Source organism: Aestuariirhabdus haliotis, assembly GCF_023509475.1.
Lineage (GTDB): Bacteria > Pseudomonadota > Gammaproteobacteria > Pseudomonadales > Aestuariirhabdaceae > Aestuariirhabdus > Aestuariirhabdus haliotis.
This window is the reverse complement of record NZ_JAKSDZ010000001.1, coordinates 283,735-341,405: the sequence shown is the minus strand read 5'-3', so window position 1 is coordinate 341,405 and position 57,671 is coordinate 283,735. Positions and strand designations below refer to the sequence as shown.

The following is a 57,671-nucleotide window of genomic DNA, read 5'->3' as shown; positions in this document are numbered from 1 at the left end:
CGCTGGCTATAGCCACTCAGATCATCCCCTTCACGGGCATCGGCATCAACGGCTACTTTCGATAATCTCGGCTCAACAATTTTATCGGTCACGTACCATCCCAGTAACACGATCAGGACCGATGACACTCCGGTGAAGAAGATATTACTGAGCGGGTTAACCAGATAGTCCGGATCAAGAATTTGCGCCGCAGACTGGGTAAAGCCCTGCAACAGGGGATCGATACCCGAGGGAATAAAATTGGCCGCAAAACCACCGGAGACTCCGGCAAAGGCCGCGGCAATACCCGCCAGAGGGTGCCGACCAGCCGCCTGGAAGATGATCGCTCCCAGCGGTATCACCAGCACATAACCGGCATCGGCTGCGGTGTGGCTCATGATCGCCACCAAAACCAGTGTCGGGGTTAAAAATCGAGGGGAGGTAATACTGAGCAGCTTTTTCAGCCCGGTATTGATAAAGCCCGATTGTTCGGCCACACCGACCCCCAACATCGCCACCAGCACAATGCCTAGGGGGGCAAAACTGGTGAAGGTGGTCACCATAGAGGAGAGAAACTCGGCCAGTCGTTCACCGGTTAACAGGTTAGTGACCGCAACCACTTCCCCAGAGGCAGGATGGATCAAATCGAGAGAAAATTGGGACAGTATCGCCGACAACAACCACACAGCGATCATGGCACATAAAAACAAAATGGCCGGATCGGGCAGTTTATTACCCGCGTATTCGATGGTGTTCAGAAAACGTTCTATGCGAGGTGATCCCTGCGGGGCAGGCGGTTTGGTCGGTTCGGAAGCCAGTACATCGTTGCTCATTGTCGCTCCATGGCGGTATTGCATCCACACCGCCAAGCGACGATGCCTCAATGCTGGCTCTTGAGCATAGCGCGCCGAAAAATCCTCCTGTATTCGTATAAGCCGAGGCCGTGCTACGTAAAACGAAAGCCTCGTCTATGTCTGGAGACAATCCCTCGCCACCAACTCCCGTATCCGCAACCCCGAGTGAAACCTACGTAACCCGGGTCAAGAATTGCCCTAGCGTCTGTAACTCGAGGGCTAGTTGATCCCCCTGCTGCAACACGCCAACCCCGGCCGGTGTTCCGGTCAGCACCACATCACCGGGCATCAGAGTAAAGCTTTCGCTGGCATGGGCCAGCAACTGAGGAATGGCGGTCAACATCTGGTCGCTGTGGCCACGCTGTCGCACCTCACCATTGATCTCCAGGGTGAATTCCAGGGCGCCCAGAGGCCCTAACTGATCGGGCGGCAAGAAAGGACTCAACGGACAGGCACCATCAAAGGATTTAGCCCGTTCCCAGGGGTGACCCTTGGCTTTAAGCTCTGACTGCATCTCGCGCAATGTCAGGTCCAGCGCCAAGCCTATGCCCACTATGGCCTCAACCGCCTCAATAGGCGTCGCCGCACTCAGGGGCTGCCCGACCAGGATCGCTAATTCGGTTTCATAATGCACCGGCCCCCAACGCTGAGGGAGTTGGAGTGGCTGTTCCAAGGGCACAACGCAAGTCGCCGGTTTGATAAAGAGAATGGGCTGCTCAGGGATCGGATTATTCAGTTCCCGCGCGTGCTCGGCGTAATTCCTGCCGATGCAGACCACTTTTCCCAATGGCAGATCGATCCTTGGTCCTTGATACCATTGGTGCTGATAAGACATTTTTTTCTCCCCGTTATCGATGCGACACTCTTTGCTGTCGGTGGTGCGTTTAACCCCCGCAGTATTCGGCGTATGATGATAACAGTGATTAACGTTGAGAGAAGGAATTACAATGCCTAAACAGCGGTTGCACGAACAGGTTACTAACCTGCGCAAAGTGATTGACGATGTCGAGGCGGTGGATGAATGCACTACCGCTGAATTGCGCTTAATCGCCGATGAGATCAATCAGGCGCTGAACGAGCCGGAGCTCGAGACGCCGTCCGAAACCCTGTTAAACAAACTGGAGGAAGAAGCAATACGGTTTGGCGAGAGTCATCCCGCGATCGCAACCGCCACCCGTCAGGTTATGGAAGTGTTGAAAAACATTGGCGTCTAGCGGTCGCCGCCCTGAATCTAGGGCTTCTATCAAGATGGCCTGCCATGCCCCGTTCGGCAATACAGGCCATCGTCTACCCGGCAAACCTGTTTCAAACTGAAGAAGCTGAGCGTTATCTGGGCAAAGTTTTCAGCAGAGCATCCGCCAACCCTTCGGCGCTGGCCACAGCCCCGGCCAAGCCTCCCGGCTCAAACCAGTCACCGCATAACCCCATATGGATATCGCTATCCAGGTAATAACTGTTTTCGTTCAACTGATCGAAAGACTGGCAATACAACCAATGATGATTGTGGACCTGAGCTGCCGGTAAGGGACGATCCAGTAGCTGTTCCAGCGCTCGTAAGCTGCGCTCGGACACCTCGTCGGAACTCACATCCTTGTATTCAACACTTTCCCGGGCACACCAGTAAACGCTCCAGGTATCTTTCCCGGCGCTGCGTGAGGGTTTGTTGTTGTGATGTATCAGCATATAGAGTGGATTTTGTCCGGGAAAACCATTGAACCGGTCACTCGCATGAGCCACATCGAACCCCGGATTCAGGGGCTCTTCAAATTCCAGCACGCTCATCCAGCAGGGGATGTAGTGAACATTTCGAGCCATGGCCTGCAGCCCCGGGAACTCTTTCAACAGCAGTGCCACTTTGGGGGCGGGCAACGCCATGATCAGGAAATCATAGGGGCCGTGGGTTTCCTCCTGATCACAACGCAGATACCAACCATCTTCCGCCACCGCACTGATCACTCGAGTATCACACACCAGGTCAATATCCTGGATCAAGGCTTCGGTCACCTGAGCCTGGTAATTGGTGCCCAGATAGAGTGTTTTTTGTTGCTTTGTGAAAGGTTCACCATTGTTGTGAAAGTCGTAAATATCCACAGGCCAGGGGGTTATCACACCCGCATCCAGCCACTGCTGTTTGAGTGTCGTCAACAGCTCCGAGCCACCCGGCAGATGGGGTACCCCGATATCGACAGGCTGGCTGTCCAGCAACAGGTTTTTCAAGCGTCCGCCACTGCTGCGATCTTTTTCAAACAGGGTGACTTTTAATCCGGCATCGGCCAAACGCCTGGCAACCAGAGAGCCACTGAGTCCGGCCCCGACCACTGCTACGTTATATTTGATCCGCATTCTGCTCTCCCTTCAGCGCTTTCAGGAGGGATCCCGGTCCAGTTCTCGAAGCACTTCGATCCCTTTTTTCCTCTGCGCTCTGACTAACTCTATCTCTTCTTCAAATTGCTGCCTGGCAGCTTCATCAAAGGTTTCATCGCACATCAGCTGAAGTTTTTTCTGCCGCTTCTTCAGCTTGGTTAACACATTCTGGATATCTTCTCGCATTTGCAACTGCATACGAAAATCGGCATCAAGAAAAGCCTTCAATCGACGCAGCAGTTTGCGATACTTTACCTTGTCCGTCATACCCCCTCCCTGTCAACAGTCTCGGCCTTTAGCAAACGCTGAATATCTTCCGGCTCGAGCGCCAACGTCTGGCCGACACCGGGCATTCCGCTCGAGGTGGCGCTGAATAGTACCTCGGCCATGGCAATCAGATTATGCGCGATCCTGAGCGCATAACTGTAGTCGTTGATCAATGAAGCTGCATCCGATTCAGAAATCTCCTCGCGACGAATCAATTGGTCCAACACGCCGTTGCTAAGAATATCCACCTTTTGTGTATCCAGTTTCAAGCGTGCCAGACGCAATAAAATCTGCTCGTCAGACTGTTCACTGCGCAAACGGCTAAGTTCTCGTAACAGTTGCCCTAGCTGTATGCGAATCAGGTTGTACTGCTGCTGCATCACCGGAGTGCCCGTCGACAACTGCAAGCGCAGGTTCTTTTGCAAATGTTTGATATCTTTAACCGCTTCGACGATGTCACGACTGGCCAGTTTCAGTGCAAACAGCAGTTGCGTCTGGGACTCGTTCATACCCGATTGAGCGCGGGCCGCAAAGGCGATTACTTCGGAATAGATTGACCGCACATGCTGCTGATACAGATCATCGACGTCCGTGTGCATCTTAGGCAGCCCTCCGGGGGTGACAAACTCCTCCAGCGGCTTGTCGGAGAGCAACTCAGTGCGGTGCAAAAACAACCCGTGAGACATAACGCCGAAGGCATTATCAAACAGATGCCTGACTTCGCGAATGATCGCTTCCAGCGCCGTATCGGGATAGCTCAATACCGCCGGTTTCAGATAACGTGCCCGATCGGCATAGGCACGTCTATCAGTTTCTCCCGGAGGCAGGTCGTCGACTTTACGGCGCTCCCTGGGCCGCATGGTACGTTTCAGCCAGCGCACCAGATAGCGAATCCAGGGCAACATAACCACCACGCCGATCAGGTTGAAAAGACTGTGGAAGATTGCCAGTTTGAGCACATAGTTGTCATGGGCAATACCGATCCACTGGGCGGTACTATCCACAACGACAGCCAGTCCGGGCAAAAATGTAATAGCCAACAGGGCGGTGATAAAATTGAATACCAGATGCGCAGCGGCCAGCTGCTTACCTGCGATATTGGCACTGACCGCCCCTAGCAAGGCGGTAATGGTGGTTCCTATGTTGGCGCCTATGGCCAGCGCCAGAGCATTCTCATAGCTGATTTGTCCAGCCGCCAGGGCGGTAATAATCAGAATCAACGTCGCATGACTCGACTGCATGATGACGGTGGCGACGGCACCCAACAGAGTAAAAACCAGAACCCCGGCCAAACCAGGCACAGCATAAGACACCAGGTCGATACTACCCCGGAAAGCCTCGAAGCCTTCTTTCATATGGTGGATCCCCAAAAACAGGAAGCCCAGGCCAGAAAGAATGTAACCTATGCCTTTGAGCATTCGGCTGCCCTGGAACAGCAGCACCACGCCAAACACCAGCATCGGCATCGCGTAAGCCGAGATATTTACCTTCATACCGAGCCCGGCCACCAGCCAGGCGCCGGTGGTCGTGCCGATATTGGCACCAAAAATAATGCCAACCCCCTGGGCCAGTTCTATCAGGCCGGCACTGAGAAATGAGATGGTGATCAGCGATACCAGCGAGCTGGACTGCATCAATGTGGTCGCCAGAAAGCCAAAGCCCAGACTTTTCCACAAGCGATCCGTTGCAGCTTTGAGCATCTTCTCCAGCATGCCGCCGGTAAACGCCTTGAAGCCTTCTTCGAGGGATAGCATGCCAAACAGGAATATCGCGACGCCGGCGCTGATCTCCTTGAACTGGGGGCTGGCCCAGAATCCGTATCCGAGCACGATAAAAATGGTTGGTAGGAATATTTTTTTCATTCTATCTACAAAGGTAGATGGTTATTGGTGACTTATCTTATCGCATTGGTTGCTGTGCTAGGCGAGATCCATTGACTATGCCAGAATGCTAGCTTGGCTGATGCAGGGGAAGATCAATGTTTCATATCAATGCGGTTCGGGTGTTTACCCGGGACTTCGATAACGCTTTGGCGTTTTATGAAGAGACTCTGGGATTGGAGGTCAGTAGCTGCGATGAGGAAGCCGGCTTCGCCCTGTTTGATACCGGCCCGGCCAAGCTGATTCTGGAGCAGATAGACGAAGAATCCGAATTGGTTGGTCGCTTCAGCGGCGTTTCCCTGTCCGTCGAAGATATTCATGCCGAATACGACGAGTTGGATCACCTGGGTGTTGAATTCACCGGGCCACCGGAACAACAGAGCTGGGGTGGCTGGCTGCTACACATGCTCGATTACGATAACAACATCATCACCCTGGTGGGCGAAGCCTGATGCCCGCTGTTACGGTTCCCGCGCAAGCAAGCGAACCCCTGTGCCCAGACGAGCTGTTCAACCTGCTCAAGCTACGCCAGACCGGTATCGAATACCGCACCCATGAACCGGTTTTTACCTGCGAAGAAGCGACCGACATTCTTGGCGATTTGCCTGGCGTAAAAGCTAAAAACCTGTTCTTGAAAGACCGCAAAGGCAGCCGTTATATTTTGTTGTGCACCGAGGAAAACCGTCGCGCGGACTTGAAACGGCTGGCCAGCAAACTCGATAGCTCCCGACTTAGCATGGCAAGCAACGATGACCTGGCCCAGCTATTGGGTACCGAACCAGGAGCTTTGTCATTGTTATCCTTACTCAACGATCCTCAGCACAAAGTCGAGGCGGTGATCGATGCCGACCTCCAGCAAGCGGACCTGATGCATTGCCACCCACTGAGCAATCGCTGCACCATGGCGGTCGATATGGAGTTGTTGTTACGGCTGGTAGGAGACAGCGGCCACAGCGTCCGCTGGCTGTCACTGGAATCCTGAGAGTCTGGAGGGCGCCCCCTTACCGGGTATCACCACAGATGAGTGATGCCCGATAAGGAATTTTCAATCAAACAGGACTGACCCTCAGACCAGCGGGCGGATTCCCATCGCCTGACGCACCTTGGCCATAAAGGGCGCGGTTTCTTGCCGTGCTTTTTGCGCCCCCTTGATCAGCTCGGCTTCGACAAAGCCGGGGTCCCGCATCAATTCTTCATAACGAGCCCTGGGACCTTTCAACTCTTCGTTGACCAGTTCAAACAGCTGCTTTTTCGCTTCACCCCAGGCAATACCGTTTTCGAACGCCTTGCGCATAGAAGCGGTCTGCGATTCGTCAGCAAAGGCTTGCCAGATCTGGAATACCGTGGAGTCGTCAGCATCCTTTGGTTCTCCGGGCTCCAGCAGGTTGGTCTTGATTTTGTTGATCGATTTACGCAGCTTCTTTTCCGTCTCAAACAAAGGAATCGTGTTGTCGTAGCTCTTACTCATCTTGCGCCCATCGAGACCCTGCAACACCGCCACGTTTTCACCCACAACCGCTTCCGGCAGGGTAAAGCCTACTTTGTAGTGATGGTTCATACGATCCGCAATATCCCGGGCCATCTCCAGATGTTGAACCTGATCGCGCCCTACTGGCACCTTGTTCGCATTGAACATCAAGATATCAGCGGCCATCAGAACCGGGTAGCTGAATAGCCCCATAGTGACCGCCTGATCGGCATCGTTGCCTTCCGCCACGTTGGCATCCACCGCCGCCTTGTAGGCATGGGCACGATTCATCAAGCCCTTGGCGGTCATGCAGTTAAGCACCCAGCAAAGCTCCATGATTTCCGGAATGTCGGACTGGCGGTAGAAGGTTACGCGATCGGTATCCAGGCCGCAGGCCAACCAGGTTGCAGCCACTTCCAGAGAGGACTGGTGCACCCGTTCAGGATCCCGGGTTTTGATGATCGCATGGTAGTCGGCCATAAAGTAATAAGCGCTGATGCCCGGATTCAGGCTGTCCTGCACGGCCGGCTTAATGGCTCCCACGTAGTTGCCCAGGTGAGGAGTGCCGGAAGTGGTAATACCGGTGAGGGTTTTGGTTGTGCTCATAATGCCCTTTATAGACCGTCAGGCGGCCAAATGTGATCGAATGGATGGCGCACGATTATAGAAGAGTCCGCTGGATAGGTTAAGGCCGTAAATACCGATAGCCTGGCCAAGGTAGGTATTTGTCCCTACAGGCCGCGTACTTTTACGAATTGGGCAGTGGAAGTGCAAGCACTACAATGGTGAAAGTTAAGTGACTCGCTTGACTCCTAATTGGTACATCTTATACGCCCTGGCCTCTCCTCCTTTTGGTCGGGGCTTTTTTTTGCCTACAGGACGTAGGCAGATCACGAGAGTCAGGACGGCGATAGTGATCCCGGATGGACGTAGGCAGATCACAAGCCTCAGGACGACGATACTGATCCCGGAAGGACGTAAGCAGATCACGAGAGTCAGGACGGCGGTAGTGATCCCGGAAGGACGTAGGCAGATCACAAGAGTCAGGACGACAGTAGTGATCCCGGAAGACCGTAGGCAGATCACAAGCCTCAGGGCGGCGATAGTGATCCCGTCAGTATAGAGTCTGCTAGCAAGACAGCGGTTCCTTTAGCAGATTGCCAGACCCAGACAACAGAGCGCCTCAATCCCAGCAACAACCCACTTTGCATTTAATGCTCTCAGGCCGCCACTCCCGGCTTCTTGAGTTCGGGGCAATGGTAGGTCGTCTTAATAACATCATCACTGACCGATTCCAGGTGAATATCAAAGCCCCACAGGTTGTGCAGATGCCGTAACATTTCCTGGGTCGTATTGCCAAGCGGTCGCCCCTGATGCTGGGAGTGACGTAGGGTCAGGGAACGATCACCTTTGATATTAACGTTATAGACCTGGATATTGGGCTCTCGATTACCCAGATTATATTGCGCCGCCAAGGCTTCCCGTACCCCCCGATAACCCATTTCATCGTGGATGTCGGGCACCAACAGGGTTGGTTTCGATTCATCATCACGAATCGAAAATAGCTTCATATCCCGCATAACTTTCGGCGACAGAAACTGCAGAATAAAACTTTCGTCCTTGAAGTTTTCCATCGCGAAATGCAGGGTCGTCAGCCAGTCACTCCCGGCAATATCTGGAAACCAGAGACGATCCTCTTCCGTGGGATTTTCACAGACCCGGCGTATGTCCGTCATCATGCTAAAACCCAGGGTGTAAGGATTAATACCGCTATAGCGAGGATCATCAAAGCCCGGCTGATATATCACATTCGAATGCGAATGCAAAAACTCAATGATAAACCCATCCGTAACCAACCCTTCCCCGTGAAGGTGATGCAAGAGGGTGTAATGCCAGAATGTTGCCCAACCCTCATTCATAACCTGAGTCTGACGCTGGGGGTAATAATACTGAGCAATTTTGCGAACGATACGCACCAATTCGCGCTGCCAGGTTTCCAGTAGCGGGGCGTTTTTCTCGATAAAATACAGAATATTTTCTTCGGGTTCTGCCGGAAAGCGCTGTAACTTGTCGCTAGCTTCCGCAGGATCCTCGGCTTTTGGAATGGTATTCCAAAGGTCATTCAGTTGCCGTTGTCGATACTCTTCTCGCTCGGCTTGCCGTGCCTTTTCCTCCTCCGCCGAAATAGGCGCCGGGCGCGTATATCGATTCACACCAAAATTCATCAGGGCATGGCAGGAGTCCAGAATACTTTCAACAGCATCGACACCATGGCGTTCTTCACAGTGGGTAATATAATTCTTTGCGAACAACAGATAATCAACAATGGACTCGGCGTCGGTCCAGGTTTTAAAAAGATAGTTACCCTTAAAAAACGAGTTGTGACCGTAGCAGGCATGGGCAATCACAAGAGCCTGCATCGGCATGGTGTTTTCTTCCATTAAATAGGCAATGCAGGGGCTGGAATTTATAACGATTTCATAGGCCAAACCCATTTGGCCGCGCTGGTAATGCTGCTGCGTACTCAGAAACTGTTTTCCAAATGACCAGTGGTTGTACATTAACGGCATACCGGTGGAGGAATAGGCATCCATCATCTGCTCCGAGCTGATCACCTCTATCTGATTCGGGTAAGTATCCAGGCGATAGTGCTCAGCAACTTGCGCAATTTCACTATCGTATCGTTCGATTAAATCGAAGGTCCATTCCGAGCCATCAGAAATTGGCTTACGCTTTGTCATGCCGGCTTCCTCTCAAACAACTTGCGAAATACAGGGTAGATATCCGCTGCCGTTTTTATCTGCTGCATAGCAAAGCTGTCACTATTCTCCTCCTGTATATCTTCGTACTCCCGCCATAGATTCTGATGGTGGCGATCGGTAATTTCCACATAGGCAAAATATTGCACCAGAGGCAAAAGGTGTTCGGTAAGGATCTTGGTGCAAACAGACGAATCCCCTTCCCAGTTATCGCCATCGGAAGCCTGGGCAACATACACATTCCAATCGGCGCTGGGATAACGTTGCTGGATCACCTTATACCCTAACTCCAGGGCACTGGAGACTATGGTGCCACCGGTTTCCCTGGAATAAAAAAAATCCTCTTCATCCACTTCCTTTGCCGATGTATGATGCCGAATAAATACCACTTCTATCTGCTTGTAATTCCGCTGAAGAAAAAGATACAGCAGCAAAAAAAAACGCTTGGCCATATCTTTTATTTCCTGAGTCATAGATCCCGATACATCCATAAGGCAGAGCATGACGGCTTTGGTACTGGGTCTTGGCACTCGGACATAATTATTAAATTTCAGATCAAACTCATCGATAAAGGGTAGGCGTTTCAAGCGCTCATTAAGAACTTTTATCTGTTCCTTTAGTGACAAGACTTGCGGACTATTATCTTCCTCACCCGCCAGCTCTAACTGGCGCAATTCGCGTTTCAAGGCCCGTATTTCTCGACGTTCCTTTCCGGATAAAGCAATTCTTCTAGCATGAGCACTACGCAACGAACGAACAATGTTTAATTTTTCCGGCGTGCCCTTATTGGAAAACCCCGCCTGATGAAGGTCAAAAGTCAGGGCGTCTTTAAGCTGTTTCTTAACCAGAAATGGCAGCTCAAGATCTTCAAACATAAACTCAAGAAACTCTTCCTGGCTGATATGAAAGGTAAAATCGTCCAGGCCTTCACCTTCATTACTGGCGTCACCTGACCCACCGCCGCTTCCGCCGCCCCCACCAAGCGGGCGCTTAATATGATCACCGGCCACAAACTCTTTATTGCCAGGGTGAACCGTAGTGACATCACCTCCAGAGCCATGATGAAAAACCGGCTCTGACATATCTTTCCTGGGAATTGTGATATCGCTGCCGTGCTCAACATCCGTAATACTTCGCTGATTAACCGCTCCTGCCACAGCTTTCTTGATATGCTTTTTATAGCGTTCAAGAAACCGCTGACGATTTACCGTACTCTTGTTTTTCGCATTCAACCGCCGGTCGATGATATGACTCATTAGCTATCTCCCGACTTGTTATTGAGATTTCCTCACACGAATATACCACTCGGATAATAACCGGACCTGTTTCTCGGTGTATCCGCGATCGGTCATACGATTAACAAACTCGGCATGTTTACTCTGATCATCGGCCGATGCTTTGGCATTGAAAGAGATAACAGGGAGCAGATCCTCTGTATTTGAAAACATTTTCTTCTCGATCACAGTCCGCATTTTTTCATAACTCAACCAGCTGGGATTCTTCCCATTATTGTTGGCTCTGGCACGCAATACAAAATTAACAATTTCATTTCGAAAATCTTTTGGATTGGCAATACTCGCCGGCTTTTCAATTTTCTCCAATTCGTCATTAATAGCAGCACGATTTAGAATATCGCCCGTTTCGGGATCACGATACTCCTGATCCTGAATCCAGAAATCGGCATAGGTAATGTAACGGTCGAAAATATTCTGTCCGTATTCAGAATAGGACTCGAGGTAAGCCGTTTGGATTTCTTTCCCCAGAAAGTCAATATATTTGGGCGCCAGATATTCTTTGATAAACCTCAGATAGCGATCATGCACTTCTTGCGGGTATTGCTGCTGCTCTATTTGTTGCTCTAACACATACAACAAGTGCACCGGATTTGCCGCAATTTCTGAAGGATCGAAATTAAACACTTTGGACAATATTTTGAATGCGAATCGAGTCGACAACCCTTCCATTCCCTCATCAACACCGGCAGCGTCTTTATATTCCTGCAAGGACTTGGCATTGGGATCGGTGTCTTTCAGATTCTGGCCATCGTATACCCGCATCTTGGAAAAAACGTTGGAATTTTCTGGCTCTTTAATTCTGGACAAGCTGGTGAACTGCGCCAGCATTCTTAGCGTATCTGGTGCACAGGGTGCCTGATTAAGGGAACTGTTTTGTAACAATTTTTCGTAGATATGAACTTCTTCGGTCACTCGTGTGCAATAGGGAACCTTGACGATATATACCCGATCGATAAAGGCTTCATTGGTTTTATTGTTTTTAAAACTTTGCCACTCGGATTCATTGGAGTGAGCCAGCACGATACCATCAAAGGGAATACTGCCCATACCTTCGGTGCTATTGTAATTACCTTCTTGCGTTGCGGTCAGCAATGGATGCAGCACTTTTATGGGTGCTTTAAACATCTCCACAAATTCCAGTAACCCCTGATTGGCACGACACAAACCACCGGAAAAACTATAGGCATCCGGATCATCCTGCGAAAACTCTTCCAGCTGACGAATATCAACCTTACCCACCAGCGCGGAAATATCCTGGTTATTTTCGTCGCCCGGTTCTGTTTTCGCTACAGCAACCAGATCCAGAATCGAAGGATAGAGTTTTACTACTTTAAACTGGGAGATATCCCCACCGAATTCTTTCAGGCGTTTGACGGCCCAGGGTGACATCACACCTTTCAGATATCGACGCGCAATACCATATTCTTCCTGCAATATCGCGGCATCTTCAGCCGGATTGAAAAGGCCCAGTGGAGACTCGTACACTGGAGAACCTTTAATGGCATAAAATGGAACTTTCTGTATCAAGAATTTCAAACGTTCTGCCAGTGAGGACTTACCGCCGCCCACCGGACCTAGTAGATACAGTATCTGTTTCTTTTCTTCCAGGCCTTGAGCAGCGTGCCGAAAATAGGAAACGATCTGCTCTATGGCTTCTTCCATGCCATAAAACTCTTCAAACGAGGCGTATCGTTTAATCAGTTTATTAGAAAAGATTCGACTCAGCCGTGGATCTCTTGAGGTGTCAATCAATTCCGGCTCACCGATCGCCATCAGCATTCGTTCTGCAGCGGATGCGTAAGCGGCGCTGTCATCTTTGCAGAGCTGGAGATACTCTTGCAAAGACATCTCCTCATGTTGCGTGGAGTCGTACCGGTTCTTGTAACTGTTAAAGATATCCATGCTGACCACCTGCTGCTATTTCTGAAAATTGATCACGCGTTGGTGAAGACTCACAGGATTAGACCGCCATTTTCCCCATTAGTTATGCAAAGAACGGGTAAAAACTCTTTGTCCTGGATTTAGCAGTCATCTGTGATAGCAGTTTGTTGCATCCCCACCGGTTTATAGTTTTTATTTTTGTTTCTGGCCTATCCAGGATAGCCATCTAATTTTGAGTGTAGCAGCTCACTCAGTTCCTACTCGTTAAGTCTTATATTATTTTCCCAATCGGAGAAGGCTTTTCAATTTGTTCTAAGTCTATAGTCGAGATTTTTCGTCCGGCTTCAAATGAATTATGAGCACAAAAACAGCCAATCAAGCGCCTAAATTCAACAGTCTGGATTGACAATGGAAACACCGGAAAAGGGTCGACCCTGTGCTTGTTATCAGGATTGGGGGCTTTGTATTGCTCACCCAACGTACTATCGATATTGATCCGCTTTTTTACCTCATCTTCCTCTTTCGGTCGATGCGGTTACACAGGAAAACATCAGATTCCGGGCCGTTTGTGTCTGATGCCACCTCTCGAGTTTTGGCAGGAACAGGGTGCTGTCTTTCGTTTGGCGTCGCTTAACCCTGGCTAACAATCCGTACTCAGCAATTCACCCCCACTTTTAGCCGGGTTCCTGCACAGGAATTGCCAGAGTTTCTTTCAACTCTTCCATCACGATATAACTTTTCGATTCACGCACACCTGGCAGCTTTAACAGGATGTCTCCCAGCAACTCTCGATAAGAGGCCATCTCTGAAATTCGGGCCTTCACCAGATAGTCAAAATCACCGGATACCAAATGACATTCAAGGACCTGGGGCAGACCGATGACGGCGCTTCGAAACTCTTCAAATATATCAGCCGACTTGGAATATAAACTGATCTCAACAAACACCAGCAAACCGGCTTCCAACACCTGTGGGTTGAGTTTAGCTGCGTATCCTTCAATAACCCCCGCTCGCTCCAGGCGCTTTACCCGCTCCATACAGGGTGTCGTGCTTAAACCTACCTTGGTTGCAAGATCGACATAGGAGATTCGACCATCTGCTTGCAATTCACGCAAAATGTTGCGATCAATTCGATCCAGTTTTCGAACCGTTTCTTTTTTGTTTCTCATGATGATTATCTGGCTTTTTATTAGATATAGACCAAGTATCCCTACTGAAAAGCTTCACAGCAACTTTTTACTCCCAACTTTCTTCTTAAAACAGTAAAATACTATTCACTATTTTTGATGACCCACTCGTTAAACTGCTTGCATTCATTGTTTTTCAAGGGATTTGGCCCACGCCCCCTTGAATTGCAAATAATGGGCCCTCGTGTGATCATCAATTGATTACGACTATAAAGACGATACAGGTGGTAAGGGATTTGGATGTAGGGGGACGCCTGAAGGCGATACGCAAACAACACGGCTTATCCCAACGGGAATTAGCCAAACGTGTTGGAGTGACCAATAGCACTATCTCGATGATCGAAAAGAATAGTGTCAGCCCTTCTATCAGCTCACTCAAGAAAGTGTTGGGTGGCATACCAATGTCGCTGGTCGAGTTCTTTTCGATGGAGGCCGGCGAGGAACAACAGCAGAAGTTTGTTTATCGCTCCGATGAATTGCTCAATGTCGGCATGAATGATGTCCAGCTGCACCTGGTTGGCAAGGCACGAAATGATCGCGCCATGGCCTTTATGGTCGAAACCATGGCACCTGGTACCAGTACGGGTTCCGACATGCTGATCCATGAAGGCCAGGAAGCCGGGGTCGTCATCGAAGGTAAGCTAGAACTCAAGGTTGGCACTGAGGTTGCCATACTGGAGGAGGGCGATAGCTACTATTTCGATAGCACCCAGCCCCACCGTTTCAGCAACCCTTTTGATGAGACACTACGATTGGTCAGTTGTACCACTCCAGCCAACTTCTAAGCCCATAGGTCAGCCCGTATGAATCTTCGCTCCTGGTTATTTCCAGCCGAAAGCCGTGGATTCGTCGGTAAACGCTGGCTGATGATCTCCCTTCGTACTCTCCATTTGTTAGGCGTAGCCGGCGCCGGTGCGCTCTTTCTCGGTGCCACACCGGCCCAGGGATTAACGTTCTATTTGCACCTGATGCTTTCTACCGGCGTTTTGATGGCCGCCCTCGAGATATGGAGCCATGGTGTCTGGCTGCTCCAACTCAAGGGGCTAGCTGTTGTCATCAAGCTCCTCTTGCTGTGGTCAATTCTGTTATGGCCCTCACTGTCTGTTCCGTTATTCGTCATCATTATCCTGATCTCAGGGGTGATCTCTCACGCGCCGGGTTATATCCGCTACTACTCCCCCTGGCACCGCCGCCGATTGCACCACCCCTGACAAAAAAGGAGCCCGAAGGCTCCTTTTTACATTGCCATGCCTTCGGCATTACTCAGGGTTCGGCACCCTGAAGAAGATCGCATACAGCACAGGGATGATGATCAGAGTCAGGACGGTGGCAAAGCCCAGGCCAAACATGATCGTCAGCGCCATATTGATAAAGAAGACATCGGGAATCAGCGGGATCATACCCAGTATGGTCGTACTGGCCGCCATCATCACTGGACGCATTCTGCTAACCGCAGCATCCAGAATGCCATCCATAGGATCCATGCCTTCGGCAATCTTCAGATCGATCTCCTCAATCAAGACAATCGCGTTCTTGATCAAGAGCCCTACCAGACTCAAGGCCCCCAGCAGGGCCATAAAATCAAAAGCGCCGTTGGTTAATAGCAAACCTGCGGTAATACCAATGGTGGCCAAGGGTACCGTCAGCCAGATGATAAGCGGCTGGATTAGTTTACCGAACAACAGAATGGTCACCAGGATCATCATCAGGAAACCACCCGGCAAGGCACCGAAGAGGGCATTCTGCGCGTCTCGCGTATCCTCAAATTCGCCACCCCACTCCAGAATATAACCCGGTGGCAATTCGATGGCCTCGATCAACGGCTTCACACGATTGAACAATGGCGTTGCCAGCTCACCTTTGGGGTTGCTCGAAGCGATGATGGTGGGACGACGATCACGGTTACGAATGATCGCGTTCTCCCATACTGTCTTCCACTCTGAAACTACCTGACCTACAGGCACCGAGGTATTGAGTACCGGGCTCCAGACCTGAATATCCTGAATACTGGCAACATCAGATCGCTCGGCAGCGGGAGGCCAGAGAATCATCGGTAACAGTCGAATACCATCCCGGTACAGACCCACCTGAGAACCCTCGAAGCCCTGTTGCAGCGATTGCGCCAGTTCGTGCCGCGTGATGCCCAATTGGCGTCCGACACTTTCGTTGAAGACCGGACGGATCAGCTTTACCGGCTGTCGCCAGTCATCACGAATATCCTTGGCTTCCGGATCGGCGCGATAAATCGCCTGGGCTTTCTCGGACAACTCTCGCAGCACGGCATGATCGGGCCCGCTGAAGCGTGCTTCAATTTTATTATCCCGTCCGGGGCCAATCCGCAGGTTCTTAACCAGAGGCTCAGTGTTGGGCAAGGTTCTTGCCATGTACTCCTCTATCTTCACCTTAAGCGCAGCAATCTGTAGACGGTTTTCCATCTCGACAATGATCTGGCCGTACGCTGTGGTCTGGGATTCCGGGGTATACACCAAAGTAAACCGATCGGCCCCACCACCGACGAAGGCCGATGTACTGACGACACCCTCTTGCTTACGGATAAACTCATCAATTTTCAACAGGTCATCCCGCGTATGGCGAATATCCGTGCCCTCCACTTCCCACAGATCGACAAAGAAGATCGGAGTGTTGGAATCGGGGAAAAAGGCCTGGCGAACATAGCCAAAGCCAAGAATCGAGGATACAAAAAAGGCCACCACAATACCGACCGTCAGGTAACGAACCCGAATCGCCTTGGCCAGAAAACCCCGGTAGAGCCTGAAACCAACTCCGGAGTAGGCGTCTGCAGCCTCGCCACCTTCCTGGTTCTTTTTGTCTGGCTTGATCAACCAGGCACACAACAGTGGTGTGGTGGTAATAGCCGTAAACCAGCTCAGCATCAGCGAGATTAATATTACCCAGAACAACGAGTTGATAAATTCACCGGTCGCATCCTGAGATAGCCCAATGGCCGAAAAAGCCAATATGCCAATCACGGTGCCACCGAGTAACGGCCAGATGGTCTGGCCAACCACTTCGTTACCCGCTTTGATCGGGTCCATGCCGGCGCGTATACGTACCAGCATGCCTTCGGCAACCACAATGGCATTATCCACCAGCATCCCCAGAGCAATGATCAGAGCCCCCAGAGAAATACGCTGCAACTCAATGGCTTTCATGTCCATAAACCAGAGCGTGCCGCAAACCGTGATCAACAATACGGCGCCGATGATCAAACCGACTCTCAAGCCCATGAAGAACAGCAGCACCACGATAACGATCACCAGCGCCTGGGCTACGCTGATAATAAAGCCATTAACCGAGTTTTCGACCTCCTGCGCCTGGTTATAGATCTTCGTATACTCGATCCCGACAGGGGCCAGATTTATCAATTCCAGTGCGCGCTTCTCCAAATCCCGACCGACCTGCACAACATTGACACCCGACACCATCGAAATGCCGATGGTTAATCCTGGCACACCATTGATATAGGTAAGTTTATTGGGCACTTCCTGATAACCACGTCGGACCGTCGCGAGGTCTTTGAGGTAAATCAATCGACGTTCATCACTGCTGATCAGAATATCACCAATATCCTTAACAGACTTCGATTCACCCGTTGGTTCCACCCGGATGTAGTCATTATCGACCCGGATTCGGCCGGCATCAGCCACCACATTCTGGCTCTGTAGCACATTAACAATGGATTCGGGCGCAATACCAAGCTCGGACATGCGGTTGCGAGACAGTTCGATATAAACCACCTCATCGACGTAGCCACCGATGATCACCTTACGCACGCCAGGCACCAGCACCAACTCTTTTTTAAGCAGGTCGGCGTAATCTTTCAGGTCCCTATAGCTGTAACCGTCGCCGGTAAGCCCGTAGAAGATGCCATACACGTCGCCAAATTCATCGTACACGATGGACGACTCAGCGCCCGGCGGCAACTTGTGTTGCATATCGCCAATTTTGCGCCGAAGCTCGTCGTAGATTTGGGGAAACTGGGCTTTACGGTACTTGTCCTGAAACTCGATATTGACCTCGGAAAAGCCTTCACGGGAGATCGACATCTTGATCCGATCAAGTTGCAGCATCTCCTGCACGGCATCCTCGACATGGTAGGTGACCTCATCGTTCACTTGCTGGGGGTTCGCCCCGGGATACCTGGTAAATACCTTTGCTTCCTTGATGGTAAACTCAGGGTCTTCCAGCTTACCCATCTCTTCGTAGGCACCCAATCCCCCACCGACCAAAATAACCACGACCAGCCAACTGACAACCTTGTTCTTTATCGAATACTCAGCAATACCCATGAATTACCTCCAAAGCGAAACCGTTCAACTTCATGAAAATTGCTTTTAGTTCAAAGACATCTTGGCTTCTGGTTCAGGCTCGGCCTGCTCGATCTCTTCCAGTAGCCTGACTTTTTGCCCTTCCACCAAGAAAGCGACACCCGCGGTTACTATGCGATCTCCTTCGTTTAAACCCTTAAGTACCCCGATATCAATACTACTCATCGTGCTCACTTCGATCATTCTGGAGGTAACAGACATGTCACCTTCCTCTCCCTGTACGATCCACACCTCGGGCTGCAATGAAACGTCCCCGCGAACGGCGGAGACCGGTATCACAAAACGTCCCTTTCCGGTCGCTATATTCATATTCATCAACACCGACGTAGTCATACCCGGTAAGACCGTAAAATTGCTTGGGGTCTCCATCGCCAGAGTCACACGAAAGGTCTGGGTTTTGGCGTCAGCAACGGTCGAATACTCTTTGATCTCCAGAGGGAATATCTGGTCGTCAGCCGGACCAAAACGCGCCTCCAGAGTCGGAGTTGCCCCATCGGCTCGTAGGCGCTTGATGTCCCCTTCAGGGATATCCACCTTAACCTCCAGCGAGCTGGTGTCCTGCAACTCGATAATGGGTTGCTTGGCCTGGATCTCCTGGAAGTTCTCTACCAGCCTTTGTGCTACACGGCCCGAGAAAGGCGCTAGCAGGGTGGTATAGGCCAGATCCTGCCTGGCTTCAGCCAGGGCCGCATCGGCGCTTTTATAGGTAGCATCAAGACGATCGTAATCGGCCTTGGAGATATGCCCTTGGGGCAACAATTGAGCTGCCCGCTCAAAATTTGCCTTGGCTTCCTGATAACGCGCCTGACGATCACGCTCAGTGATCTGGTAATCGGTCGGATCCAGCTTGGCAATCACCTGGCCTTTTTCAATCTGGTCACCCTCTCGAACCAACAGCTCTTGTAGTTTGCCGGAGATACGAAACGACGAATCGACCTTTTGTGCCGCATCAATAACCCCTGGAAAAACCCTGACATTAGCGGTTTCAGGTGACGTCACCACTACTGTTTTCACCGGTCGAATCACCTCAGGCGCAGCCGCCTGCTCCTCTTTCCCACACCCGATTAAGAGTAACGGCAGCGAAACCGCCACCGCCCAGGTTTTGGCAGACTTGAGCATAAAGATCTCCATACAATACTTAGGAACCATCCGGATGTGCGAACGGCGTATGATTTCAGTAGACAATTGTGGCACAGCTTCTATCCTGTCGCACCCTGCCGGACCCTTTAAACACTTGAATTCTTCCACTATTCACCGTTTTAATGGGACACCTTTCCTTTCCGGGCATCACACTGACTGTGGATAACGAACTCACCTTTTATGGATCAGCCCTGGCGCTGCTGTACCTGGTGGTTTCCTTGGCGCTGGCCGTTCGCATCGTGATACGACGACGCCCGGTCGGTGTCTCACTGGCCTGGTTATTATTGCTGTTCCTGCTACCCATCGTCGGCATCGTTCTTTACCTGCTAATCGGGGAGCACCGCCTGGGTGAAAAGCGTCTGGTACGCGGCGCCAAACTATTACCCGCATACCTGCGCTGGGCGGAACAGATGAGCGACTCTCATCCCGAACCACTGCCCGATATCGATCCCTGCTATCGCAGCGTTTACCGGCTGGCCCAACATTCTTTGCGTATCCCCACTCTGTGCAACAACCAGGTTGAGTTAATTCACAGCTCCCAGGATATTTTCCAAGCCATCATTGCCGATATTGAAAGCGCGCAGCATTTTTGTCATTTGCAGTTTTATATCTGGTCCGAGGGTGGCGAAGCTGATCGGGTGGCCGAGGCGCTGATAGCCGCCCGCCAACGAGGGGTAGAATGCCGCATTTTGTTGGACTCGGTAGGCAGCTCAAAATTTCTCAGGGGGATCTGGCCTAAACGATTGAATACCCATGGTGTCGAAGTCCGGGCAACCTTGCCGGTCGGCGCCATGCGTTTTTTTCTGGAACGCATTGATCTGAGAAACCACCGTAAAGTCGTGGTGATTGATGACCGCATTGGTTACACCGGCAGCATGAACCTGGTTGACCCGCGCTACTTCAAGCAGGATGAAGGGGTTGGTCAATGGGTTGATGCCATGGCACGCCTGAACGGGCCGGCTGTACACGCTCTGAATTCCGTTTTTCTATGGGACTGGTATCTGGAAACGGGTCAGTCCGTGGACGTGTTCGGCGAATACAGCCACCTGCAACTACCGGAAAGCCATAGCGACGGTCGCGGTATCCTGGTAGTACCATCCGGCCCCGATGATACCAGGGCCCTGATCCACCAGTTGTTGCTCGCGGCACTTTACAGTGCCCAAGAGCATCTGGTGCTGACTACCCCCTATTTTATCCCTGATGAAGCCTTGCTTACGGCACTCAAATCAGCCGCCAATCGGGGCGTGCAAGTCCAGTTGATTTTGCCTCGACGGGTCGATTCACGCATGGTGAAACATGCGAGTCGTTCTTACTTTTTTGAGCTGATGCGAGCGGGTGTCGAAATTTGGGAGTTTGATGGCGGGCTATTGCACACCAAGAGTGTTCTGGTTGATCGCCAGATTGCTATTTTTGGCACGGTTAATCTGGATATGCGCAGCGTCTGGCTCAACTTCGAGGTATCCCTGATCGCCTTTGACCGTGAATTTGGCCAAGCCCTGGATGCCTTGCAGCAAAATTATCTGAAGAAAAGTGCTCGACTGGTACCAGAAGTCTGGAATCAACGCCCACTGGCACGCCGACTCACGGAAAATCTGTTTCAGTTGATGAGCCCGCTATTGTAGTTCCAGTAGAACGACAAGGCTTGTGCACAACTATTGGCTCAATAGGAAAAGGTTCAGGACAGCAAAGGCCGACAGCCTTTCGAGGCTGTGGATAACATTGTGATCAAACTGGATAAAAAGCGCAGAAACCCAACATCGCCCTCGGGGGCAAACCTAGTAACACCCTCATAGCGCGGTGCCATCACCCCCAGGATCTGGCACCCTCACATCGAATAATTACATCTCACCCCAATAGGAGTTTCCGATCATAGTATCGAGGCGTTTGTTTTCAAAATGGTCTTCAATGGCCCTGCGAACAAAGAGTGAACGCGCCGCATTCTTCTCTTTTGGGGATCTGGTGTTGTTCCGCTTACTGTTCTTCTTAATGTTTCCGTTCTGCATAGTGACACCCTGTTCTAACGTCTTTTTTTTGTTGTTATGTGTACAGACTACAAACGTAAACTAAAAAAAAATTGACGTAATCACAAGGGAAATATTCGCTATTTATGAAATTAATATTGGTCATAAGTCCAGTGCTACCATAGGGTGCAGAAAGCTGTGATCTGAACCACAACTATCGTAACAACTGTTTCCTTACGACACATTTGCCAAAACCGGCAATGCACCAAAATAGCGCATAAAGTTACATTATCGTTGATTCAAACGTAAGCTGCGTAAATTGCGCTTTACTGTCTTGAGCTGCTCTTCCAGCTCTGGACCTCTTGCCACTGCCAGTCCCATGGCCAGAATATCAATCACCACCAGATGGACAATTCGGGACGTCAGGGGTGTATAGACTTCGGTGTCTTCGAGAACATCGATCAAAATCGGATAATCACTCAATTCTGCCAGGGGAGTATTGGCCGGGCAGATCCCTATCACCTGGGCACCACGCTCCTGCACCTGACGTACACTGTGAATTAACTCCCGGGTTCGACCCGTTTGGGAAATCGCCACGACAAGATCACCGGGCGCCATGGTCGCTGCCGACATGGCTTGCATATGAGGGTCCGAATAAGCCGCCGTGGCGACCTGCAAACGGAAAAACTTATGCTGGGCATCCGAGGCAACAGCACCCGAAGCGCCAAAACCAAAGAACTCAATTCGTTTCGCTTCTGACAATGGCCCTATGGCATTCTCCAGAGCCACCGGGTCCAACCGGTCTCGAGTCTGGGCCAGAGCAGCTATCGTAGTATCAAAGATTTTACGCTTGTAATCGGAGGTATCGTCACCTTCATCGATATCGACCTGAGCGAAGCCACTGCTTGTCGCCAGACTTTGCGCCAGCTTAAGTTTGAAATCCTGGAATCCATCACAACCAACCGCACGGCAGAAACGCAGTACCGTAGGTTCGCTGACCGTCGAAGCCGCCGCCAGCTCGGCAATACTCTGGTGAATAATCGCTCCAGGCTGCTGCAACACATACTCGGCTACCTTGACCTCGGATTTCCGTAACGTGCCAAGGCGTAACTCAATGTCGGTAATCAATTTTGTGGCCATACTGCAAACGCTTTCTTTCACCGTGAATTCGGCCGGCGGCCGAGACTTGTAGTTATACTACAAGTCAGGTTTGCTAACTACAAATTGGCTAAACTGCGGCTTAGTAACGTTCAGATCGAGAGCACTTGGATCGGTATTATTAGAAGTATTTTTTCCCCGTGCCACCGGCAATCATTTTCGACAAATACTCCATCTTTTGTGGATCGTCGTCGACAAAACGAATATGGATCGTAATAAGGGCGCTATCCATTTTTGGCTCAGCCGCCTCAAGCTTACTCACATAACCGTTAATTCTTGCCACTTCCTGGTCATCGGCTTGCTCCAGGTCGGCTACGGCCTGGGATAATAACTCGGGAATTGTATCGCCGCGTCTAATCACCGCTTTAAGCTCTTTCAGGCTCAACGCCTGAATCACACAATCGACGGTCATATCAGGGAATCTGAGCTGAGCAGCGCTGCCTTTTGAACCCGTTTTTTGTGACGCTGGAGTGGGTGATGGGGGAGGCACCGACGCACCGCCGGTCAATGCCGATACGGATTCATTCTGGGCCGGCGCGCTGGGGGCGGGTTGCGGGGCAGCCGACTGGGTCAGCGCCGATACTGAACCCGCGTGAGTTCCCCCAGTTAAGGCGCCCGCACTGCCGGTGGGCATTGGGTCCGGCTTACCACTGCCTCTGAGTTCTTCAGCCGAATGGCGGCGAGACAGCACCTTGATAATTTTCTTCAGCAACGCCTCGCTGGAAAAGGGCTTGCCGATATATTCCGAAACCCCCGATTGCACCGCCGCTACCACGTTGTCCCGATCGCCTCGGCTGGTCACCATAATAAAGGGGGTATCGAGTGATTGCTCGTTGCGCATCCATTGCAGCAGCTCGAGCCCACTGAGCTCGGGCATCTCCCAATCGCAGAGAATCAGATCATAGGGATCTTTTTGCAGCATGACCTGGGCCTTTCGGCCATTGATCGCATCCTCAACCACAAAGTGGGGAAACTGGCCACGAACGGTTTTCTTTACCAAATCCCTGATAAAGGAAGCATCGTCCACCACCAGCACTCTGATCTTCTTCATAGCCATCCCGCATCGTTAATACTGCACCTAATAATAGCGCAAGCATACAGGGGAAAGGGGCTAATCTTTCAGTTCCCGCTTAAGCTCTTTGTAGCTGAGATGACGGACATCGGTGCCCTTGACCAAATAGATGACATGCTCAGCGATATTGCGCGCCAGATCCCCGATTCGCTCCAGCGAACGCAGCACCCAGATCACGTTGAGCACACGGGAGATACTGCGTGGATCCTCCATCATAAAGGTCACCAGCTCTCGCATGGCGCTTTTGTACTCAAGATCAACCGACTTGTCGGCCTTGGCCACTTTGAGCGCCATACTGGTATCAAAGCGCGCGAACGCCGTCAGGCTATCCTTGATCATGCTGCGCACCATGTTGCCAATATGGCGGGTTTCCACATAGCCTCGTGGCGACTCTCCCTGCTCGCACAAATCGATGGCATGACGTGCCACCTTGGTCGCTTCATCTCCCACGCGCTCAAGGTCACTGGCGGCTTTCGAGCAGGCTACCACCAGACGCAAATCACTGGCAGCGGGCTGCCGACGCGCCAGAATGCGGGTGCACTCTTCATCGATCGCCAGTTCCATATCATTGATCAGATCATCTTTCTCACGCACGCTCTTGGCCAGATCACTATCCGCGGTGATCAGGGCTTCAATGGCGTCAGTGACTTGCTTTTCCACCAGGCCGCCCATCGCCAACAGCCGGTTTTTGACCTCGTTCAGCTCGGCGTTGAACTGCTGCGAGATATGCTGTGTGTGTACATCGGTTTGAATTTCCATAATAGTCCCGCGATTCCTGGGTTAACCGTAACGGCCGGTAATGTAGTCTTCGGTTTGTTTCTTCGAGGGGTTGGTAAAGAGCGAATCTGTATCACCAAATTCGATCAGGTCCCCCATATACATAAAGGCGGTGTAGTCGGAGACACGAGCAGCCTGCTGCATATTGTGCGTCACGATAACAATCGTGTACTTGGACTTAAGCTCGTTGATCAGCTCTTCAATCTTCAGGGTTGAGATCGGATCCAGTGCCGAGGCCGGTTCATCCAGCAGCAACACCTCGGGCTCAACGGCGATCGTACGGGCAATGACCAGACGCTGCTGCTGACCACCGGACATACCCAGCGCACTCTCGTGCAGGCGATCCTTAACTTCATCCCACAACGCCGCACCCGAGAGCGAACGCTCGACCACTTCATCCAAAACTCGCTTGTTATTGATGCCCTGAATTCTCAGGCCATAGGCGACGTTTTCGTAAATACTCTTGGGAAAGGGGTTCGGCTTCTGGAACACCATACCGACCCGGCGGCGCAGTTCGGCAACCTCGGTCCTGCGATCATAGATATCCTCACCATCAAGCAGGATCTTGCCCTCAATGCGACAGCCATCCACCAGATCGTTCATGCGGTTGATGCTCCGCAGCAGAGTCGACTTACCGCAACCGGATGGGCCGATAAAAGCCGTAACCCGCTGTTTCGGAATACTCAGGTTGATCTTGTTTAGGGCTTTTTTCTCGCCGTAATAGAGATCAAGATCATTGATCTCCATGCAGATATTTTCCTGATCCAATGTCAGGTTCTGCCGCGAACGCCCGAGCGAGGTCGTATCGATTCCATGGGTGCGCCCCGCAGACTCTGTCGTTTGATCCACAGAAGGGGTCGCGTTTAGCGTGTTTGCTTGTGACATGTAATAGACTCCAATCGCCGTCGAAACTTAAACTTCCAACGCCTTGTATTTCTCTCGCAGGTGGTTACGAATCGCCACCGCCGACAGGTTCAGGACCGCAATAACCACCACCAGCAACAATGCGGTGGCATACACCAACGGCCGTGCGGCTTCGACATTCGGGCTCTGGAAGCCCACATCATAGATGTGGAAACCCAGGTGCATAAACTTTTGATCCAGATGAAGATAAGGGTAGTTACCGTCGAGCGGCAGGGAGGGCGCCAGTTTGACGACACCCACCAGCATCAACGGGGCAACTTCACCCGCCGCACGAGCAACCGCCAGAATCAAACCGGTCATCATCGCCGGACTGGCCATGGGCAACACCACTCGCCACAGGGTTTCCGCTTTGGTTGCACCCAGCGCCAAACTGCCTTCACGTACCGAGCTGGGGATGCGGGACAAGCCCTCTTCCGTTGCCACAATGACCACGGGCAGGGTTAGCAACGCCAGGGTGATCGCCGCCCACATCAACCCTGGTGTACCAAAGGTAGGTGCCGGCAAGGCTTCCGGGAAAAATAGCTGGTCGATATTGGAACCCAGGAAGTAGACAAAAAAGCCCAGGCCAAAGACCCCGTATACGATCGAAGGCACACCGGCCAGATTATTCACCGCAATACGAATCGCGCGAGTTATCGGCCCCTGGGTAGCGTACTCACGCAGATACACCGCAGCGATTACGCCAAAGGGCGTGACGATAATCGACATCAGGATAACCATCATGACGGTACCAAATATCGCCGGGAAAATACCCCCCTCGGTGTTGGCCTCACGAGGATCTTCGCTGACGAACTCCCAAATCTTGGCGCCGTAAAAACCGATTTTTTCAAACAACCCCATAGCATTGGGACGGAAGGCACGCACGACATTACCCAGTGATACTGTGACCTCGGTACCATCGGCAGTAACCCCGACCATGCTGTCACGGTTAAAGCGCACGTAAAGATCACCCAGCTCGGCTTCCAGTACCTTGTACGCGGCATCTAGCTCGGCTCGTTGGCCGGCAATGTCGGCCTCTACAGCTGGCGAGCTGGTACCCTTGAGTTGGTGCCTACGCTCCTGCAAGCGCAAACGCTCCAACGCCGAATTGATTTTGCCGATGCGATGCTTTTCGATCTCGTAAATCTCATCGTGGATGGACAGGGCACGCTCAATACGTTCCTGCAATACATCCCAGGCATCATCACCGCTGGCAACTTGCCGGTCTCCTTCTTTAACTGCTTTCAGGCGACCATAGAAGTTGCCCCATTCCCGTCTCTCAACGGTCATCAGCTCTTCTGGATAACGGCGATCATGCAAAAACGCATCAAGCACCCAGACAAAATCACCGCCGGAGACATCCCGGTTGCCGATTTTGATCAGATCCCGTTGCATAAATTCTGCATCAATCACCGGCGTACCGGCAGCCTCCAAACGTACCGTCGGTACCGTTTCGACCTCGACAATCTCGCCGGCAATGACCCGCTCGACCTGACCCGGCAAACGGTATTCACTTTCCATAATAGCGCCCGGCCAGAAATGGCCCAGGCCACGCACGGCGATGAGGGCCAGCAGGCCAATCACCATCACCAGACTGATCGCCACGGCGCCGGCATTGAGCCAAACAAAAGGAGATCCGCTTTTGTACCAGGATGATAAAGAAACACGCATCATAACGATTCCCGTTGTTAGCCCTTACAGCGAGCTGTACTTCTTGCGTAGACGGTGACGAACCATCTCGGCAAAGGTGTTAACGACAAAGGTAAAGAGGAACAGCACCATCGCCGCCAGGAAAAGAACTCGATAGTGAGAACTGCCCACTTCCGATTCCGGCATCTCTACGGCGATGTTAGCCGCCAGGGTTCGCATGCCTTCGAAGATATTGGCATCCATAATCGGAGTGTTACCGGTGGCCATCAGCACGATCATGGTTTCTCCCACCGCACGGCCCATACCGATCATCACGGCGGAGAAGATACCGGGGCTCGCCGTCAACAATACGACTCGCGTCAGTGTTTGCCAGGGCGTCGCCCCCAGCGCCAAAGAGCCATAGGTCAGGTGTTTGGGCACACTGAAAATGGCGTCTTCGGTGATGGAAAAGATGGTAGGGATTACCGCAAAGCCCATCGCCAGGCCGACCACCAGCGCATTTCGCTGGTCATAGTTCAGACCCAGCTCACTGCTGATCCAGCCGCGCATATCGCCGTTAAAGAACCACAGCTCCATGTGATCGCTCAAGCCCAGCGCCAGCATGCTGGTGATAATCACCACGGGGATCAGCAACAGCACCTGCCACCCCTCAGGCACCAGCCTGCGAATGCTTTCCGGCAACTGTGCCCAGAAGAAGCCAAAACCAACAATCGCCAACGGTACCAGCATCAGCATGGCGAAGATGCCACTCAGAGACTCTTCGACAAAAGGCGCCAACCACAAACCCGCCAGGAAACCGAGAATAACCGTAGGCAGGGCCTCCATCAGCTCGATCACCGGCTTCACCTTGCGACGCATGGCAGGCGCCATAAAGTACGCCGTATAGATCGCTCCACAAATCGCCAGGGGAGCCGCCATCAACATGGCGTAAAACGCGGCTTTAAGGGTACCGAAGGCCAGCGGCATCAGGCTCATCTTTGGTTCGAAATCATTGGTAGAGGCCGAGGATTGCCAAATGTAATCGGGCTCGGCGTAACCCTCGTACCAGACCTCTTCCCAGAGCGCCGACCAGGATATCTCCGGGTGCTCATTGTGCAATCTCAGGAATTCCATCTGCCCGTTAGCATGCTCCACCAGCAGGGCATTGGCCCGGGGCGCAATCGTCATATGCTGAATGGGGGCATCGCTGACCGACTGGGTCAACAAAGTACGATGGGCGGTGGAGTTATACAGGCCAACCTGACCCTCCTCATCCGCTGCCATAAACCCTTTACGACGATGCTCCGGCGCAATGGAGCTGATAGCGCTGCTATGAAGTGCAAAACTGCGCACCTTCTGCAGGCTGTATTCATTGTTTTCATCGCGCACCAGGAACCACTGTCCGATGCTGCCGCGGTCGTCTCCGATCAGTAATGAGGTGCCACCCAACAGAAACTCGATGTCGCTAATACGGGCATCCGCCTCGGTAACCGGCAGTACGCTGTTTATCAGGGGTTGGTCGCGATTTCGAATATCCAGCACGGCGATACGATTATCGCCCAACGCGGCAAATATCCAACGCTGCTCAGGATCGATCAGAACCCGGCTTACCTCACCCGGCAACGGCGGCAACTCCAGATCCATTCGCTCCAGAGTCACTTCCTCGGACAGGAAATCGACCTCTTTGCTGTACAACGCGACGTGGACCCCGTCGGCTGCGCTGGCGGCCAGAATCATGGAGTCTTCGCTATCCCGCAACGCCAACTGCTCAATATCCGCGCCGCTGGCGGCCAGCGTAATCGGCTCCTCACCGAAGGGATATTCAATCTGAGGTTCGATCAGACGCACATCGTTAGGGTAGCTGACTCGATAATTGTGCTTAAACAGAATGACCTGGCCGTTGGATAAGCCTGCCGCCACTTCCTGAGTGTTGGGATCTGCCTCGGCCAAGGCAGTAATGGTTGCCCCCTGGGGAATCGGCAGGCGCAGCTGGCTACGCACCTCGCCATCCTGGGCACCGAAGAATACGACATTACCCGAGCTGTCCAGACGTAGCGCCAATTCAGACTGTTCTTCCATCGCCAGATAGAGCGTATCGGCGCCAGCTTCCGCCACCGGTACGGCATAACGGGTAACCGGCTCCATCTCGGCACCCTTAAACAAGGGCATTACCTCATAGAGCAGATACAGGAAAATCAACAAGATAGCGATAATTACGCCGATACCTCCAACACCAACGGCCCAGCGGGCTACTCGGTCCTTGACCGCACGCAGCCGTCTGTGACGGCGCGCTTCGTCGGAGTTGAAATCGACAACGGGGGGTGAGAGATCAGTTACATCGTTCATGGCGCGTACCTTACTCCGCCAATATGACAATTATATGACATATTTGTAACAACGCATCGAGGAAGGGCTGTGACGCATTTTGCCGTTTCCCCGAACCAAAAACCAACGAGCCCCACACCGGAGTGCAGGGCTCGACAGAGGCTATGCCTTGGCTGGATGTTTCGGCTTATTACAGGCCGAGTGCCGCCATTTGCTTTTCAACAACCTTGGATGGCAGAGGGATGTAGCCGTCCTTCACAACCACGTTCTGGCCCTGCTGTGACAATACCAGCTTGAGGAATTCACGCTCGATAGGCGCCAAAGGCTTGTTAGGTGCCTTGTTCACGTAGACGTAGAGGAAACGTGACAGCGGGTAGGTGCCTTTAACGGCGTTATCAGCGGTGGCATCCACGAAAGGCTGCCCCTCTTTCTTGGCCAGTGGGACAGTCCGGACGCTGGAGGTCTTGTAACCGATGCCGGAATAACCGATACCATTAATGGAAGCACTGATGGACTGAACCACCGAAGCGGAACCTGGCTGCTCGTTGACGTTACTCTTGTAATCGCCCTTACACAGAGCTTTCTTCTTGTAGTAACCGTAGGTACCAGAGACGGAGTTACGTCCGTACAACTGGAAACCTCGGTTGCCCCAGGAACCATCCAAGCCCAAATCACCCCAGCTGGTCACATCCTTGCTGTAACCGCACTTGCGGGTAGAGGAAAAGACCGCATCAACCTGTGGAATGGTCAGACCTTTGATCGGGTTGTCCTTGTTAACGAATACGGCAAGGGCATCAATGGCCACGGGAACCGCCGTTGGCTTGTAGCCATATTTCTTTTCAAAGGCTTCCAGCTCCTTGTCCTTCATCTTGCGGCTCATGGGCCCCATATTGGAGGTGCCTTCAGTCAACGCGGGTGGCGCGGTAGAAGAGCCTGCGGCCTGAATCTGGATGTTGACGTTAGGGTATTCGCGCTTGAACTCTTCGGCCCACAGGGTCATCAGATTGGCCAGAGTATCAGAGCCAACGCTAGACAGGTTGCCGGATACACCGCTGGTTTTGCTGTAAGTCGGGATGCTGGCATCAACCGCAGTCGCGGCGATAGCAACGTTCAGGCTACCTGCAGCCAGTGCAGCCGTCAGGCCTGTAATCAGGTTGTTCACTTTCATCTGAGGTTCTCTCCAAGATTAGGTATTCTGTGTTGAGTGACAACGAGTATCGGCTCGCTATGTTGCAACTATATTGCCGCCAGATGACAGTTTTATGACCAACAGAACACCAAATCCCCCGGCTTAACATAAAAACCACGATTTAGTGCTAACACTCGCAGAGGCACTTTTGGTTATAATCCGCGCGCCGACGCAACAAGCGGATTATAAGTCCACCGCTAAAAAGCAATAACAAGAGCGCAAACACTCATGATCGATATTGAAGACAATCCCCAACCCTCGGGCCAACTCTGCCTGCAATTGCAAACCATGCCCAAAGATACCAATGCCGAAGGCGCTATCTACAGTGGCTGGCTGGTATCACAGATGGACCTGGCGGCAGCTATGCTGGCTCGACAGGTAACCCAGGGCAGGGTGGCCACGGTCTCCATGGCAAGCATGGCATTTATGGTGCCGGTTAATGTCGGCGACTGCCTGAGCTTCTATGCCGAGGTGATCGATTGTGGCCGCAGCTCCATCACGATCAAGGTTGAAGTCTGGAAACCGGCCAGTTCGGTGGCGGAACTGAGTAAAGTCACCGATGGCTCGCTGGTCTTGGTAGCCATCGATGAGCGGGGGCGGACCCGTTCCATTAGCCAGTAGCGCATATGCCAGTCGGCATGGTCCGAGTTAGCCGATAGCACAACCGATTACTGACTCGCTTGCTCACCACCTTCATCCGGCTGAGGCTCTTGCAAGGCATTAAGGGCGGTCAGTATTTCTGTGATGGCAGCAATGGTCGCTTGCCGGGTTTGCTCCAGAGCGTCCGGATCTCCGGCAGCGATGGCCTGGGTCAAGGCCATCCGATCCCGAGCCTCATCCTGTTTTTGCTGATCGCTCTGGCCCACTCGAATAGCACCCAGCGAGCTTCCCAGCAATCGCACCAGCTGGATCAATTGACCCTTACTGCGTGATTCCAGAGTCTCTTCCAGCAACTGGTTCAACTGCTGGATTTTTTCAATTCCTACTTCGGCATTTTCACTCAACGTTTTCTTCTCCTGATTGACTCACGTCGATCCTTAGATCGCTTGCAATTTAGCGTAGGAGAGCACCAGCCATTTGGTGCCCTCCGTATCGAAATTAACCTGTACACGGGCCTGGGCACCCTGGCCTTCATAACTGAGTATCACACCCTCACCAAACAGCTTGTGCAACACCCGCTGTCCCAACGGAAAGCCAAATTCGGGCACTTCGCTGGCGGCGGCGGAAAACAGCCCCTGGCTCACCGGTCGGGAGATCTTGGCGTTCAGACGCACTTCCTGAATCAGGTCGCGAGGAATTTCGCCAATAAAACGCGAAGGGGCATTGAGGGTCTCGCTGCCGTGCAAACGGCGGGATTCCGCATAACAGAGATAGAGCCGCTGCATGGCTCGAGTGATACCGACGTAGCAGAGCCGGCGTTCCTCCTCCAGCCCGTTACCCGAGTCCAGCGACATCTTGTGGGGAAACAGGCCTTCCTCCACACCACTCATAAACACCAGCGGGAATTCCAGTCCCTTGGCCGAGTGCAGAGTCATCAACTGCACGCTCTCTTCGAAACGATCGGCCTGGTTGTCACCCGCCTCCAGAGCAGCATGATCGAGAAACACCGTTAAAGGGGATGCATCCTGTTCCGCTTCGTCATCGTGATACGGCGAATCATCCAGATCGAACTGGCGGGTGGCGCTGACCAGCTCTTCCAGGTTTTCCACCCGCGCCTGCCCCCGTTCGCCTTTTTCCTTACCGTGATGCTCGATCAAACCGCTGGAGGCGATTACATGATCTACCAACTCGTGCAGCAGCAGGTTTTCACAGCGTTGTTCAAGTTCATCCAGCAACTGCATAAACTGGCCGATGGCCGCGCAGGCTCGAGGCGGCAGTAGTCGCTGCTCCACCACCCGCTGGCAAGCCTGCCACAATGAGATACCTTGCTCGCGAGCACAGTCCCGCAACTGCTGCACGCTGCGCTCTCCAATACCCCGGGTCGGGACATTGATGACACGTTCCAGCGAAGCGTCGTCATCGCGATGATTGAGCAAGCGCAAATAGGCCAGTGCATTCTTGATTTCGGCGCGGTCAAAGAAGCGCTGGCCGCCATAGATGCGATAGGGCACGGAGGCGCGAATCAGGGCCTCCTCGATGACCCGGGACTGGGCGTTGGAACGGTACAGTATCGCGACCTCGCTACGACTGTGTCCCTGCTCCAGCCACTCCTGAATGCGATCGACGATAAAGCGCGCCTCATCCTGTTCGTTGAAGCCGGCGTACAACTGGATGGGATCGCCCTCTTCTCCCTCGGTCCAGAGCTCCTTTCCCAGCCGATCCGAGTTATTTCGAATCAGCTCATTGGCCGCCCGCAAAATCGTCGAGGTCGAGCGATAGTTTTGCTCCAGACGAATGGTTTCCACACCGGCGAAATCTTCATCGAAGCGGCGAATGTTTTCTATACGAGCACCTCGCCAACCGTAAATCGACTGGTCGTCATCACCCACGGCCATCACCTGGCCATGCTCACCGGCGAGTAATCTCAACCAGGCGTACTGGATCGCGTTGGTGTCCTGAAACTCATCCACCAGTAAATGGGAGAAACGGCGCTGGTAATGATCACGTATGGCAGGTTGATCCCGAAGCAGTTCGTGAGCACGCAACAGCAATTCGGCAAAGTCGACCATGCCGCCTCGCTGGCAAGCCTGTTCATATCGCTCGTACACCTGCACCATGGTTTGGGCAAACGGATCTCCGCTGGTTTCGATATGCTGGGGCCGCAAGCCTTCATCTTTCTGGCCATTGATAAACCACTGGGCCTGGCGAGGGGGCCAGCGCGAATCATCCAACTCCAGCTCTTTGCAGATACGCTTTATCAATCGCAGCTGATCGTCACTATCAAGAATCTGAAAGTTATCGGGCAAACCCGCATCGCGCCAATGGGCACGAAGTAATCGGTGCGCCAGGCTATGAAAAGTCCCCACCCACAACCCCTGTAACGAGCTGCCCCAGATGTCTTCGATTCGAGCCCGCATCTCTGCCGCGGCTTTATTGGTAAAGGTAACCGCCATAATACTGTATGGGGATTCACCCTGACCGACCAACCAGGCAACCCGGTTGACCAGGACTCGCGTCTTTCCGCTACCCGCGCCGGCCAATACCAGGTAATTACCGGGGTTTGCGGTCACTGCCCGCTGCTGAGCGTCATTGAGTGACGCCACCTGCTGATTTAGGTTCATCAATATCCTGCCGTGGGGTTCCCGCTTGCTGCGCTGCTATTACTTGGGTTTAAATGGGGGATTGGAATGACTAAGAGCCCTATAATAACAAAAGCTGGTGCCGCAGGCTCTTAACGGCGCACAGCAATCCAACAACTCGAGCGCTTCATGATCAACGCGATCCGGCGATTGCTGCCAAAATCTGGCAACAACGCATCCCGGGACAGCAGTAGCAAAGGCCAACGGGCGGCCAAACTCTCTATCTATAAGCTGCAGCAACTGCATCAGCTGCACCGCAACCTGCCCTGGTTGGTTATCTGTGGCATCCTGCTCGCCAGTGCCTTCTTATGGCAACACCTCAACGCCTACAGTTTTTTGCTTATTTGGGTCTGGACAACCCTGCTGATGCTGATGCGCTACAATCTGGCTTTGCGCTTCCGTTATCGTACGGAAACCAGTATTGGCCATTGGCCGATCTTATCCTGTGCTCCTGCCCTGCTCGGCGGCTCCAGTGTGGCCATTTTCCTGGTACAGCTGATGCCGAATCTGAGCTTTGCCCTCGCCGGTGTCGTCTATCTACTCTTGCTAGCGGCCATGCTCACCGCCATGGCGTTTTATGCCGTGTATCCACCCGCCTTTTTTTGTTTTGCCATCAGCGCGATTTTACCGCTCGTCGTAGAACTGCTGTGGCAAGGTGGCCAGGACTCGCAACTGACCTCTCTGGGACTATTACTGGCTACGGCCCTGATCAGCTACGCCAACCTGTCGATCAACCGCTTTCTGCTCAAACGATACCAGCTACTGGAACGCAACGACCAGCTGCAACTCAGGCTTCAGCAATCCCAACGTGAGCTAACCCGTAGCCAGCGCCAACTGAGCGACCGAGAAACGGCTATTCACTCGGATGTTTCCGAGGATAACGATAAACAACAGGCTGTGCGTCTTGGCAAGCAACTACGCCGTGCCCGACAGACTGCGCAATTAGCCGAACAGCGACTAGCACTGGCCCTGGAAGCGGCCGACCTGAGCCTGTGGGAATGGAACCTGAGCCAAGACCGTTTTATTCAACCCCAGGCCATGGAAATGCTGGGGCATCGTCTTACGGGACATCAGGGATTTGTAGACAGCCTTAAACCCCTGACCAACGAACAAAATCTGCTACGCCTTAAGGAAACCATGCAAGGTTTTCTCAACGGCGACAGTATGGAATACCTGGTCCAGTTCCGGGCTCGTCACAGCAACGGACAATGGATCTGGCTGGAAGATCGAGGGCAGGCCACCGCCTGGGATTCCCAGGGCCGCATCATTCGAATGACCGGCACCCGCCGCAATATTACAACCGAAAAGCAGCAACAGGCTGAAAGCGAACTGTTTCGTCTGCTCAGCATGCTAACCAATCAGGCCGTATGCTTGCTCGACAATCGCTACCGATTCTTGCAAGTAAACCCCAGTTTTTGTGAACTGACCGGTTACCGCAACGCCGAATTGATTGGGCGCAAATACAACGAAATTTCTCGACATCACGATCCACTGTTTTATCAGGAAATTGGCGAAAAACTCCATCAGCAAGGCTTCTGGAGCGGAGAAATTTTAGAATACCGCAAGGATGGCAGCGCCTATCCGGTGTCAGCCAGTTATACCCTGGTTGCTGATCCCCAGAGCGATAATCACCACTGCCTCGGCATTTATAGTGACCTGTCCGACAAGCAAAAAACCGAAGACCGACTGCATTTCCTGGCCAGCTTCGACAACCTGACCGGGCTTGGCAATCGGGATCTGTTCTTACGCCGCCTGACCAAGGCAACCCAGCAGGGTAAGGCCCTGACACTTATCCTGCTCAACCTTGATCGCTTCAAACAGATCAATGAATCACTCGGCCATGAGGTGGGCGATCAATTGCTGGTGCAGTTCTCTAAACGCTTACGAACCTTCGCGCAAGAAGCCGAGCTGGTAGCACGGACAGGTAGCGATGAATTCGCACTTCTGTTACCCGGCGACCCGGGATTGGGCAGCTTAATGCACTTCACCGAGCAACTGCTGCACAAAGCAGGGCGTGAATACCGGGTCGGCAACCACGACCTGTCGGTTTCCGTAAGCGCCGGCATCAGTCGCTTTCCGCAGCAGTCCCGCGATGCTCCCACGTTACTCCAGGGCGCCTCCCGAGCCCTGATCGAAGCCAAGAATTTCGCCGGCAATCATTTCCATTTTTATACCGATGAACTGGCTGATAAAGACCAGCAGCTGCCTCTGCTGGAAAGCGCCTTGCGCAAGGCGGTGGAGAATAAGGAGTTTGAAGTTTATTACCAGCCCAAGCTGCATCTGGCAACGGGCACCATTCAAGGGGTAGAGGCCCTGGTTCGCTGGCAGCACCCGCAACTGGGGCTCATCGAACCCGAGCGTTTTATCTATCTCGCCGAAGAGAATGGCCTGATCAACGCCATCGGTGAACAGGTACTGGAGCAGGCATGCCGCCAAGCCAAAACATGGCTGGATGAGGGCAGCGGTGAGATACGCGTATCGGTTAACCTGTCGGCGCAACAACTGCGACAAGGCGATGGTTTCTCGGTCGTGGAGCGCACCCTGAAAAAAACCGGATTGGACCCTCAGTTACTCGAACTGGAGCTGACCGAAAGTATTCTGTTGGAGGAAAACTCGCGCATCAGCAACAGCATCCACCGTATTCGCGAACTGGGCGTGAGTATCAGTATTGATGACTTTGGTACAGGATACGCCTCCCTGAGCTATCTGAAGCGCTTTCCTGTTACGGCCCTTAAAATTGATCGCAGCTTTATCAGTGGCATCCCTGACAATGAAAATGATTGCACCATTACACGAGCCATCATCGCCATGGCGATGAGTCTCGACCTCAGGGTAGTTGCCGAGGGTGTCGAACATCCACAGCATGCCGAGTTCCTGCGTCGCAGCGGCTGTGATGAGATTCAAGGATATCTGATTAGTAAACCGGTCACTGCAGAAGAATTATCGGCCTTGCTAAAAGGCGAGCCTATTTCAGTTTAGCGTTAAACCGCCTTACTGATCGGCACACACATTTCCAGATCAAAATGGCAGCTAAACGTACTGCCTTTGCCTGGCGCGCTACGCACAGACATCACACCCCTATGACGCAGCAGCACATGTTTGACGATCGCCAGCCCGAGCCCCGTACCGCCGGTTTCAATTGAGCGACTCGAATCCACACGATAAAAACGCTCCGTCAACCGGGGAATATGAATCGGATCAATGCCAATGCCTTTGTCCTCAACCGATAAGTGAGCACCTTTCTTGTCCTGCCACCAGCGCACTTTGATCTGACCTGGAGACGGTGTGTACTTGACAGCATTCAACACCAGATTTGAAAAGGCACTGTGCAGTTCCGGCTCCTGACCCAGCAGCACCGCCTCTTCGTCGCATTCAAGCTCAATGCGCTCCGGGTCATCGAGCAGCTCGGCGGCATCCTCAATGATACGGTGCAGAAGGGGATGCATCGGCACCTTGCGTTGATCGATACCTTCATCACCACTTTCCAGACGCGACAACAGCAACAGATCGGTCACCAGGTTGCCCATACGTTCGGTCTGTCGACTCATTTGACCTACGGCTCGTAACCAATGATCCGGGATGCCTTCTGAATGCTGCTGCAGGGTTTCCAGATAGCCTCGAATGACCGTGAGCGGCGTTCGCAGTTCGTGGGAAACATTACCCACAAGATCCTTGCGCATCTGTTCCAGGTGATGCAAGCGGGTCACATCACGAACCACCAGTAAACGTTCCCCTTTACCGAATCGGGTAATCAAATATTGCAGTCGCCGTTGATCATCAACCGGGGAATTCAGTTCCAGCGGCTCGCGATAATCACCTCGAGAGAAGTATCGGGCAAAGCGCGGGTCCCGGATCAGATTGGTCACACGCTGGCCACGGTCTCCGGGAGAGCGCAAACCCAACAAACGTTCGGCGGCATCATTCCACCAGTCCAACGCACTATCGGCGTCCACCATAACCACCGCATCGCGTAAGGCAGAAGTGGAATCCTGCACCCGTTTTATGACCGAACGCAACCGCTCACGAGCACCAAGATTACGCTGTTGCAAACGATATATATTATCGAACAGGTCACCCCAGACACCCACGCTTTCAGGCGGAGACTCCTGGCTCTGAGCATTAACGGTCAGCCATCGTAGCAAGCGTGTCAGGTTATATAGACACCAGCCAAGATAGGCGCCGATGACCAATACCAGACTCCAGCCATAACTGCCCGTCATCATCCCCAGCAGCAAACCACCGGCCAATAACCAGAGCAGATCACCCAATAGACGCTGCCGCCAGTTACGCTCCATTTCAAGTCCTGGTAGAGAATCGATAACCCGTGCCGCGCACGGTTTGAATCAACAGTTCATAACCCGCACCCAGGGCTTTACGTAAACGCCTGATGTGTACATCGACGGTGCGCTCTTCTACATAGACGTTACCACCCCACACCTGATCCAGCAGCTGACCTCGCGTGTAGGCTCGCTCCTGATGAGTCATAAAGAACTGTAGCAGGCGAAATTCTGTCGGTCCCATTTCGGCAGCATGGCCGTCGATACTGACCCGATGGCTAACCGGATCGAGCTCCAAACCCTGTACAACAATGGGTTCCTGAGGCTCATTAATCTGGCTGCGACGCAGCACGGCCTTGAGCCGGGCAACCAGCTCGCGAGGGGAAAAAGGTTTGGTGATGTAATCATCTGCACCGGTTTCAAGACCCTGAATCTTGTTGTCCTCTTCACTCTTTGCGGTGAGCATAATGATCGGTAAACCTTCGGTCACCTCATCACGCTTGAGCCGTCGGGCCAGTTCAATGCCTGTTGTTTCCGGCATCATCCAGTCGAGCAACATCAAATCGGGTTTGTGATCGACGATCATCGCCTGTGCTTGCTGGGCGTTTTCGGCCTGCAGCGTTCTATAACCGGCCATTTCCAACGCGACCGCTATCATTTCACGGATCGCCGATTCATCATCAACTATTAATATGGTTTTTGCAGTCACGGCAGTACCTGTTCCTAACGAGCAACCTGGCACTATTACAGCGGGGGATTGTTACAGTCACATTACAACTTGATGTCAAAGCGTTCGCAAGCCGTAATCAACAAACAATCCCAGGAAAATCACCAAACCTACCCAGTGGTTATTCAAAAAGGCCTTGAAGCACTCTTCACGCTTTCTGCCCCGGGTTAAACGATATTGGTAGACAAATAACCCGCAAGCCGCTGCCAATCCCAGATAAAAAGCCGGCCCCAGCACGAGTTGATCGGCCACCATCAGCAATACCAGTAAGGTAAATCCCTGCAATATCGCAATCATCGTATTATCGGCTTCGCCGAACAAGATCGCTGTCGATTTGATACCCGCCTTAAGATCATCCTCTCGATCCACCATGGCGTATTGGGTATCGTACGCCACTGTCCACATCAGGGTAGCGATATACAACAGGCCCGCCACGGGAGCGACTTCACCGTTTTGCGCCGCCCATGCCATAGGAATCGACCAGGCAAAGGCCGCTCCCAAAACCACCTGAGGCAAATGGGTATAGCGCTTCATAAAAGGGTAACAGGCAGCCAACAACAGACCACCCACGGATAAATAGACGGTCAATGGATTGGTAAAAAGCACCAGTACGAAAGCCAGACCCACCATGACTGAAAACAACACCAGCGCTTCGCGTGGCTGAATTCGACCCTGAGCAAGCGGCCGGTCTCGAGTCCTTTCTACCAGACCATCGAAATCACGGTCGGCATAATCGTTAATCACGCAGCCGGCGCTACGCATTAGCACCGTACCCAGAATAAAAATCAGCAACAGATCAAAGCGGGGCAGGCCCTCAGCCGCCGCCCACAAGGCCCAGAGAGTGGGCCATAACAACAAATAAATACCAATCGGCTTATTCAGCCGGGTCAGGGCGATAAAATCTGGCAGTCGAGGGTAGCGCTCAAGAATCCATTGCATGGTATCGGGGTATCTTGGAAATCGGGATAGGGCGCGAGGCTCGCGCCAGTCATCAATCCAAGGCAGTCTAGGGTCTCACCCGGGGGATTGCAACGCAGCTATTCGAACAACGAGGGCAGGAAGACCTCGCAAACCGATAGAGGTCGATGCCCGAGATAAAACAAGGACCGCCGCCCCCAACCAATCTGCTCGTCGTAACGATGCGGCAAGTGCGCATTGAGCTGGCTCACTGGCAGCGGAGCGATCTCTATTTCACCCCGTTCCATCGCCGGATTACCAAACAGGAAAGCGCCTAAGGGTTTGTTCTTGAGGTGCAATAAACATCGATTCGCCCCGATCAGGGTTGAATGGGGCAAAACACTGCGGGCAAACACCCTTGGCACACCATCCCCCATTAATAATACTTCCCGAATGTTCGCCATCTCACGCTGACCAATATCGAGACAATGTCGCTCGGACGGCGTCGGACGTGCCCAGCGCTGGCGAATCAACTGCACTTCGAAGCCACCCGGATAACGGCGCATCAAGCGTTGAGTCAGAGAACCACGATCCAGTAACCAGCTTCGCCAGGGCTCAGGCAAGTCGGATGTCAGAATATGACTTTGGGGACGCCATTGATTGGCGTATAAGGTTGTGAGAGGCAAACGAATACCGATTAGAGATGACAATCAGGTTAATCACTGCAACGAATAGCAGCCATGAACGGCGAAGAATTGTATCACAACTGGCTCTGTTCCCCAGCCTCTGAGGATAGATGCCAGAAAAGGCTTCACATTTTATAGTCTGACTGCTTAGATATATTTCTCGGAACTATAAAAATAACCTATAAACAAAAGGATTCTTGAGGAACTCATGCGTAAACCAGAACTAACAGCGGCCATTGCCGAACAAGCAGATTTAACCAAAGAACAGGCAGGGGAAGCACTGGCAGCCATACTCGACCAGATTAGCGGCGCGCTCAGCCGTAATGAAAGCGTCAGCCTGGTTGGCTTCGGTACCTTTAATCAACGGCATCGGGGCGCTCGAATGGGTAAAAACCCGCAAACCGGTGAAGCCATCCAGATTAAAGCCAGCAACACCATTGCTTTCAAACCTGGCAAGGCGCTCAAGGACAGCGTAAACGACGCCTGAATTCTTGCCCTGCCCCGGGTGCCGGAAGGTATCATCCGGCACCACTTCTCACAGCCACAGGCCCGATTCCTTGTTCAAAGAGCGATCCGGTGACTACAGTAATAGAGACATTGCCGCAAACACGACGAGGGCTCACCGTGAGAAAAACTTACCTCTTGCTTGCCTGCTTGCTGTTCTCCTTGAGCAGCTGGGCTGAAACAGTCACCCCGGATTTGGCCAATCGAAGCCTTGAACTTTCAGGGATGGAACTGTTCCTCAAGCAGGTTCCTGTCATGATGGACCACCTTCTGCGTGCACAAAATGCCACCACCACGGCAGAACAAGAACTGCTTGGCAAAGCCAGCGAACGGCTGAAACAACAGATCAATTACGAAAGCCTGAATAAGCAACTGGTTGAACACCTTCTAGCCAGTGGCCGCTCCGATTACCTGCAACAGATGAACTCTGCGCTCAATTCGCCTCTGGCCAAGGCGATGAATGAAAAAGAGAAGCAGGTCAGCAGTGCTGATGGCCGCCAACGCCTGGCAGAATACCGAGAGAAGGTAAAATTAAATCCCCCTCGAGGGGTCAGGGTAGAACTTCTTCGTCGATTGGATGCCGCCTCACGCACCTCGGAAATCAGCGTACTACTGAGAGAAGAACTGAACACCTCCATTGTGCATGCCTCCAAGGTGCTAACCGGCGTTTCAACCGGAGCAGAGGATAGCGCAGTGAACCTCAATACTCCGGCACAAAAGAAGATGCTGGCGACCTCAGGGCAACAGGTTCACAGCTTTTTCCTGTATGCCTATCGCCAGGTACCCACACCACAATTAGAAAAATATGTGCAGCTGTATGAAGCCGATGCGACTCGCTGGTTTGTCGATCAGTGCGTGACCGCCGTAAAGGACTTTTTCAGCAAGCAGCGCCAGACGTTCACCGAAGGGCTTAACTAATTGGTTTTAATATCCGCCAGGAACTGGAGGATATCGCAAAACTGATCCAGGGATTCACGTCCAAAACGCTCTTCCAATAGCTGGTTATTGGTGCGAATAACCGGTTTCACCTGGGCCAGAGCAAGACGGCCAGCCTCACTCAGGTGCAAAGAAAAAGCCCGCCGATCTGCTTCGCTGCGACGTTTTTCAACCAGGGCTTTCCGGCAGAGTCGCTCAACCATACCGGTAATTGCCGAGGTATCGAGCTTTAATCCCGCCGCCAATTCTTTTTGCTGGCAGCCATCATGCTTTTCCAGATACAGCAGCGCGGCTACCTGTGCACCGGTAACACCTGCGGTTTCCACCATGGTTTTGTCGATATAGAGCTTTAACTGATGTTGAGCCTGGTTAAGCAGGTGATAGATCCGGCGCTTCTGTTCCATTGGGGTACCGCTGACAACCAATTAGTATAAGATCATCGCGAAAGATGACAGTCCCTGCAAGTTTCTGGCAGTACCTATGAAACATGAGCCTATATCATTCACGACAAGCAGATTCAGCACCGAAACGCCTGGGCCATCTGGTCGACTTCGTCCCGTTTTTCAGCAATGTCCGCAATCGCCTGACGCGCCTGCTCAGGATCCAGGTTGAGCTCATCGAACATAACATCCGGAATTTCTTCAAGCGGTGCGTCACCCAATTCCTGCTCGCGCAACAAGCGTGAGGTTACGTAAAGCAAGCGGGCATAATTGGCGTGTTTACCGTTATAGTTGGCTTCGTTCTGGAAACGCAACGCCACCACAACCTCTTCCGGCATGCCCCAGAGTTCCATTAACCAGCCGGCCATCTGCTCTCGACAGATACCCAAATGCTGACGCTCGACATCAACATGGCTGGCATGGGGATTGGCTTCGATATGACGACAAATAACGGCAAAATGAGGAGGAAAAACGTGGGCCAACACCAGATAACCAAAATTGTGCAGTAGCCCGGACAGATAACAGAGCCCTTTTTCCGGGCGCGAAGCGCGTGGAATCAGGGACGTTAGCGCGTCGATCCCGGTGGCGCAATACGCCGATTGGGTCCAATAGGGTGTCTTGCCTTCAGGGGCATCATCAGGCAACGCAAGGGATTTGCCCAACGCCAGACCGATCGCCAGGTTAATCACCAGATCGAAACCCAGCACTCGAATAATCGCATCCTCGATCGATTTAATCTTGCCGGGAGCAGCGTAGTAAGGGGAAGCCGCCCAACTGACGACCTGAGCCGCCAGACTGGGGTCTTCTTCGACCACTTCGGTCAGGTCTTCGATTTCAGCGTCGGGATTGACCCGAAGCTTGATGATTTTCTGAGCGGTGTGGGCCAATGGAGGAATCTCGACCGTCTCTTCCAGGCGCTGTTTTATACGTAGGGTTGTAAAGTTTTTTACCGCCGCGGCAATTTCCGCCACGTCCTGGTCAAGATAACTCATAGGGTTCGCCTGTAATGGGATAGAGACAGTGGCGTCGAGGGGAGTCGCTTCACTCAGAATACGCCGAAACTCCTCCTGGCTGAGTTGTAACAAATCACTTTCGTTACCAGAATCCATGCTCAATTCATTCAATTCAAACAACGAACTGTCAACAATCGTAGGGATTCCGGTCAGCTGGGGAAGACCCGCCAATGCTTTGAGTCCGTGTTCAATACAAATGCTTCGCAACTCGGTTGGAGGGGTAGCGCTCAGAGTTCTACCCAGCAGTTTTTCCAGTTTACCAAGGTCAATCAGATGATCCGCAGGGAACAGTAACTGCAGGCGACCAATCTCATCTTCCAACATGACCACCACAACTCGCCCGACTATCCTGCTCTCCTCTCCAGCTACCAACCGAGGCACCTCGGTGACACTGTAAGAGATCGCTTGATTGTCCAGCAGTTGCTTGACCTTGTTGGGTATCACGGGTTGGTTTCCTGTTATAAACGACCGGAGAAATGTACCAGATAACGCTGTCATGCCTGTTGCTAACTATAGCCAATGCCTGCAGCGAATAGGCAAACACCGCCCATTATTTCACTGCATATTGCGTCAAGTCACAGTATTTATTGCTTGGGCTACACCTGCGCGTATTGCTCTCGTTCTCCCATCCAGCGCAAGATCAGGTGTTGGACATTATCATTAAGCCCCTCATCATGTAACCATTTTGCTGCGTCTTGTACTGATTCGAGTATCTCGGCATCCCGCTGCAAATCGGCTATTCGATATTGCACCAATCCGGTTTGCCGAACCCCCAGTAATTCCCCCGGCCCACGAAGCTCAAGGTCTTTTTCGGCAATCACAAAGCCATCACTCGATTCACGCATAATGCCCAGACGTTCCCGGCCCATCTGAGATAAAGGCGCTCGATAGAGCAACACACAATAGCTTCGGGTCGCACCACGGCCCACTCGACCGCGCAGCTGATGCAGCTGGGCCAAACCAAGCCGTTCCGGGTTTTCAATGATCATCAGGCTCGCATTCGGGACATCAACCCCGACCTCTATCACCGTCGTCGCTACCAACAGCTGGATCTCTCCTGCACTGTAAGCCTGCATGACCTGGGTTTTTTCAGCAGGTTTCATACGCCCATGCACCAGTCCCACCCGCAATTCGGGCAGCAAGGCTTGCAGAGTTTCTGCACTGGCTTCGGCGGCCTGACATTGCAGGGCTTCCGACTCTTCCACCAGCGTACAGACCCAATAGGCCTGCCGGCCTTCAGCACAACCACTGCGCACCCGATTAATCACTTCCGGACGGCGCTCTTCCGGAATCACCACGGTTTCAACCGGTGTCCGACCCGGTGGTAACTGATCAATTACCGAGCAATCAAGATCAGCATAGGCACTCATGGCCAGGGTGCGGGGGATGGGTGTCGCGGTCATAATCAGCTGATGGGGCTGATAACCAGACCGCTCTCCCTTGGCTTTCAAAGCCAGACGCTGATGCACGCCAAAGCGATGTTGTTCATCAATAATCACCAGGCCCAACCGAGCAAACACCACGTCATCCTGAAACAACGCATGGGTACCAACAACCAGACCCGCCGAACCCTGACTGATTTTCTCCAACTGCTCCCGTCGCACCCGCGCGCCCTGCTTACCGGAAAGCCAGGCGACCTCGATGTCCAGGGGTTCAAACCAGCCACGGAAACTCTGATAATGCTGCTCGGCCAGAATTTCGGTCGGCGCCATAAGCGCGACCTGATGACCTCCAGCGATCGCTTTCAAGGCAGCCAATGCCGCCACCAGGGTTTTGCCGGAACCCACATCACCTTGCACCAGCCGTAACATGGGATGAGGCCGAGCCAGATCCTGGTCGATCTCCTGTAACACCCGCTGTTGGGCTTGGGTTGGTTGAAAGGGCAGGGCAGCGATCAGTGCTTGCCTTAATGGATCGCCGCCATCAAGGGCATAGGCGTTCAGACTTTGTACCCGTTGCCGGAGCTGCAACAGGCTCAGTTGATGCGCCAACAGCTCTTCAAACGCCAACCGTCGCTGCGCCGGATGCTGGCCGTCCAGAAGCTGCTGTTGGGAGACTTCCGGTGGCGGACGGTGCAATAAAATAACCGCCTCTTGCAAGGACATTAATTCGTGTTGCTGAAGCATCGATGCGGGTAACCATTCATCCAGACCGCCTTCTTTTTCGAGCAACACCAGGGCTTGCTCGCACAACGCTCTCAAACGGTTCTGATGCAAGCCTTCGGTAGCGGGGTAGATAGGCGTCAAAAACTCTTCAACCGCCACCTCGTGTTCGCTATCGAGCCGCTGGTATTCGGGATGAAACAGTTCAAAACCGGAGCTGCCTCGACGTACTTCTCCGTAACAACGCAAGCGGGTACCCGCCGCCAAACCCTGCTTTTGTGCGGCGCTGAAGTGGAAAAACCTCAGGGTCACGGAACCGCTGCCATCCTGCAATCGGCACACCAGACTGCGCCGACGACCCATCACAATATTGGCAGCACTGACGGTGCCTTCGATCACGGCATCCTGCCCCAGCTGGATACCGGCAATGGGCGTGACCCGGGTTCGGTCCTGATACCTCAGGGGCAAATGGAACAACAGATCCTGTAAGTTGTGAACCTGCAAGCGCGCCAGCTTCTCCGCCAATTGCGGGCCTACGCCTTTTAAAACCGTCACCGGCCGTTGGTTGACGCCGACCGTTTGCTGCCCACTATCACTCACGCTGCAGGCTTGTCCGCAATGCTGCAGTGACGAATGGCATCGGCCAGCATATCGATCGCTTTCGGGCGCGGGAAACTGGCACGCCAGGCAATCGCGACAGTCCGGAAGGGTATCGGGGCTTCGAAGGGCCGGGTGGCCAGCATATCGGGGGCATAATATCGGTCACCAGCCGCAGACATCGGTAATACGGTAATGCCCATACCCGAAGCCACCATATGGCGCAATGTCTCCAGAGACCCGCCTTCCACATCGGTACGTAGTTTACTGTCGCGAGCGTCCCCGGATCCCAAACCCGGACAGGCTTCCAGCACCTGATCACGAAAACAGTGACCTTCACCGAGCAGCAGCAATTCATTTTCACACAACTGCTTGCGAGCCACGGCGGCCTGCTCATGGAGTGGATGCTGGTGGGGCATCAGAACCGTAAAGGGTTCATCATAAAGGGGCTTGGTAAGCACATCGGGCTCGGTAAAAGGCAGCGCGATGATAATGGCATCGAGTTCACCATTGCGCAGCTTCTGGCGCAGCACAGCGGTAAAATTTTCTTCGATATAGAGCGGCATGGACGGCGCCATCTGCCGCAGTTGCGGTACCAGATGGGGAAACAGATAAGGTCCGATGGTATAGATGGCCCCGACTCTTAATGTGGTGCTCAGCTGGTCCTTGCCCGCCGAGGAGATCGCCTTGACGGCAGAAGCTTCCTCAAGCACCTTTTGGGCCTGTTTAACGACCTGCTCCCCCAGCGGAGTGACTTTGACCGAACTCTTGGTGCGTTCAAAAATCGCGATTCCCAGCTCGGATTCCAGTTTTTTGACACCCACACTCAGGGTAGGCTGGCTGACAAAACAGCGTTCGGCCGCTCGGCCAAAATGCTGTTCACGGGCGAGGGTAACTATGTAACGCAGTTCGGTCAGAGTCATGATTAAGAAAACTTATTAGATTACAAATATTATTAGCCTTATCTTAATTCACGATCAATCCGATAACACCCCTTAGGAGCACTTAAATGAACAGCACCCGGCAACCTTCCGTATTGATCGTGGGCTGTGGCGACGTTGGTAATCGCCTGGCCACAATGCTGATGGAGCAAGGGAGCCAGGTCTGGGGACTGCGTCGAAATCTCGACAATCTGGCGCCGGGCATTCACCCCGTGGCCGGGGATTTTTCCAACGCCGATAGCTGGCAGGGTGTTCCCGAAACCCTGGATTACCTGGTTTTCACGGGTACCGCTAGTGAACGCAGCGATGAGGGCTACCGCAGAGCCTATGTTGATGGTGTAAAAAGCATGGCGGCTGTTGCCGAATCCCTTGCGAAGGCACCGCGTCGGCTATTCTTCACCTCCAGCACCGCGGTGTACAACCAGGGTGACGGGGAATGGGTGGATGAGCTCTCAGAAACACAGCCACAACGATTTAACGGACAGCGTATGCTGGAAGCCGAGCAAGCCCTTGCCGAAGCCACCATAAACACCACCAGTGTTCGCCTCTCTGGCATCTATGGACCGGGCCGGGAGCGCTTGATCAAGCGCGTACTGAACCGGCAAAGCTGCGAATACAAACCCGCCCCTATCACCAACCGTATTCATAGCGAGGATTGCGCCGGAGTGTTGGCGCACCTGATTACGCGAGATTGGCAACATCTGGAGGTGGCACCGCTCTATATCGCCAGCGATTCTGAGCCCTGTGCCATGGACCAAATTATGGCCTGGTTGGCCGATCAGCTGGATGTGGAGCTTCCGAAAGTCGCCACCACACCCAGCCATATCCCGAGCAAACGCTGCAGTAACCAGCGCCTGCGGGAAACCGGCTATCAGTTACGTTACCCTGATTTCAGGGCCGGTTACGGCTCACTGTTGCAGCAACGCGACCAATAAGATGCATTAATTCTTAGCCGAGCTCCAACACACCGTCCATTTCAACCGGAACGCCCTTCGGCAGCTCGGCCACTCCAATGGCTGCGCGCGCAGGGTAGGGCTCTTCAAAATAGCGTGCCATCACCTCGTTGAGCCTGGCAAAGTTACCCAGATCGGTCAGGAAGATATTGAGTTTGACCAGATCCTGTAGACCGCCCCCGGCCGCTTCGGCAACCGCTTTCAAATTCTCGAAAACTCGTTCTACATTGGCTTCAAAATCACCATCAACCAGCTCCATGGTTTCTGGAATCAATGGAATCTGTCCAGATAGATAAACAGTAGTGCCTACCTTCACTGCCTGCGAATAGGTGCCAATGGCTGCCGGGGCTCGTTCGGTAGTGATAATCTGCTTGTTGCTCATAAGTTCTCCTCTAATGGGCTTGAACGCCACTCTCCATCTGGCACACATCAAGGTATGCGCGTCGGGTTATCCCCTGGTTCGGGTAATTGAATTTACGCCTTTGACGGCTCGCAGCTTTTTGATCGAGCGCGCCAGATGCAGACGATCCGTGACGTTGATCAGCAGCTCGACAACCGAGAACCGGGCATCCCGCTCTTCCAGGCTGATCTTCTCGATGCTGGCATCGGCAGCGGTTACCGCTGTCGCCAACGACGCCACCATGCCACGCTGATGTTCCAGCTCTACCTTGAGGGCAACGGTGAATTCACCACTGACATGCTTATCCCACTCCACTTCAAGACAGCGTTCGGGATTATGCCGAATATCGCTGATGTTGCGACAGGATTCTGAGTGAATCACCATACCTTTTCCGGAACTGACATGGCCGACGATAGGGTCGCCTGGAATAGGGGAACAACAGCGAGCGAATGAGATCACCATGCCTTCGGTGCCACGAATGGTCAGCGGCTGTTCGGCGTCGCCGCCATTAAGCTGTTCTTTATTTTCACCCGGTGCCGACTCCAGTAAACGCTTGGCGACCATATAGGCCATACGATTACCCAGCCCGATCTCTTCCAGTAACTCATCGAAACTGCTCAGGCTGGCATCCTTGAGAAACAGGTTAATCCGTTCTTCGGGAATCTGTTCCATGGCCGCATTGAGGCTGGCGAGGACACGGTTCAGCAATCGACGCCCCAGTTCGACGGAATCCGAATGGCGCTGGTTCTTCAGGTAATGACGAATATTGGAGCGTGCCTTACCCGTGGTGACAAAACTGAGCCAGGCAACATTAGGCTTGGCCCCTGGCGCAGTAATTACTTCTACAGTCTGACCACTTTGCAGCGGTTGACTCAATGACGCCAGGCGACGGTCGATGCGACAGGCAACACAGGTATTGCCCACATCGGTGTGCACGGCGTAGGCAAAATCAACCGCCGTGGCGCCTTTGGGCATCTCCATAATGTTGCCCTTGGGGGTAAAGATATACACCTCGTCGGGGAACAGGTCGATTTTGACGTTCTCAATAAACTCGAGGGGATCACCCGCATTTTGCTGGAGTTCCAGCACCCCCTTCAGCCACTGGCGGGTCCGGGCGTGACTACCGACCAGCGCCTCCTCTTCCGATTTGTACAGCCAATGAGCAGCGATGCCGTTATTGGCCATCTCTTCCATTTCCTGGGTACGGATCTGCATTTCGATCGGCACTCCGTGCATACCAAACAGGGTGGTATGCAACGACTGATAACCGTTTGCTTTGGGAATTGCGATGTAATCCTTGAAACGTCCGGGGAAAGGCTTATACAGATTATGCGCAGCGCCCAGAGCACGATAGCAGTCATCCACGGTGGGCACGATGATACGAAACGCATAAACATCCATGATTTCGGCAAAGGGCTTACGCTGTACACGCATTTTCTTATAGATGCTGTAGAGGTGTTTTTCCCGGCCGGTGACCGAGCCTTCCAGGCCATGCTCACGCAGGCGAGTATTCACGGCATCACGAATGGTGGAGACCAGTTCCTTGCGATTACCTCGTGCCTGTTTGACCGCCTGCTGGATACGGCTGGCACGCATCGGATAGATCGCCTTGAAACAGAGCTCTTCCATCTCTACCCGGATGGAGTTCATACCCAGACGCAGCGCAATGGGAACATAGATCTCCATGGTTTCCCGAGCTTTACGCCGTTTGTTCTCGGCGGGCATCACTCCCAGGGTGCGCATATTGTGCAAACGGTCGGCCAGCTTGACCAGGATAACCCGAATATCCTTGGCCATGGCCAGGGCCATTTTTTGGAAATTTTCCGCTTCCTGCTCGGCCTTGGTCTCGAAACGCATCTGGGTCAACTTGCTGACCCCATCGACCAGTTCGGCCACCACTTCACCAAACTGGGAAGCAACCGCTTCTTTCGGGATACCGGTATCTTCGATGACATCGTGCAACATGGCGGCCATCAGACTCTGATGATCCATGTGCATATTCGCCAGAATGCCAGCGACGGCGAGCGGGTGGGTTACATAGGGTTCGCCACTACGGCGGCGTTGACCGTCGTGGGCCTGTTCGGCGTAATAATACGCCCGTCGAACAAGATTGATCTGTTCCGGGTTGAGATAGGTAGAGAGGCTCTGGGCCAGATCATTTATGGTGGGCAATCGCCGCCTCCTGCAGTCAGCCGTTTCGTCCTGCGAAAAGGGCAGCGTGGCGGCGATAGGGTTTCATAACAGCAAGTTTATTTAGCCCAGTGTCTCGCCTTCAACATCCATACCAAAAGAGATCATCTCTTCAGGCTCCGGCTTGTCGGCCAAAACCTCTTCGGTCACCAAACCTTCCGAAACTTCACGCAAGGCCATAACGGTGGGCTTGTCATTTTCCCAGTCCAACATCGCATCTTTACCACCGGTCGCCAGCTGGCGCGCCCGCTTGGTGGCAACCATGACGAGTTCAAAACGGTTATCCACGTGATCCAGGCAGTCTTCAACAGTTACACGAGCCATGGTAGTACTCCGACAAAATAGGGTTAGGCACAATCATAACAGCCACCCGGGTGGGCGGCAAAAGGCTGCACATTTTACGAGCAGCCTCTGGTCATGACAAGAGCTGGGTCAGTAATTGCTGATGTTTTTCCCGCTGCACCGATTGACGTAACCGGCGCGCCACCACGATAGCATTCAATTCGCTGAGGGCCGTTTCGAAACTGTCGTTCACAATCAGATAGTCAAATTCCACATAATGGGTCATTTCACTGACCGCTTCGGTCATCCGCTGAGCGATCACCGACGCATCATCCTGCCCGCGACCCTGCAAGCGTTCTTGCAATGTGTCACGAGAGGGGGGCAAGATAAAAACAGACACCGCATCGGGCATCAGGCGACGAACCTGGGCGCCGCCCTGCCAGTCAATTTCCAGAATCACATCCTCACCCGAGGCCAAGCGCGCCTCTACCCAGGGTTGGGAGGTGCCATAACGCTTGCCAAATACTTCGGCGTGCTCAAGGAACTCACCACGATCGGCCATGGCCTGGAAGGATTCTGCGGATACGAAATGATAATCGACCCCGTCCTGCTCACCGGGACGCGAAGGGCGGGTGGTATGGGACACCGAAACCACCACCTGAGGGCATTGAGTAACCAACGCCTTGACCAAACTTGTTTTGCCCGCACCGGACGGCGCCGCCACGATAAAGAGGGTTCCCCTACTCATACTGTTTCCATCATTATCATCAAACGATCAGGCCTGTCAGACCTGCACCTGGCTAGCCACACTGTAGCCGCCTAATTTAACACGAAGCACCCGGACCGGGTGAGCTTAGCTGGTAAACCAGCTGTCGAACACAACCACCATGATAGTCGGCCCAGTAGATAGCATTTTGATTGAGATCATGCAGGGTTTCGACAGCCCCTTATTCTTGCAACCAAAACAATGCATAGCGTGAGTGTTGCTGCAGCCCTGTCGCAAGCAAAAATGCTTTAAAGAACGATTGACCAAGCCACCACCTGGACGCGGTGATAACGATTGAAGAGCAACAGATGGCGATGCTGTTCGCTACCAAACCATCGGTCATTCTATATTCTGGATCTGCTCACGCATCTGCTCGATCAACACCTTGAGGTTAACCGCCACCTGAGTGGTGCCTGCATTGATCGATTTGGATCCCAGGGTATTGGCCTCTCGGTTCAATTCCTGCATCAGAAAATCCAGTCGTCGGCCGATGGAGCCGCCGCCTTTGAGCACCCTCGCCACCTCGGCGATATGCACCTGGAGGCGATCCAGCTCCTCCTCGACATCGGAACGCTGCGTGATAAGCACCATCTCCTGCTCTAGCCGCCCCGGCTCCAGATCCACTCTGGCCTCTTCGATGCGTTGTTGCATGCGTTGGCGCTGACGGTCGAGAATCTCCGGCATCAATTCACGAACCTGATCAGCTTCCTCGGCCACGCCCTGAAGGCGCTGCTCGACAAACTCGCGCAATTCGGAGCCTTCCCGCTCCCGGCCTTCAATCAACTGGCTTAGCGCCTGATCGAAAGCACTCAAGGCATCGCTGTGCAGTTGCTTCATATCCAATTCTTGTTGCTGCAATACTCCCGGCCATTGCAACACCGCCAGCGGGTCGGGCAAGGCGGTATCGTAGAAACTGTTTTGCACCTGCTTGAGTGCTTTTTGCAACTGATTGCACATATCAGTGTTCACCACTAACGCGCCCGAATTTCCCTCCGCCAACTGGTAACGTAGGCCGCATTCCACTTTACCTCGAGTCAGCCGCTTGCGGATTTTTTCTCGCAGTGGAAATTCGAGTTCACGCATCACCTCCGGCAATCGGAAATTGGGTTCCAGATAACGATGGTTCACGGAACGAACCTCCCAACTCAAGGAGCCCCATTCAAACTGAGCCTCATGGCGAGCAAACGCGGTCATGCTTCGTGTCATTTGAATTCCCTGTGTCAACCTGAAGAAGATCAGCCTGAACTAACGGTGATATGGCGAAGGCGTCATTCTACCCCATGGTGAGTAAGGGGCAAAACGTCTTCTATCGCAGCCAAGTAATGGCGTAACGGGTATACTAGCCGCCCTTCCAATCGTCTATTAAAGGATTCTGCTTCATGCGCCCCAGCAACCGTACCCCTGACCAGATGCGTGCCGTCACGATTACGCGTCATTACACCAAACATGCTGAAGGATCGGTTCTGGTCGAATTCGGTGACACCAAAGTCATCTGCACGGCCTCGGTGGAAAACTCGGTGCCTCGTTTCCTGAAAGGCAAAGGGCAAGGCTGGATTACCGCCGAATATGGCATGTTGCCACGCTCGACCGGCAGCCGCATGGGGCGCGAAGCCAGCCGCGGCAAACAGGGTGGTCGCACCCTGGAGATCCAGCGGCTGATTGGTCGTTCTCTGCGTGCAGCAGTGGATCTGGACAAGCTGGGCGAAAACACCATCACCCTCGATTGCGATGTCATTCAGGCCGACGGCGGGACCCGCACCGCCTCTATCACCGGAGCCTGTGTCGCGCTGGTCGATGCACTGCGCAGCCTGCAGCGCAACAAAGTGATCAAGACCGACCCCCTCAAGCAGATGATTGCGTCTGTTTCAGTAGGTATTTTCGAAGGGCATGCGGTGCTGGATCTGGACTACCCGGAGGACTCCAATGCCGAGACCGATATGAACGTGGTGATGAATGAGCACGGCGGCATGATTGAAGTTCAGGGGACTGCTGAGGGTGAAGCGTTCAGTCGTGGGCAGATGAACGAGATGCTGGCGCTGGCTGACAAAGGCATTTCCGAATTATTCGAGCTGCAACGTCAGGCTCTGGCTGAGTAGATTGCCGACTCAACCGTACTAACCGGCGACATAAAAAGGGCGGAATGAACCGCCCTTTTTATTGCACATTCACTATATGCTAAGTTCCCAGTCGTAGTCGATAATAACCGGGGCATGACGGCCAAAGGTCTGGCCGGTATAAATTCCCCCACTGAGCACCGTATGGCGCATACCCGGGGTCACCAGCTGGTAATCCATCCGCGCGCCCTTGTCGTTTTCGCGATCGTTGTCCGTTTGCCACCAGCTGTACTTACCGCCCTCGCGGTCGACTTCACGATAAGCGTCGACAAAACCCATCGAGCCCAATACTTCGTCCAGCCAGGCGCGCTCCGGCGGCGTAAATCCTGGCAATTCCGTGGCCTCACGCCAATCCGCCAGATCCACCTTGTTATGGGCCATCTGCCAACCGCCGCAAATAATGAACTCCCGGCGTTTGCGGTTCTGCTTGCCCAGATACGCCAGATAATCATTGAGAAACTTGTACTTCTGGTTCTGGTCATTGCCGGTACCTTCGGATCCAGCCACCAGCAGGCTGGCAATGCTGACCTTGTCAAAATCGACCTGAATATAGCAGCCGTTCTGATCAGCCAGCTCAAACCCGAGCCCACGAATCACGGCCTTGGGCTGGTGCCGAGTATAGATGGCTACCCCGCCAACACCAGGTTCCCAGGCTTCAAAAAAATAACGCTCGTAGCCGGCAGGGCAAAATTCGGCACTATCAAGCTCATACTCATAGGCCTGCACATTCTGCAGGCAGAGTAGATCGATATCCTGATCGGCGACCCAGGCAAAAAAGCCCCGCTCGGCGGCGGCCCTTATGTTGTCTAGGTTCGCACTTACAACTCTCATACATAGCCCCTGAACAAATGAGCGTGTATGATACCTGAGCTTGTTATCTTTTTGTAACTCATCGCCCCGTTTTATAGGCTTTTAATGCAGGATTATCAGCGCGATTTTATTCGCTTTGCCATTGAGCAACAGGTGCTCAGGTTCGGCGAATTCAAACTCAAATCCGGTCGTCTCAGTCCCTACTTTTTTAATGCCGGTCTCTTTAATACCGGCGGTGCCATTGCGCGCCTCGGCCGCTATTATGCGAATGCCCTGGAGCAGTCCGGGGTCGATTATGACCTCCTGTTTGGCCCGGCCTACAAAGGTATTCCGCTGGCTGCCACCACCGCGGTAGCTCTCGCCGATCACCATGGTAAGGATTTGCCCTATACCTTTAACCGCAAGGAAGCCAAAGCCCATGGCGAAGGCGGAACGCTGGTAGGCGCGCCCCTCGAGGGCCGTATTCTGATTGTGGACGACGTCATCACTGCTGGCACTGCAGTGCGTGAAGTTATGCAGATCATCTCCGCAGAAGGTGCCAAACCCGCCGCGGTTTTGATTGCCCTTAACCGGCAAGAAAAAGGTAAGGGAGAGTTGTCTGCTATTCAGGAAGTCGAGCGTGACTATGGCATTCCGGTGATTAGTATTGTTAACCTTAATCAGGTGCTTGAATTTATTCAGGCGGATCCGGAGCTAACGCATCACGCCGATAGCATTAAGCAATACCGTCAACGTTACGGAATCGATTGACAGGAAATCGTCATGATCACTTCGGCATGCAAATATTTACTGATTGGCGCCGCTATTGCGAGCACTGTCGTCGCTTCAGCACAAGCGGCCGAGGTGCGTTATTTTCGTTTTAAAAACGAAGCCGGCAGCGTCGTTATCTCCCCAAATCTTCCTCCCGAATACGCCTCGAAAGGTTATTCGATTATCAACAGCAAAGGCCGCGTCCTCGAAGAAGTTCCCCCGGCATTGACCTCCCAGCAGCTGTTGGAGAAACGGGAAGAAGAGATTCGTTTGCTGGCCGCCGAAGGGGAAAAAGCCCAGAAACGCTCCAGCGATGCCGCGCTGATGAAACTCTACAGCACCATTCCCGACATCGAGCGGGCGCGGGAACGAGCCATTGCCGACATCGAAGATCGCATCAAGCTGACCAACGCCAATATCGCACGGCAGAGAAAGCTTCGCGAAGAGAAGGAAGCCACCGCCGCTACTCGGGAACGCGCCGGTAAACCGGTACCTGAGCGAATCCTTCGTGACATCGCTAGCATTGATGAAGAGATTGAACGGTTGATGGCTGAAATTGACCGCCGCCGGCAAGATCAGGTCTTTGTTGGCGAGCGTTTTGATCGAGACACATTGCGGTTGAAGAAGCTGCTCGGCATCGTCGATGACCAGGGTCAGCTGGTCGAACGAAAAGCCGTTGAGAGTCTGAGGCCCGAACAGCTCGGCGGCATCTGGCACAGCCGAGATAAACTCGGCAACCGCTACGAATGGATCATTAACCCCAAAGGCAGCTTTAGCTGGGTGAGCAAACAGATTGACGGATCTCAGCTAATGATCCTTGGTTCCTGGGGGGTAGAAAAAGGCGTACTGGTGATCGATAGTGAGATGCGCCAGATCAGCAGTCCCGATGGCACCACCAATCACGGCCCCAGTGACGAACAACATCTGGCGACCGTTATCTCCATCACAGAGGATAAGTTCGTAGTGGTCACCGAAGAGGGAGAAGAGCTTCGATTCCTGAGAAATAACTAACTCTGGAAACCGAAGCAGGCCGTCTTATTTACCGACAAACACGGCCTGCGCCAGCTGACCCCACTGATCCTGCCAGTTTTCGGTGGGCCGGCGCTTAAATTCACTGCGAACAAACTGGCTGATACGACCTTCGGCCGCTGCCAGCATTAGATTACAGGCCATACCTACGGGCAACCGCGTGCGCAGCCCCTCACTGATCTCGGCTTCACGAATAATCTGCTTCAGCTGGGATTCCAAGCGATCATAGAACTGGACCACCCGCGTGCGTAGCCGATCCGTTTCACCCGCCAGGGCGTCGCCGGTCAGGATACGGGTAATACCCGGGTTGCGCTCGGTAAAGGCCAGCAATAATCCAAGCACCTTTTCGCAGCGCGCCTGGGCTGAGCCTTCTTCAGTAATGATCAGGTTAATTCGACTGAAGATGGTGTCTTCAATAAAGGCAATTAGCCCCTCGAACATCTTCGCCTTACTGGGGAAATGACGATACAACGCCGCTTCCGAGACACCCACTTCTTTGGCCAGGCCAGAGGTCGTTATTCGCGCCCCGGGGCTCGATTCGAGCATGGCCGCCAACGCCTGCAGGATCTGCTCTTTACGCGAGCTTTTACGATTATCCATGGTCGTCATTTCTCCGGATCATGCGCTATCGGTAATCAAGGTGCCGACCCCTTCACTGGTAAACATCTCCAGTAATACCGCGTGGGGCACTCGGCCATCAATAATATGGGCGCTGGTAACATCATTTTTGACGGCGCTGAGCGCACAACGGATTTTGGGTAACATGCCACCATAGATCGTGCCATCAGCAATCAGACCATCAACATCTTCCGTACTCAAACCGGTCAGCACGTTGCCTTCCTTGTCCTGCAAACCCGCAATATTGGTCAATAACACCAGTTTTTCAGCTTTAAGAACTTCTGCCACCTTACCTGCGACCAGATCCGCATTAATGTTGTAAGACGCACCTTCACGATCCACACCAATCGGCGCAATCACAGGAATAAACTGGTCATTGAGAAGCATATCAAGCACACCGGTATCGATTTCATCGACTTCACCGACATGACCGATATCGATGATCTCTCGCGCCTGCACCTCAGGGTTATCGCGGGTAACACGGAGTTTATGGGCGGTAATAAAATTGCCGTCCTTACCCGTCAAACCGATGGCTCTTCCGCCGTTACTGTTGATCAGGCTAACGATATCCTTGTTGACCAGCCCACCCAGTACCATTTGTACCACGTCCATGGTGGCACTGTCGGTCACCCGCATACCATCGACAAAGCGGGATTCGATGCCAAGCTTGGCCAGCAACTCACCAATTTGTGGGCCGCCTCCGTGGACAATAACCGGATTGATGCCAACCGCTTTCATTAACACCACGTCGCGTGCAAAACCGTTTTTCAGCTCTTCGCTCTCCATGGCGTTACCGCCATACTTGATAACGACGGTTTTACCGGCAAATTGCTGTAAATAAGGCAGGGCTTCTGTAAGCACCCGGGCGATGTCCGCCGCTTTTTGTACCTGTAAGGTCATTCAACTCTATCCTGCATGCGTCAACGATCGATGTCGTTAAAATGGAATGTTCAGTTCACTGTC

General features: G+C 53.0%; 53 protein-coding genes (2 of these 53 only partly in view). 14 read left to right on the top strand and 39 right to left on the bottom strand.

Going from position 1 to position 57,671, the window contains the following annotated elements:
* Together MIB40_RS01675 and MIB40_RS01670 are read right to left on the bottom strand one after the other, a co-directional pair.
* Nucleotides 1-812: the 5' portion of an AbgT family transporter gene (locus tag MIB40_RS01675; protein ID WP_249690036.1), read on the bottom strand. It extends 766 nt beyond the left edge of the window; 812 of the gene's 1,578 nt are visible here — the first part of the coding sequence; its start codon is at nt 810-812; its stop codon lies off the left edge, out of view.
* A 193-nt stretch (nt 813-1,005) separates the two neighbouring features.
* Nucleotides 1,006-1,668, bottom strand: coding sequence for a fumarylacetoacetate hydrolase family protein (locus tag MIB40_RS01670; protein WP_249690034.1), 663 nt, complete (start codon nt 1,666-1,668; stop codon nt 1,006-1,008).
* Nucleotides 1,669-1,780: 112 nt separating this feature from the next.
* Here MIB40_RS01670 and MIB40_RS01665 point away from each other — a divergent pair, with 112 nt between their 5' ends.
* Nucleotides 1,781-2,047 (top strand): DUF4404 family protein, encoded by a 267-nt coding sequence (locus MIB40_RS01665; protein WP_249690032.1) that lies wholly within the window; start codon nt 1,781-1,783, stop codon nt 2,045-2,047.
* Nucleotides 2,048-2,159: 112 nt separating this feature from the next.
* Here MIB40_RS01665 and MIB40_RS01660 read toward each other — a convergent pair whose 3' ends face one another.
* The 3 genes from MIB40_RS01660 to MIB40_RS01650 are packed head-to-tail and all read right to left on the bottom strand — an operon-like array spanning nt 2,160 to nt 5,326.
* Nucleotides 2,160-3,176: an NAD(P)/FAD-dependent oxidoreductase gene (locus tag MIB40_RS01660; RefSeq protein ID WP_249690031.1), complete on the bottom strand. Its 1,017-nt coding sequence runs from the start codon at nt 3,174-3,176 to the stop codon at nt 2,160-2,162.
* Nucleotides 3,177-3,197: 21 nt separating this feature from the next.
* Entirely contained in the window at nt 3,198-3,464 is a 267-nt protein-coding gene (locus MIB40_RS01655; protein WP_249690029.1) for a hypothetical protein, read from the bottom strand.
* On the bottom strand, nt 3,461-5,326 hold the full coding sequence (locus tag MIB40_RS01650; protein WP_249690027.1) for a Na/Pi cotransporter family protein: 1,866 nt from the start codon (nt 5,324-5,326) through the stop codon (nt 3,461-3,463). Before MIB40_RS01650 ends, MIB40_RS01655 begins: the two co-directional genes overlap by 4 nt.
* A gap of 116 nt (nt 5,327-5,442) precedes the next feature.
* Here MIB40_RS01650 and MIB40_RS01645 point away from each other — a divergent pair, with 116 nt between their 5' ends.
* Together MIB40_RS01645 and MIB40_RS01640 are read left to right on the top strand one after the other, a co-directional pair.
* Nucleotides 5,443-5,796, top strand: coding sequence for a VOC family protein (locus tag MIB40_RS01645; protein ID WP_249690025.1), 354 nt, complete (start codon nt 5,443-5,445; stop codon nt 5,794-5,796).
* A complete protein-coding gene (locus MIB40_RS01640) occupies nt 5,796-6,326 on the top strand; it encodes a prolyl-tRNA synthetase associated domain-containing protein (RefSeq protein ID WP_249690024.1) in 531 nt (176 codons plus the stop codon). Before MIB40_RS01645 ends, MIB40_RS01640 begins: the two co-directional genes overlap by 1 nt.
* 84 nt (nt 6,327-6,410) lie before the next feature.
* Here MIB40_RS01640 and trpS read toward each other — a convergent pair whose 3' ends face one another.
* From trpS to lrp, 5 genes are all read right to left on the bottom strand, one after another.
* Nucleotides 6,411-7,418 carry a tryptophan--tRNA ligase gene (gene trpS, locus MIB40_RS01635; protein WP_249690022.1) on the bottom strand — a complete coding sequence of 336 codons (1,008 nt, stop codon included), beginning with the start codon at nt 7,416-7,418 and terminating at the stop codon, nt 6,411-6,413.
* Between the two features lie 614 nt (nt 7,419-8,032).
* Nucleotides 8,033-9,553 (bottom strand): SpoVR family protein, encoded by a 1,521-nt coding sequence (locus tag MIB40_RS01630; RefSeq protein WP_249690020.1) that lies wholly within the window; start codon nt 9,551-9,553, stop codon nt 8,033-8,035.
* Nucleotides 9,550-10,827 (bottom strand): YeaH/YhbH family protein, encoded by a 1,278-nt coding sequence (locus MIB40_RS01625; protein ID WP_249690018.1) that lies wholly within the window; start codon nt 10,825-10,827, stop codon nt 9,550-9,552. Before MIB40_RS01625 ends, MIB40_RS01630 begins: the two co-directional genes overlap by 4 nt.
* Before the next feature lie 18 nt (nt 10,828-10,845).
* A complete protein-coding gene (locus MIB40_RS01620; RefSeq protein ID WP_249690016.1) occupies nt 10,846-12,768 on the bottom strand; it encodes a PrkA family serine protein kinase in 1,923 nt (640 codons plus the stop codon).
* 653 nt (nt 12,769-13,421) lie between these two features.
* Nucleotides 13,422-13,916 carry a leucine-responsive transcriptional regulator Lrp gene (lrp, locus tag MIB40_RS01615; RefSeq protein WP_249690013.1) on the bottom strand — a complete coding sequence of 165 codons (495 nt, stop codon included), beginning with the start codon at nt 13,914-13,916 and terminating at the stop codon, nt 13,422-13,424.
* Nucleotides 13,917-14,158: 242 nt separating this feature from the next.
* On the opposite strand from lrp, the gene MIB40_RS01610 reads away from it, so the two are divergent.
* The gene (locus MIB40_RS01610; protein ID WP_249690011.1) at nt 14,159-14,719 is read left to right on the top strand and encodes a cupin domain-containing protein; all 561 of its coding nucleotides are present in this window, start codon (nt 14,159-14,161) and stop codon (nt 14,717-14,719) included.
* A gap of 18 nt (nt 14,720-14,737) precedes the next feature.
* Entirely contained in the window at nt 14,738-15,145 is a 408-nt protein-coding gene (locus MIB40_RS01605; RefSeq protein WP_249690010.1) for a hypothetical protein, read from the top strand.
* 48 nt (nt 15,146-15,193) lie between these two features.
* On the opposite strand, the gene MIB40_RS01600 is transcribed toward MIB40_RS01605, so the two are convergent.
* Nucleotides 15,194-18,244: an efflux RND transporter permease subunit gene (locus MIB40_RS01600; RefSeq protein WP_249690008.1), complete on the bottom strand. Its 3,051-nt coding sequence runs from the start codon at nt 18,242-18,244 to the stop codon at nt 15,194-15,196.
* Nucleotides 18,245-18,289: 45 nt separating this feature from the next.
* Complete coding sequence (locus MIB40_RS01595) at nt 18,290-19,402, bottom strand: efflux RND transporter periplasmic adaptor subunit (RefSeq protein ID WP_249690006.1); 1,113 nt, start codon at nt 19,400-19,402, stop codon at nt 18,290-18,292.
* Between the two features lie 179 nt (nt 19,403-19,581).
* Here MIB40_RS01595 and cls point away from each other — a divergent pair, with 179 nt between their 5' ends.
* The gene (cls, locus tag MIB40_RS01590; RefSeq protein ID WP_249690004.1) at nt 19,582-21,045 is read left to right on the top strand and encodes a cardiolipin synthase; all 1,464 of its coding nucleotides are present in this window, start codon (nt 19,582-19,584) and stop codon (nt 21,043-21,045) included.
* Nucleotides 21,046-21,261: 216 nt separating this feature from the next.
* Here cls and MIB40_RS19825 read toward each other — a convergent pair whose 3' ends face one another.
* The 8 genes from MIB40_RS19825 to MIB40_RS01555 form a co-directional block, all read right to left on the bottom strand.
* A complete protein-coding gene (locus MIB40_RS19825) occupies nt 21,262-21,426 on the bottom strand; it encodes a PA3496 family putative envelope integrity protein (protein WP_406566425.1) in 165 nt (54 codons plus the stop codon).
* A 246-nt stretch (nt 21,427-21,672) separates the two neighbouring features.
* On the bottom strand, nt 21,673-22,524 hold the full coding sequence (hexR, locus tag MIB40_RS01585) for a transcriptional regulator HexR (protein WP_249690002.1): 852 nt from the start codon (nt 22,522-22,524) through the stop codon (nt 21,673-21,675).
* A gap of 139 nt (nt 22,525-22,663) precedes the next feature.
* On the bottom strand, nt 22,664-23,593 hold the full coding sequence (locus tag MIB40_RS01580) for a response regulator (protein ID WP_249690000.1): 930 nt from the start codon (nt 23,591-23,593) through the stop codon (nt 22,664-22,666).
* A gap of 60 nt (nt 23,594-23,653) precedes the next feature.
* On the bottom strand, nt 23,654-24,373 hold the full coding sequence (gene phoU, locus MIB40_RS01575; RefSeq protein ID WP_249689998.1) for a phosphate signaling complex protein PhoU: 720 nt from the start codon (nt 24,371-24,373) through the stop codon (nt 23,654-23,656).
* A 21-nt stretch (nt 24,374-24,394) separates the two neighbouring features.
* Entirely contained in the window at nt 24,395-25,276 is an 882-nt protein-coding gene (gene pstB / locus MIB40_RS01570; protein WP_249689996.1) for a phosphate ABC transporter ATP-binding protein PstB, read from the bottom strand.
* A 27-nt stretch (nt 25,277-25,303) separates the two neighbouring features.
* On the bottom strand, nt 25,304-26,965 hold the full coding sequence (gene pstA / locus MIB40_RS01565; RefSeq protein WP_264758408.1) for a phosphate ABC transporter permease PstA: 1,662 nt from the start codon (nt 26,963-26,965) through the stop codon (nt 25,304-25,306).
* A gap of 24 nt (nt 26,966-26,989) precedes the next feature.
* Nucleotides 26,990-29,269, bottom strand: coding sequence for an ABC transporter permease subunit (locus MIB40_RS01560; protein ID WP_249689993.1), 2,280 nt, complete (start codon nt 29,267-29,269; stop codon nt 26,990-26,992).
* Nucleotides 29,270-29,438: 169 nt separating this feature from the next.
* A complete protein-coding gene (locus MIB40_RS01555) occupies nt 29,439-30,416 on the bottom strand; it encodes a PstS family phosphate ABC transporter substrate-binding protein (RefSeq protein ID WP_249689990.1) in 978 nt (325 codons plus the stop codon).
* 249 nt (nt 30,417-30,665) lie between these two features.
* On the opposite strand from MIB40_RS01555, the gene MIB40_RS01550 reads away from it, so the two are divergent.
* The gene (locus MIB40_RS01550; protein WP_249689988.1) at nt 30,666-31,058 is read left to right on the top strand and encodes an acyl-CoA thioesterase; all 393 of its coding nucleotides are present in this window, start codon (nt 30,666-30,668) and stop codon (nt 31,056-31,058) included.
* Between the two features lie 47 nt (nt 31,059-31,105).
* On the opposite strand, the gene MIB40_RS01545 is transcribed toward MIB40_RS01550, so the two are convergent.
* Together MIB40_RS01545 and uvrD are read right to left on the bottom strand one after the other, a co-directional pair.
* Nucleotides 31,106-31,441: a hypothetical protein gene (locus MIB40_RS01545; protein ID WP_249689986.1), complete on the bottom strand. Its 336-nt coding sequence runs from the start codon at nt 31,439-31,441 to the stop codon at nt 31,106-31,108.
* Between the two features lie 33 nt (nt 31,442-31,474).
* Complete coding sequence (gene uvrD / locus MIB40_RS01540) at nt 31,475-33,658, bottom strand: DNA helicase II (RefSeq protein ID WP_249689984.1); 2,184 nt, start codon at nt 33,656-33,658, stop codon at nt 31,475-31,477.
* A 147-nt stretch (nt 33,659-33,805) separates the two neighbouring features.
* Between uvrD and MIB40_RS01535 the strand changes: the two genes are divergently transcribed.
* Nucleotides 33,806-36,655, top strand: a complete 2,850-nt coding sequence (locus tag MIB40_RS01535) for a bifunctional diguanylate cyclase/phosphodiesterase (RefSeq protein WP_249689982.1) — start codon at nt 33,806-33,808, stop codon at nt 36,653-36,655.
* A 2-nt stretch (nt 36,656-36,657) separates the two neighbouring features.
* On the opposite strand, the gene phoR is transcribed toward MIB40_RS01535, so the two are convergent.
* From phoR to MIB40_RS01515, 4 genes are all read right to left on the bottom strand, one after another.
* Nucleotides 36,658-37,971 (bottom strand): phosphate regulon sensor histidine kinase PhoR, encoded by a 1,314-nt coding sequence (gene phoR / locus MIB40_RS01530; protein ID WP_249689980.1) that lies wholly within the window; start codon nt 37,969-37,971, stop codon nt 36,658-36,660.
* 1 nt (nt 37,972) lies between these two features.
* Nucleotides 37,973-38,662 carry a phosphate regulon transcriptional regulator PhoB gene (gene phoB / locus MIB40_RS01525; protein WP_249689979.1) on the bottom strand — a complete coding sequence of 230 codons (690 nt, stop codon included), beginning with the start codon at nt 38,660-38,662 and terminating at the stop codon, nt 37,973-37,975.
* A 75-nt stretch (nt 38,663-38,737) separates the two neighbouring features.
* Nucleotides 38,738-39,619, bottom strand: coding sequence for a 4-hydroxybenzoate octaprenyltransferase (gene ubiA / locus MIB40_RS01520; RefSeq protein ID WP_249689977.1), 882 nt, complete (start codon nt 39,617-39,619; stop codon nt 38,738-38,740).
* A gap of 98 nt (nt 39,620-39,717) precedes the next feature.
* Nucleotides 39,718-40,287, bottom strand: coding sequence for a chorismate--pyruvate lyase family protein (locus tag MIB40_RS01515; protein WP_249689975.1), 570 nt, complete (start codon nt 40,285-40,287; stop codon nt 39,718-39,720).
* Nucleotides 40,288-40,471: 184 nt separating this feature from the next.
* Here MIB40_RS01515 and MIB40_RS01510 point away from each other — a divergent pair, with 184 nt between their 5' ends.
* Complete coding sequence (locus MIB40_RS01510) at nt 40,472-40,750, top strand: HU family DNA-binding protein (RefSeq protein ID WP_249689972.1); 279 nt, start codon at nt 40,472-40,474, stop codon at nt 40,748-40,750.
* Between the two features lie 89 nt (nt 40,751-40,839).
* The gene (locus MIB40_RS01505) at nt 40,840-41,685 is read left to right on the top strand and encodes a hypothetical protein (RefSeq protein ID WP_249689970.1); all 846 of its coding nucleotides are present in this window, start codon (nt 40,840-40,842) and stop codon (nt 41,683-41,685) included.
* Here MIB40_RS01505 and MIB40_RS01500 read toward each other — a convergent pair.
* The 4 genes from MIB40_RS01500 to MIB40_RS01485 all read right to left on the bottom strand — a co-directional run bounded on the left by MIB40_RS01500 (nt 41,682) and on the right by MIB40_RS01485 (nt 46,778).
* Entirely contained in the window at nt 41,682-42,107 is a 426-nt protein-coding gene (locus MIB40_RS01500; protein WP_249689969.1) for a MarR family winged helix-turn-helix transcriptional regulator, read from the bottom strand. The two genes, MIB40_RS01505 and MIB40_RS01500, sit on opposite strands and share 4 nt — an antisense overlap.
* Nucleotides 42,108-42,220: 113 nt before the next feature.
* On the bottom strand, nt 42,221-43,600 hold the full coding sequence (locus tag MIB40_RS01495; RefSeq protein WP_249689967.1) for an aminoacyl-tRNA deacylase and HDOD domain-containing protein: 1,380 nt from the start codon (nt 43,598-43,600) through the stop codon (nt 42,221-42,223).
* Nucleotides 43,601-43,752: 152 nt separating this feature from the next.
* On the bottom strand, nt 43,753-45,858 hold the full coding sequence (gene recG, locus MIB40_RS01490) for an ATP-dependent DNA helicase RecG (RefSeq protein WP_249689965.1): 2,106 nt from the start codon (nt 45,856-45,858) through the stop codon (nt 43,753-43,755).
* Complete coding sequence (locus tag MIB40_RS01485) at nt 45,855-46,778, bottom strand: hydrogen peroxide-inducible genes activator (protein WP_249689963.1); 924 nt, start codon at nt 46,776-46,778, stop codon at nt 45,855-45,857. Before MIB40_RS01485 ends, recG begins: the two co-directional genes overlap by 4 nt.
* An 86-nt stretch (nt 46,779-46,864) precedes the next feature.
* Here MIB40_RS01485 and MIB40_RS01480 point away from each other — a divergent pair, with 86 nt between their 5' ends.
* A complete protein-coding gene (locus MIB40_RS01480) occupies nt 46,865-47,731 on the top strand; it encodes an SDR family oxidoreductase (RefSeq protein ID WP_249689961.1) in 867 nt (288 codons plus the stop codon).
* A gap of 13 nt (nt 47,732-47,744) precedes the next feature.
* On the opposite strand, the gene MIB40_RS01475 is transcribed toward MIB40_RS01480, so the two are convergent.
* The 5 genes from MIB40_RS01475 to MIB40_RS01455 form a co-directional block, all read right to left on the bottom strand.
* Nucleotides 47,745-48,131 (bottom strand): RidA family protein, encoded by a 387-nt coding sequence (locus tag MIB40_RS01475; protein ID WP_249689960.1) that lies wholly within the window; start codon nt 48,129-48,131, stop codon nt 47,745-47,747.
* A gap of 66 nt (nt 48,132-48,197) precedes the next feature.
* Nucleotides 48,198-50,321: a bifunctional GTP diphosphokinase/guanosine-3',5'-bis pyrophosphate 3'-pyrophosphohydrolase gene (gene spoT / locus MIB40_RS01470; RefSeq protein ID WP_249689958.1), complete on the bottom strand. Its 2,124-nt coding sequence runs from the start codon at nt 50,319-50,321 to the stop codon at nt 48,198-48,200.
* A gap of 81 nt (nt 50,322-50,402) precedes the next feature.
* Nucleotides 50,403-50,663 (bottom strand): DNA-directed RNA polymerase subunit omega, encoded by a 261-nt coding sequence (rpoZ, locus tag MIB40_RS01465; RefSeq protein ID WP_249689956.1) that lies wholly within the window; start codon nt 50,661-50,663, stop codon nt 50,403-50,405.
* Between the two features lie 91 nt (nt 50,664-50,754).
* Nucleotides 50,755-51,369, bottom strand: coding sequence for a guanylate kinase (gmk, locus tag MIB40_RS01460; protein ID WP_249689954.1), 615 nt, complete (start codon nt 51,367-51,369; stop codon nt 50,755-50,757).
* A 357-nt stretch (nt 51,370-51,726) separates the two neighbouring features.
* On the bottom strand, nt 51,727-52,593 hold the full coding sequence (locus MIB40_RS01455; protein ID WP_249689952.1) for a YicC/YloC family endoribonuclease: 867 nt from the start codon (nt 52,591-52,593) through the stop codon (nt 51,727-51,729).
* Between the two features lie 173 nt (nt 52,594-52,766).
* Between MIB40_RS01455 and rph the strand changes: the two genes are divergently transcribed.
* Nucleotides 52,767-53,483, top strand: coding sequence for a ribonuclease PH (gene rph, locus MIB40_RS01450; protein WP_249689951.1), 717 nt, complete (start codon nt 52,767-52,769; stop codon nt 53,481-53,483).
* 72 nt (nt 53,484-53,555) lie between these two features.
* Here rph and MIB40_RS01445 read toward each other — a convergent pair whose 3' ends face one another.
* Nucleotides 53,556-54,332, bottom strand: coding sequence for an exodeoxyribonuclease III (locus MIB40_RS01445; RefSeq protein ID WP_249689948.1), 777 nt, complete (start codon nt 54,330-54,332; stop codon nt 53,556-53,558).
* Nucleotides 54,333-54,416: 84 nt separating this feature from the next.
* Here MIB40_RS01445 and pyrE point away from each other — a divergent pair, with 84 nt between their 5' ends.
* Both pyrE and MIB40_RS01435 read left to right on the top strand, forming a co-directional pair.
* Complete coding sequence (pyrE, locus tag MIB40_RS01440) at nt 54,417-55,061, top strand: orotate phosphoribosyltransferase (protein WP_249689947.1); 645 nt, start codon at nt 54,417-54,419, stop codon at nt 55,059-55,061.
* A 12-nt stretch (nt 55,062-55,073) separates the two neighbouring features.
* Nucleotides 55,074-56,072: a coiled-coil domain-containing protein gene (locus tag MIB40_RS01435; RefSeq protein WP_249689945.1), complete on the top strand. Its 999-nt coding sequence runs from the start codon at nt 55,074-55,076 to the stop codon at nt 56,070-56,072.
* A gap of 24 nt (nt 56,073-56,096) precedes the next feature.
* On the opposite strand, the gene slmA is transcribed toward MIB40_RS01435, so the two are convergent.
* The 3 genes in view from slmA to MIB40_RS19700 are tightly spaced (at most 36 nt apart) and all read right to left on the bottom strand, a layout consistent with a single transcriptional unit that may run on beyond the window.
* On the bottom strand, nt 56,097-56,690 hold the full coding sequence (slmA, locus tag MIB40_RS01430) for a nucleoid occlusion factor SlmA (RefSeq protein WP_249689943.1): 594 nt from the start codon (nt 56,688-56,690) through the stop codon (nt 56,097-56,099).
* A gap of 18 nt (nt 56,691-56,708) precedes the next feature.
* A complete protein-coding gene (argB, locus tag MIB40_RS01425) occupies nt 56,709-57,608 on the bottom strand; it encodes an acetylglutamate kinase (protein WP_249689941.1) in 900 nt (299 codons plus the stop codon).
* Nucleotides 57,609-57,644: 36 nt separating this feature from the next.
* Nucleotides 57,645-57,671: the end of a phosphomannomutase/phosphoglucomutase gene (locus MIB40_RS19700; protein WP_319941607.1), read on the bottom strand. Its footprint extends 2,631 nt past the window's final position; 27 of the gene's 2,658 nt are visible here — the last part of the coding sequence; its start codon lies beyond the right edge, outside the window; its stop codon occupies nt 57,645-57,647.

Bases quoted from the DNA above. Each gene is read 5' to 3' on its own strand.
- phoR (WP_249689980.1), bottom strand. From the start codon at position 37,971: ATGGAGCGTAACTGGCGGCAGCGTCTATTGGGTGATCTGCTCTGGTTA.
- phoU (WP_249689998.1), bottom strand. From the start codon at position 24,373: ATGGAAATTCAAACCGATGTACACACACAGCATATCTCGCAGCAGTTC.
- ubiA (WP_249689977.1), bottom strand. From the start codon at position 39,619: ATGCAATGGATTCTTGAGCGCTACCCTCGACTGCCAGATTTTATCGCC.
- MIB40_RS01605 (WP_249690010.1), top strand. From the start codon at position 14,738: ATGAATCTTCGCTCCTGGTTATTTCCAGCCGAAAGCCGTGGATTCGTC.
- hexR (WP_249690002.1), bottom strand. From the start codon at position 22,524: ATGGCCACAAAATTGATTACCGACATTGAGTTACGCCTTGGCACGTTA.
- trpS (WP_249690022.1), bottom strand. From the start codon at position 7,418: ATGAGCACAACCAAAACCCTCACCGGTATTACCACTTCCGGCACTCCT.
- MIB40_RS01650 (WP_249690027.1), bottom strand. From the start codon at position 5,326: ATGAAAAAAATATTCCTACCAACCATTTTTATCGTGCTCGGATACGGA.
- lrp (WP_249690013.1), bottom strand. From the start codon at position 13,916: ATGAGAAACAAAAAAGAAACGGTTCGAAAACTGGATCGAATTGATCGC.
- pstB (WP_249689996.1), bottom strand. From the start codon at position 25,276: ATGTCACAAGCAAACACGCTAAACGCGACCCCTTCTGTGGATCAAACG.
- MIB40_RS01640 (WP_249690024.1), top strand. From the start codon at position 5,796: ATGCCCGCTGTTACGGTTCCCGCGCAAGCAAGCGAACCCCTGTGCCCA.
- MIB40_RS01445 (WP_249689948.1), bottom strand. From the start codon at position 54,332: ATGAGAGTTGTAAGTGCGAACCTAGACAACATAAGGGCCGCCGCCGAG.
- MIB40_RS01435 (WP_249689945.1), top strand. From the start codon at position 55,074: ATGATCACTTCGGCATGCAAATATTTACTGATTGGCGCCGCTATTGCG.
- MIB40_RS01625 (WP_249690018.1), bottom strand. From the start codon at position 10,827: ATGAGTCATATCATCGACCGGCGGTTGAATGCGAAAAACAAGAGTACG.
- MIB40_RS01665 (WP_249690032.1), top strand. From the start codon at position 1,781: ATGCCTAAACAGCGGTTGCACGAACAGGTTACTAACCTGCGCAAAGTG.
- MIB40_RS01670 (WP_249690034.1), bottom strand. From the start codon at position 1,668: ATGTCTTATCAGCACCAATGGTATCAAGGACCAAGGATCGATCTGCCA.
- MIB40_RS01560 (WP_249689993.1), bottom strand. From the start codon at position 29,269: ATGAACGATGTAACTGATCTCTCACCCCCCGTTGTCGATTTCAACTCC.
- MIB40_RS01455 (WP_249689952.1), bottom strand. From the start codon at position 52,593: ATGACACGAAGCATGACCGCGTTTGCTCGCCATGAGGCTCAGTTTGAA.
- MIB40_RS01595 (WP_249690006.1), bottom strand. From the start codon at position 19,402: ATGCTCAAGTCTGCCAAAACCTGGGCGGTGGCGGTTTCGCTGCCGTTA.
- pstA (WP_264758408.1), bottom strand. From the start codon at position 26,965: ATGCGTGTTTCTTTATCATCCTGGTACAAAAGCGGATCTCCTTTTGTT.
- MIB40_RS01510 (WP_249689972.1), top strand. From the start codon at position 40,472: ATGCGTAAACCAGAACTAACAGCGGCCATTGCCGAACAAGCAGATTTA.
- argB (WP_249689941.1), bottom strand. From the start codon at position 57,608: ATGACCTTACAGGTACAAAAAGCGGCGGACATCGCCCGGGTGCTTACA.
- gmk (WP_249689954.1), bottom strand. From the start codon at position 51,369: ATGAGTAGGGGAACCCTCTTTATCGTGGCGGCGCCGTCCGGTGCGGGC.
- MIB40_RS01645 (WP_249690025.1), top strand. From the start codon at position 5,443: ATGTTTCATATCAATGCGGTTCGGGTGTTTACCCGGGACTTCGATAAC.
- MIB40_RS01580 (WP_249690000.1), bottom strand. From the start codon at position 23,593: ATGAAGAAGATCAGAGTGCTGGTGGTGGACGATGCTTCCTTTATCAGG.
- pyrE (WP_249689947.1), top strand. From the start codon at position 54,417: ATGCAGGATTATCAGCGCGATTTTATTCGCTTTGCCATTGAGCAACAG.
- MIB40_RS01500 (WP_249689969.1), bottom strand. From the start codon at position 42,107: ATGGAACAGAAGCGCCGGATCTATCACCTGCTTAACCAGGCTCAACAT.
- MIB40_RS01485 (WP_249689963.1), bottom strand. From the start codon at position 46,778: ATGACTCTGACCGAACTGCGTTACATAGTTACCCTCGCCCGTGAACAG.
- MIB40_RS01600 (WP_249690008.1), bottom strand. From the start codon at position 18,244: ATGGGTATTGCTGAGTATTCGATAAAGAACAAGGTTGTCAGTTGGCTG.
- slmA (WP_249689943.1), bottom strand. From the start codon at position 56,690: ATGGATAATCGTAAAAGCTCGCGTAAAGAGCAGATCCTGCAGGCGTTG.
- MIB40_RS01620 (WP_249690016.1), bottom strand. From the start codon at position 12,768: ATGGATATCTTTAACAGTTACAAGAACCGGTACGACTCCACGCAACAT.
- MIB40_RS01475 (WP_249689960.1), bottom strand. From the start codon at position 48,131: ATGAGCAACAAGCAGATTATCACTACCGAACGAGCCCCGGCAGCCATT.
- rph (WP_249689951.1), top strand. From the start codon at position 52,767: ATGCGCCCCAGCAACCGTACCCCTGACCAGATGCGTGCCGTCACGATT.
- MIB40_RS01550 (WP_249689988.1), top strand. From the start codon at position 30,666: ATGATCGATATTGAAGACAATCCCCAACCCTCGGGCCAACTCTGCCTG.
- MIB40_RS01480 (WP_249689961.1), top strand. From the start codon at position 46,865: ATGAACAGCACCCGGCAACCTTCCGTATTGATCGTGGGCTGTGGCGAC.
- MIB40_RS01535 (WP_249689982.1), top strand. From the start codon at position 33,806: ATGATCAACGCGATCCGGCGATTGCTGCCAAAATCTGGCAACAACGCA.
- MIB40_RS01555 (WP_249689990.1), bottom strand. From the start codon at position 30,416: ATGAAAGTGAACAACCTGATTACAGGCCTGACGGCTGCACTGGCTGCA.
- MIB40_RS01630 (WP_249690020.1), bottom strand. From the start codon at position 9,553: ATGACAAAGCGTAAGCCAATTTCTGATGGCTCGGAATGGACCTTCGAT.
- MIB40_RS01660 (WP_249690031.1), bottom strand. From the start codon at position 3,176: ATGCGGATCAAATATAACGTAGCAGTGGTCGGGGCCGGACTCAGTGGC.
- rpoZ (WP_249689956.1), bottom strand. From the start codon at position 50,663: ATGGCTCGTGTAACTGTTGAAGACTGCCTGGATCACGTGGATAACCGT.
- MIB40_RS01655 (WP_249690029.1), bottom strand. From the start codon at position 3,464: ATGACGGACAAGGTAAAGTATCGCAAACTGCTGCGTCGATTGAAGGCT.
- MIB40_RS19825 (WP_406566425.1), bottom strand. From the start codon at position 21,426: ATGCAGAACGGAAACATTAAGAAGAACAGTAAGCGGAACAACACCAGA.
- uvrD (WP_249689984.1), bottom strand. From the start codon at position 33,658: ATGAACCTAAATCAGCAGGTGGCGTCACTCAATGACGCTCAGCAGCGG.